The sequence below is a fragment of the Streptomyces sp. NPDC104307 genome, from assembly GCF_055584045.1.
The window spans coordinates 399799-457469 of record NZ_JBVJMU010000005.1; the positions used below are offsets into that span (position 1 = coordinate 399799).

Below are 57671 nucleotides of genomic sequence, written 5' to 3' on the forward strand. Positions count from 1 at the left end.
CCCGGGCGCCGCGTGGATGCTGGGAGGGTCAGCGTTCCATGAGGAGGACAGTCATGAGCATGCTCGACAAGATCAAGGACCTGATGAAGGGGCACCCGGACCAGGCCCGCCAGGGAGTCGAGAAGGGTGGCGACATCGCCGACAAGAAGACGGGTGGCAAGTACAGCGGCCAGGTCGACTCCGCCCAGCAGAAGCTCAATGACCAGCTCGGCGACAAGCGGCCGCCCGCCGACGACCGGTAGGGCGCCCCGGAGGTCCCGAGAACCCCCGCACGGTCGCGACGGAGCGGCGGTCGCCATCGAAGGCGACCGCCGCTCCGTTCGTTCGTGGGCGACTTCGTTGCGCGGTGGAGGTCAGTTGTGGCCGAACTTCCGCTCGCGCCTGTGTGAGACCTGCTCCGAGATCGCCTTCACCCCTTCGGGTGCGGGCGCGGTGCTCGTCTGTTCCTTGGGCTCCGCGGTCGCGGAGTGCTCATGGCCGCCGCTGCGGGCGCCACGGTTGTGCCGGCTCTGCTTCTTGCCCATGATCGTGCCTCCTGTGCGGATGTCGGACGATGGGCCGCCTTTCACACGCATACAAGTGTAAAGGGTGTATTTACGTGTATGGGGTCCTTCTCTGTCCTGCGGCGCCCTGTCTGACGCCCCTGTCCGACGCCTCCGTCCGACGTCTCCTTCTGAAGTGCGGAGCACGGCTGCCGGGGAGCATGCTGGGTGGGTGACCTGGTACGGCGCGGCCCGGGGTGCTCCGCTCAGCGAGGGCGCCGGTGTGCCCGGGAGACTGAGGGACGGCCGGGCGCCGGACGAACTGTCCCTGGCGCTCGCCCAGGCCGTCGTGAGCGGGGTCGAGGCCGCGGGCGGACAGGCGGGCGGTGCCTTTCTCCGCTCCCGCACACCGGGACTGCTGCGACTGGCGGTGCTGGCGGGAGCGCCCGGACCACTCTTCCGCCCCTGGTGGCGGATGCATGTGAACCGCCCGTTCCCGGTGGCCGACGCCTTCCGCAAGGGCCAGGCCGTGCACCTGGCCGACCCCGAGGAGGCCATGCGCCGATACCCGCAGCTGATGGCGGGCCTGCCGTTCCCGTTCGGCTCCCTGTACGTGCCGGTCAACTGCGGCGGCGAACCGGTCGGGGTCCTGACGATCCTGCGTCCGGCGACCCCCGGAAAGCCGGTGGGACCCGCGGAACGACGCAGGCTCGGCACGGTCGCCGAAGAGCTGGGCAGCGCACTGACGGAGCTGGCGTCCGCCGGTACGGAACCACGCTGGGACGGGGAACCGCTCCCCGTCCAGTTGCCCGCGGGCAGCTCGCCGCCCGTACGGATCGGCCGCTTCGACTGGGACCTGGCCAGCGGCGCCGTAGGAGCCGACGCCGAACTGTGCGCGATCCTCGGCACTGAGCCCGCCGAGTTCCCGGGCACCATCGACGCGCTGGCCGCGCGACTGGCTCCGGAGGACGTCTACGGACTGTGGACCCTGGCCCGCCAGGCGGCGGGGACGGGCGGCCCCGTCGTACGCAGGATGCGGCTGCGCGGCCCCGACGGCCGCTCCCATCTGCTGGAGGTCTCGGGCCGCCGGGAGGGCGGGGGCGGGGCCGGTGCGGCGAGCCATCTGACCGGATTCCTGGTGGACCTCGGCATCGGCCCGGTCGTCCCCGAGGCGGCCGACCGGCTGCCGAGGGGAATCTTCTCGCTGGACCGCTTCGGCCGGATCACCTACCTCAACGACCTGGCCGAGCAGATCCTCGGCCACGCCAGGTCCGAGCTGGTCGGGCGGGTGCTCTGGGAAGTCCTTCCGTGGTTCGGCAACCCCGCGTACGAGGACCACTACCGGTCCGCCATGATCTCCGACGACCCGGTCCACTTCCTCGCCCGGCGCAACCCGCCCCCCTGGCTCGCGATCTCCCTGTACCCCGGCCACGAAGGGCTGACGGCCGTACTCACCCCCACGGAGGAACCCTCCTACGCGCCGGGCTCCGTGTCCTCGCCGGGGCTGGGCCTCGGCTCCCCGGCCGACCGCTCCGCCGCGCTCTACCGGCCGGTCGCGCTGGCCATCGCGCTGACCGAGGCCGTCACCGCCCGGCAGGTGTCCGCCGTGGTGACCGAGGAACTGCTGCCCGCGTTCGGCGGCAGGCAGCTCGCGATCTACCTGCTCAAGGAGGGCCGCCTCTACCTGGAGTGGGAGACCGGATTCCCCCAGGGCTTCCTCGACGGATTCGACGGCGTCGGCCTGGACGCCCGCATCCCCGGGGTGGAAACGCTGACCTCCGGCCGCCCGATCTTCTTCGAGTCCATGCAGCACCTGGGTGCCGCCTACCCCGGCATCCCGATGGACGCGGATGTCGGCGCCCGCGCGTTCCTGCCGCTGATCGCCTCCGGACAGCACGTCGGCTCCTGCATCCTCGGCTTCGACCAGCCGCGCGGCTTCAGCCCGGAGGAGCGCACGATCCTGACCGCGCTGGCCGGTCTCATCGCCCAGGCACTGCAACGGGCCCAGCGGTACGACACCGAGGCCGCCCTCGCCCGCGGACTGCAGGACGTGCTGCTGCCGCACCGGCTGCCCGTCGTCGACCACGTCGCCACCGCCGGCCGCTACCTCGCGGGCACCCAGGGCATGGAGGTCGGTGGCGACTGGTACGACGTCATCGAGACGGGCGAGCGGGTGGCCCTGGTCATCGGGGACGTCCAGGGCCACGGCGTCTCCGCCGCCGCCACCATGGGACAACTGCGCAGCGCCGTACGGGCCTTCGCGCTCAGCGGACACGACCCGCAGGAGGTGATGAGCGGCACCAACCGGCTCCTCATCGACCTCGACCCCGGCCAGTTCGCCAGCTGCTGCTACATCGTCCTGGACCCGGCCACCGGGATCGCGCAGGCCGTGCGTGCCGGGCATCCGCAGCCCGTGCTGCGCCACCCGGACGGCACGGCCGAGGTGCTGGACCTGTCGGGCGGAATCGTGCTCGGAGTCGCGCCCGACGCCTCCTACCCCGTCAGCGAACTGCACCTGGCCACAGGCGCGATGCTCGCCCTGTACACCGACGGGATGGTCGAGCAGTCCGGAACGGACATCGACGTCGGCATCGAACGGCTGCGCCGCACCATCGCCGATTTCGGCCCGGCCCCGCTGACCGACACGGCGGACCATGTGATCGCACGGGCCAGACAGGCCCCGGACCGGCCTGATGACATCGCCCTGCTGCTCGCCGGCCGCTGGGAGGAGGCGGACGACGCGAACGGCACGGACGACGACGCGGACAGGACGGCCCGGACCCCGTGAGCGCGGCTCAGGCGCGGTCGGTGACCGGCCGCGTGTCCGGCATGCAGGCCCCGCCGCCGGACGTGGCGTCGCCCCCCCGTCACCTGCGCTTTCGTCCGTGGCCCCGGCGGCTTCGGGCGTGTCCGCTCCGGGCCGGGGCCGGCCCGGCAGAGCGCTCAGCGCCGGCGGGTCTTCGGGGCGGGGACGAGACGTACCGCGGTGTTGAGGACATGGTCGATCACATCGCGCGAGGGGTTGTCCGTCAGATTGCTGAGCAGCCTGGCCAGCGTGTTGAGCAGGAACGGCGAGCCCATCACGTACCGGTTCAGGACGGGCTGGAACCCAGACCGGCTGAAGACGAGATCGGCGGCCGTGTTGCCCAGCCGGTAGTAGCGCCCCCAGCGCCGGTTCATCTCCGCCGGATAGTGGTGGAGCGCCCGCTCTCGCCGGGGGCCCGCGGGCATCGCCAGGGCCAGTGCGGCGCTCTCGGCGGCAACCTCCCCGGCCTCCAGGGCCTGGCCGATGCCCTCGCCGTTCCACGGGCTGATCATGCCCCCGGAGTCACCGACCAGGAGGAGGCCCCGGGTGTAGAGGGGATGACGGTTGAGGCCCAGCGGCAGCGCCGCGCTACGCACGGGCCCCTCGGCGTTCTCCTCGCGGAGCCCCCACTCGGGCGGTGTACGGGCCAGCCACTGGTCCATGGTCGCCCGCAGATCGGGCTTGCCGTGGCGGCGGTGCGGGATCGCGCCGAGTCCCACGTTGACGCGCCCGTCGCCCATCGGGAAGATCCAGCCGTACCCCGGCAGGAAGCGGTCGCTCCTGGGGAAGCGGAGGTCGGCCCAGAGCTCCAGGTACTCCTCCCGGGAGCGCTCGGGACTGCGGTAGTAGCGGCGGGCCGCCGTGGCGATCTGGCGCCTGGTGTCCCGTTGCAGGCCCATCGCGAGAGCCAGCCGGGCGGAGGCGCCGTCGGCGGCGATGACGACCGGCGCCCGGTGCACCACCGGGTCCGCCTTCCCGGAGACCGCGCTCACGCCGGTGATCCGTCCGGCCCGGTCGGTCACCGGCTCCGTCACCTTCACGCCGGTACGCAGCCGCGCCCCGGCGGCGACGGCGTGGCGGGCCAGGATGTCGTCGAAGTCGTGGCGGCTGCGGGTGAGGCCGAAATCCGGGTAGCCGCCCAGCGCGGGCCAGTCGATCCGCACCTGCCGGTCCCCGGTCACCCAGCGCATCCCGCGCGACCGCGTCCAGCCCGGTGCGCCGATGTCGACGCCCATCCGGATGAGCTGGTGCACCGCGCGCGGCGTGAGGCCGTCCCCGCACACCTTCTCCCGCGGGAAGCCGGACTTCTCCAGGAGCAGCACGTCCACGCCCGCGCGGGCGAGGTGGAAGGCGGTGGAAGACCCGGCCGGACCCGCCCCCACCACGATCACCTGCGCCTCCTCCGGCCCGCCGGGGGGCTGTTCGTCGGGCGGGGACTGGTCTGCACGCGCTTCCCGCATGGGGAACCCTTTCCTGGGGCGGCCGGAGCCGCCCGGCAAGGCGGCCCTGTACACCGACATCCTGCCGGTTCGCACCGCTCGGCGGCAGGGTGATCACGCGTGCGAGGTGTGCGGGCTTTCGGTGCGGCCGCCGCGACGCGCCCCGGGGCCGCACGGTGTGCGGCCCCGGGGCGGACAGACGGACGATCAAGTGGTGAGAAGGGGACGAGAGGTGGACGCTGACGGGTCAGTACGGCAGCGGACGCCCGGACGGCGTGCGCAGATCGAGCGGCGGCGGCCGCGACGGAAGCTGGGGACGTCTGACAACCCTGATGCGGCCCACTGCCACCACCTCCTACCGGTCCCCGACCTATGCCCTGCGGTGCGCCGTTCACACCCCGCGGGGCCGGTGATCGCTTTCTGTGACCGGCCCGCCTACTCCTGCGGACCGTGGCCCGCGTCGGCGAGCAGCCGCTCGATCCGGTCGAAGCGCTCGTGCAGCAGCTGGGCGGTCTCCTCCCGGACGTGCCGCGCGCTCTGCTCCGCCGCAGCCGTGAGCCGGTGGCGACGTCTCTGTTCGTGCCCCACGAACCAGGTGGCGAGGGCCGCCGTGACCATCCCGTAGGTGGTGATGCCCACGCCCATCACCACGACAGCGACGATCCGGCCCCACAGGGTCACCGGGTAGAAGTCGCCGTACCCCACGGTCGTCGCGGTCTCCGCCGACCACCACAGCGCCCGGGGGTAGCTGGTGATGGTGGCGGCGTGCCCGGCGTGCTGTTCCGCCGCGAGCACCGCCCAGGAGCCGGCGAGCAGGGTCAGCGCGAGGAGCACCGTCGCCCAGCCCACCGCCTTCAGATGGAGCGAACGGCCTTCCCGGCCGAGCAGCAGCTCGACCGCCTTGGTCAGGAACACAGGCACCATTTCGGGATCATGCCCGGCCGCCGCCGGAGCCGGCCGACGGGCGCGCACCGACGGGAGTCCGCATCACCCGTTCGGAACGCCCTGCCGGGTCCGGGCCGCGGACGCCGGGCCCCCGGGGTGGCCCCGCTCCGCATTCCGGACCTGGCAAATCGTGTTAAACCTGAATATGTGGGTGGTACAGGTCGGTTCCGGGCGTGGTTTCACCACCCCGCCCGGCGGCCGCATCGGCACGGTGACGGGCGCGCGGGCGGTGAACGGCGTGCGCCCCGCGACCCGGACGTGAAAGGGCTCTCGGCCGGACGCAGGGTGCGCGCCCTGTTCAGCACCCGCCCCGTTGCCGGGCAGGTCTTCTTCATGACGCTGGGGATCGTGCTGCTGCTCGTGGCGGCCGCGGTCTTCGCGCTGGTGCTCCAGGGCAGACGCGACAGTACGCACGAGGCCGAGGCCCGTTCGATGAGCGTGGCGCAGTCCTTCGCCAACGCCCCCGGAACCGCCGCGGCGCTGGACAGCAAGGACCCCACCGCCGTACTGCAACCGCAAGCGGAGAGAGTCCGGGAGCGGACCGACGTGGAGTCCATCGTGGTGGCCGGGACCAATGGCATCCGCTACACCCACCCCGACCGCGAACGGATCGGCAAGCACATCATCGGCCCGTACAAGGAAGCCCTGGACGGTCGCGCCTTCACCCGGACCTTCACCACGAGCCGCGGCCCCGCCGTCGTCTCACTGGCCCCCGTCCTGCGGCAGGACGGCACGGTCGCCGGGCTGGTGTCCGTGGGCATCACGGTCAAGACCGTGAACGCCGTGGCCCAGCCGAGCATCCCGTTCGCCATCGGTACCGCGCTGGGCGCACTGGTGCTCACGACGGGTGCCGCCGCCCTGGTGAGCCGCCGACTGCGCCGCCAGACACACGGCCTCGGCCCGACCGAGATGACCCGGATGTACGAGCACCACGACGCGGTGTTGCACTCGGTCCGCGAGGGCGTCCTCATCGTCGGCGCCGAACACCGGCTGCTGCTCGCCAACGACGAGGCCAGAAGACTCCTCGGACTGCCCGCCGACGCCGAGGGACGCGCCGTGACCGAGCTGGGTCTGGAACCACGCACCGCCGAACTGCTGGCCTCCGGCGAGGTCGCCACGGACGAGGTGCGGCCGGCCGGGAACCGGCTGCTCGCCATCAACCTCCGTCCCACGGCCGAACGCGGCGGGCCCCCGGGCGTCGTGGCGACCCTGCGGGACACCACCGAGCTGCGGGCCGTCACCGGCAGGGCCGAGACCGTGCGGGAGCGACTGACGCTGCTGTACCGCGCGGGCGCCCGGATCGGCACCACCCTCGACGTCACCACGACCGCACGGGAACTCGCCGAGGTCTCCGCCCCCGGATTCGCCGACTGCGCGACGGTCGACCTCGCGGACGCGGTGCTGCGCGGAGAGGAACCGGAGCCACCCTCCGGCGAGGCGATCAACGTACGGCGCACCGCTGTCTCCGGCGCCGTGAGCGGCCACCCCCTCTACCCGCTCGGCCGCGTCATCGGCTTCGTACCCACCGGCCCCGAAGGCATCGGCAGCAGCAGCGGCCACACCTGGATGGTGCCCGACCTGACCGCGTCCGAGCAGTGGCGGCAGGCCGACCCGGAACAGTCCGCGAGAATCCTGGAGTACGGATTCCACTCGCTGCTCTCCGTGCCGCTGCACGCGCGCGGTGTCATCCTCGGCATGGCCAACTTCTGGCGCGCGGAGAACGAGGAGCCCTTCGACTCGGAGGACCTGTCCTTCGCGGAGGAACTGGTGGCCCGCGCGGCCGTCAGCGTCGACAACGCCCGGCGCTACACCCGCGAGCACGAGATGGCCGTGACCCTGCAGCGCAGCCTGCTCCCGCGCGGGGTGCCCGAGCAGAACGCCCTGGACGTCGCCTTCCGCTACCTTCCGGCGCAGGCCGGGGTGGGCGGGGACTGGTTTGACGTGATCCCGCTGTCCGGCGCACGGGTCGCCCTCGTCGTGGGCGACGTCGTCGGGCACGGTCTGCACGCCGCGGCCACCATGGGACGGCTGCGCACCACAGTGCACAACTTCTCCACGCTGGACCTGCCGCCCGACGAACTCCTCGGCCACCTCGACGAACTCGTCGTCCGGATCGACCAGGACGAGCAGACCGATGACGGCGTCGCCGTCACCGGGGCCACCTGCCTCTACGCGATCTACGACGCGGTGACCGGGCGCTGCTCGGTGGCCCGGGCCGGCCATCCGGGACCCGCTCTCGTGCTGCCCGACGGCACCGTCGAGTTCCCCGAGATCCCGGCGGGGCTGCCCCTCGGGATCGGCGGGATGCCCTTCGAGACGGTCGAACTGGAGGTGCCGGAGGGAAGCCGGCTGGTCATGTACACGGACGGCCTGATCGAGCGCCGGGACCGGGACATCGACGACGGCCTGGAGGAGTTGCGCCGGGCCCTGGCCGACCGTGACCGGACCCCGGAGGAGACCTGCGACGACGTGCTGGCGGCCCTGCTGCCCAGCCGGCCCGGCGACGACGTCGCCCTGCTGGTGGCCCGCACCCGCACCCTGGACCCGGCCCGGCGCGTGCAGTGGGAAGTGGCCCCGGACGCCTCGGCCGTCTCGGGCGTCCGCAAGGAGGCCACCCGGTGGCTCAGCGACCAGGGGCTCGACGAGGAGGGGTTCGTCACCGAGCTGATCCTCAGCGAGCTGGTGACCAACGCCATCCGCTACGGCTCCGAGCCCATCACCGTACGGCTGCTGTACGACCGGGCGCTGATCTGCGAGGTGGCGGACTGCAGCAGCACCTCGCCGCATCTGCGCTACGCCGCCACCACCGACGAGGGCGGGCGGGGCCTCTTCCTTGTCGCCCAGTTCGCGGAGCGCTGGGGGACCAGGTACACCGCGCGCGGCAAGGTGATCTGGTCCGAGCAGGCGCTCGGTGAGCCGGAGCCGCCCCCCGGATAGGGGCCCGAGCCGACGGCGGTGCGGGGCGCGGCAGCAGCTGCCGGGCCCCGCACCCCTCGTTCACCTCATGAGCGGTGTCACGGGAAGGACACCACGTTGGACGGGACGGTCGACGTCCCGGAGGTGGGCGCTCCGGTGTTGTTGATGACATGTTCGTACTGGCCCTGGCCGCCGAGCGAGACGACGAGCAGGTCGTGGAACTTGACTCCGGGCTTCACCGGGGCCTCGAAGCCGTGGCCCTGGATGATCGTCGGGTCCACGTTGTAGTAGCAGTAACTGCCCAGCCCCCAGCCCTCGTGGGTGTTGACCGAGTCGTCGACCTTGTAGGCCGCGTACCCCTTGGTGTTGCCGTTCTGCACGGCCGCCTGGTTGGGGGCGTCGTACGACTTCTCGTTCTGGAAGAAGATCGTCTTGCCGTTCTCGCCGGACCAGCGCACGTCGTACTTGTTGAAGTGTTCGACGAACAGTCCGGTGGCCAGGACGTTGTCACCGTTGACCTGGAGGCCGTAGTCGGACCGGTTGGTCTCCCAGCCGACTCCGTCTCCGTGGTCGGCGCGCCACAGCCAGGTGTGGTCGACGATGGTGTCGTCGTTGTTGATCACCATGGCGGTGGTGGCCTTGCCGGCCCCCGCGCCGCCGATCCGGACGAACACGTCCTGGACGGTGGTCGGGTTCGCCGAGTGGTCGGCGGAGGCGCCGTCGGGGCCGACCTGGACCAGGACCTGGGAGTTCTGCGGACCGGCGTCGACGAGCAGACCGGCGAGCTTCACGCCGTCCACGTCACCGACCTTGATCGCGGTGACCCCGTTGTCCGGGATGATCGTGGCGAGACCGAGGCCCAGGACGACCGTGTTGGCGCGGTCGATGTTGATGGTCTGGTTCACGTGGTAGACGCCGGGCGTGAACAGCAGGTGCAGGCCCTGCTGCACGGCCGCGTTGATGGTGGCGGCGGAGGCCCCGGGCTTGACCACGTAGAACTGGCTCAGCGGGATGGAGCTGCCCTGCGGCGTGCCGTTCCACGAGACGCCGCGTGCGTTGGTGCGCTTGGCGGGGACGAAGACCTTGTAGTCGTTGCCGTCCAGGTAGAGGAACGGCTTCTCACGCGAGACGGTGGTGGTGTCGAGCGTGGTGTACGGGGGGTTGGGGAAGCTCTGGGCGGGGGCGCCCTCTACGCCGGAGAACGTCATGTTCCAGACGCCGTTGCCCCAGCTGCCGATCGAGCTGTCGCGGGTGTACCACTGCTGCTGCGAGTACGGGCCGACCTGGCCGTCGATCTTGCTGTCGGCGATGTACCCGCCGCTCGCCCAGCCGTAGCCGTTCGGCGCGAGGTTGAGTCCGCCCTTGACGTGCATCCGGCGGAACGGGGCGGCCTGCGAGACGGCCCAGCGGTCGGTGCCGCTGACCGGGTTGAGCGCCAGGTTCTCCGCAGAGCGCCAGAAGTTCTGGGTGGCGTTGCCGTTGAACCAGCCCGCGTCCACGGTCACATCACCGTTGAAGGTGGTGTCGTCCGGCTTGAGGCCGAGACCGGCGATCGAGGTGTAGAACCCGATCTGCGCGTTGAGGTTGTTGTACGTGCCCGGTTTGAACATCAGCGCGTAGCGGCCGTCACCGAACTGCGCCGACTCCTGCTTCTTGAAGATCTCGTCGACCTTGGCCTGGATGTTGGGCGTCGAGGGGTCGAAGACCAGCACGTTGGGGCCGAGGTCGCCGCCGCCGGGAATCTGCGGGCCGCCTCCGCCGCCGGTGGTGCCGAAGACCTGGAACTCCCAGAGCGAGTAGCCGTACTGGGTGGCTCGCGTGGTGCCCGTCAGCCTGACGTAGCGCGCGGTGCCGGAGACGTTCAGCGTCTCGTTCCCGCCGGGGCCGGTGGTGGTCGAGTAGGCGGTGCTCCAGGAGTTGTTGTCCGTGGAGAACTCGATCCTGTAGCTCTTGGCGTAGGCGGTTTCCCACTTCAGCGCGATCTGGCTGACCGAGGCGGAGGAGCCCAGGTCGACCTTGATCCACTGGGGGTCGGAGGCGGCGCTCGACCAGCGGGTGCCATTGTCGCCGTCCACCGCGGAGGCGGCGGGCGTGCCGTAGTTCTCCTGGCTGGAGGCGGTCACCGTCTTGCCCTGCGAGAGCAGCGAGGGTGCCGCGCTGGCCGGGGCGGAGGGGACGAAGGCCAGGAGCGAGACGACGAGACCGGCGACGGCGGTCAGTACGCCGGTACGTCTTCTTCTGGTCGAGGCCACCGGTCTGTGGAACACGGGGGGTGCGTACATGGGTTAAGTCTCCTGAGTCGCGGTACGGGTGCACGACACGAAGCCGGAGAGCGCTCTCTCCGACCGATGGGGATACTTCTCCCTCCGTTCCCTACGCGTCAATAGGTGTGCAACACCCGCTTGTTCAGCGGTCGTTGAGAACAAGAGTTGACGACTGATATCTCACGGTTGACCTGGTTCCATACGCCTTCGTAGACACCTGGCCATGGAACTGACCCGGCGTCGATTCAGGGGATGATGGTGTGTACGCATGGAGTGACGGAGGCGATGCGCGCCGTTGCCACCGCAACGGACACTGCCCCGAGGCACCCGCCGAGGGCCGGAGGATCTGCGCACCGGAGGCCACCGCGCCTGTTACCGGACATCTTGCCGACGCCCCGGGGACAGCGGCCGCGGGTGCTCGCTATCCTCCGGGACATGAGCCGTGAGCATGACACGCGCGGCGCCCTTGACCAGGCGCGATGGTGATTCCGGTGACCGGTGACATGGGCCCCGTGCCGTCGGGGCCCGGTGGCGCGCAGGCGTGGAGATCCTTCGGGGTCCGGCTGCGCCAGTGGCGCCGGCGGGCCGGACTGACCCAGGTTCAGGTGGGCGCCCGGGTCGGCTACGACCACACCGCCATCAGCAAACTCGAACACGGCAGCCGCCGGACGCCGCCGCCGCTGGCCCGCAGGCTGGACGACCTGCTGAGGGCGGGCGGTGACCTGCTGGCCGCCTGCGAGGCGGCCGAGGCGCTCGAAGCCGGGCGGCCCTCGGGCGAATCGGCCGGCGGACCGCCCACCGCCCCGGCGCGCCGGGGTCCGCTTCCCGGCGAACCCGCGGGCGGGGCGCTCCTGGCGATGCTGCCGCCGGGCGCCGCGCTGCCCGCCCGCCTTCCGGCGTACGGACTCGCCTGCCCGGTGCACGGCCGGGACGGCTGTGCCGTGCCCGCGCTGGCCGATGTCGTCGCACTGCACGCCGTCTTCTGCGCGCTGGGCCCGGAATCCTCGCCCCACCCCGCGCTGGACGACGAGACCATGCACGCGCTGACCGCCCTGCTGGCCGTCTGTCTGCGCGCGGAGGAGGAACGCGGCTGGCCGGGAGCGACCGCGGTCGTCGAGCGCACCCTGCACGCGATGCTCCGGTGGATGGCGCTGCCCGCCGCCCCCTACCAGCACCAACTCGCCCCGCTGGCGGCCGAGTACGCGCAGTCGGCCGGTTGCCTGCGGCTGCTGTGGGGCCGCAACGGCACCGCGATGGCCTGGCTGGACCGCTCGTTGCTCTGGTCGGCGATGGCCGGTCATGTGGGGACCGAGGTCGCCGCCCTGAGCGATATGAGCACCCTGGCCCGGCTGGAGGGTGACGGCCCGTCTGCGCTGGCGTACGGCGGGGCCATCCGGCAGGCCGCGGCGGGCCGGGCCTGGGCGGGGGCGATGAGCGATCTGTACCAGGCGCGCGGCCACGCGGTCCGGGGGGACGCCGCGCAGACCCTGGGGCACATCGACCGGGCCTGGTCCCAGCTGGACCGGGTCGGGGAGCGGGACGAGACGGAGGCGCCCTGGCTCTCCGTGGCCTCGGTGCGGTTGCGGGTGGAGTCGGGCGCCGCCGGAGCGCTGCGCGACCTCGCGGCGGCCACCGGGGACCGCCGGTTCGCGCTGCGCGCGGTCGGGGCGGCCGGCACCGCGCTCGGACTGCTGCCGGCCGGGATGCTCTCGGCCCGGATGCTGTTCCTGGCCCGGCTGGCGGACGCCCATGCCTGCGCGGGCGACCTGTCGGCGGCGCAGGCCGTGGCCGGTCCGGTGCTCGACACGACGGAGGTGACCCCGTCGACCCTCCTCGGCCAGGAACTGCGCGGGCTGCACGGCAGACTGGCGGCCCGAGGCGCCGGCCGGCCCGAGACCGAGGACTTCGTCCGCAGACTGGCCGCGGTGATCCGCTGAGCCCCGCACCGGGGTGGTCCGCGGCAACGCCGGGGGCGGGGCGCGTCGTACCCGCCCCGCCCCCGCCCCCGTCACTCTGATCCCGGATCAGCTCACGTCGAGCGCCACATCGTCCACGACGAAGCTGGTCTGGAGGTAGGCGTCCTCCTTACTGGTGAACCCCAGCGTGAGGGTCTGCCCCGCGGCGGAGCCGACGTCGAAGCTCTGCTGGACGTACCCGCCGCCCGCGTCGAGATTCGAGTACGTGGCCAGCGTCCGGGTTCCCAGCTTGACGGTGAACGTGTCGTAGGCCGTCGCGTCGCCCGCCGACTCGGCGGTGTCGGTGCGCACGAAGAACGACAGCCGGTACGTCGAGCAGCCCGCCGGAACGGTCAGCGACTGCGAGGCGCTGTCGGTGTGGGCGCTGCCCCAGCCGCCGAACCAGGCCTGGTAGGAACCGGTGTGCGCCGGCTTCTCCGACGTCCGGTTGTTGATGACCCCGTCCGTCTGGGTCCACGGCGCCGTGCCGTTCTCGAAGCCGCCGTTGGCGACGACCTGCCGGGCCTGGCAGTTGCCGCCGCCACCGACGACCAGCGAGTAGGTGGTGGTGTGGGTGGCGGTGCCGGTCGCGGTCACCGTGAGCGTGTAGGTGCCGGCCGCGGCCTGGGCCCCCGCGGAGACGGTCATCGTCGAGGACGATCCCGACTGCACGGTCGCCGGGGCGAAGGAGACGGTGACCCCGCTCGGTGCGCCGGAGGCCGTCAGGCGGACGCTCTGTCCGGAGCCGCTGGTGGTGGCCGTGGACACGGTCGCGGTCGCCGAGGCGCCCGGCTGGACGTTGCCGGACACCGGGTTCACCGAGACGGAGAAGTCGTCGGCCGGTGCGGTGCTGCCGACCGCCGTCTTCCACACCGTGTAGGCGACACCGTCGGCGCTGCGGTCGAGCGCGGTCGCGTTGATGTTGCTGGTCGTGTCGCACGACTGGTGGTAGCAGGGATCGTACGAACGCCCGGCCGTGCCGCCCCACTTGGCGGCCTGGGCCGAGGTCTTGGTGTCACTCGCGCCGGTCGCGTACCCCGAGGTGGCGATGCCGGCCTGCTGGAAGGAGTAGTCGTCGGAGCGTCCCTGGCCCTCGATGTTCTCCTCCGGAGCGAGGCCGAGCGAGGTCCAGTACTCCTTCATCGGGGCCGAGGCCGCCGAGTTGAGGTTGTTGATGAAGTAGCCGCCGTTGGTGGAGGCGATCATGTCGAAGTTGTAGTACGCGCTGATGGCGGCGCGCTGGGCGGAGGTCAGCTGCCCGACGTAGTACTGGGAGCCCTGCAGGCCCTGCTCCTCGCCGTTCCACCAGGCGAAGCGGACGTGCTTGGTCATCGTCGGGTTCTGCTGGGCCAGCGCGAGGGCGTTCTCCAGCAGGGTGGCCGAGCCGGATCCGTTGTCATTGATGCCGGGACCGGCGCTGACGCTGTCCAGGTGGGCGCCGAACATCACGGTCCGGTCCGCCGGTCCGCCCGGCCAGTCCGCGATGAGGTTCTTGCCCGCGTAGGTGCAGCTGCCGCAGGTCTGCTCGCTGACGGTGTAGCCGGCCGCCTGGAGCTTGCCCTTCACATAGGCGAGCGAGGCGGTGTAACCGGCACTGCCGGCCCGGCGGTTGCCGCCGTTCTGCGAGGCGACGGTGCTGAGCTGCGACAGGTGCGACTGCACATTGGCGACGCTGATGTCGGGAGGCGTGCCGCCCGGCGTGCCACCGCCGTCATTGACGGTCAGTGTGTACTGCGCGGTGTGGCTCTGGGTGCCGGCGCCCTTCACGGTGAGCGTGTAGGTCCCGGGGGCCGCGGCCGACGCCGTCGAGACGGTCATGGCCGAGGTCGCGCCCGACTGCACGGCGGACGGACTGAAGGAGACGGAGACTCCGCTCGGCTGACCGGTCGCGGACAGGTTCACCGTCTGCGCGCTGCCGGAGCTGACGGTCGTCCTGACCGTGGCCGTCACGGAGTTGCCGGGCTTCACCGAGCCGGTGGCGGGGTCCAGCGACATCGAGAAGTCGTTGTTGCCGCTCGGGGTGCAGGCCGGGTCACCGCTCTGGGCGGGCACGCTGACGGCGTCCCAGGCGGCCTTCGTCCGGTTGAACAGCACGCAGGTGGCGTCGAGGGTCTTGGCCGAGGTGAGGGTGGCCGTGCGGTAGCGCTTGTACGTCATGCCGCTGGTCTTGAGCAGCATGCCGCCGTAGAAGACCTTGCCGGCGCTCTGGATGCCCACGCCGGTGACCGAGGAGCTGTTGCACGTCGGGCTGGACGGCTTGCCGCCACCGGGGCTGGAACCCTCGGCCAGCAGGTAGAACCAGTGGTTGAGCGGACCGGCCGCCGCGTGCTCCTCGGTGCTGGGTATGGAGGAGCTGTAGCAGTTCGGGTCACCGATCTGCCCCGGGTTGTACATGATCCGGATCGGCCCGTTGCCCACCAGGTTGATCTTCTCGCCGACTGTGTAGTCCGGGTCGTCGTACGGGGCCGGCTCGTTGGTGTACGCCTCGGTGAGCGCCCCCATGATGTCGCCGGTCGCCTCGCCGAGACCGGACTCGTTGTTGGCGCCGCCGGGCGTGTACTGGTCGATGCCGTGGCCGAACTCGTGGCCCACGACGTCCATCGCGCCGATCCACTGGTTGGCGTTGTTGTGGCCGATGGAGACGGTGGAGCCGTCCCAGTAGGCGTTCACGTCGTTCAGCCCGACCTTGACCGGCCAGCTGCGGCCGTTGCCGTCGTGACCGTTGCGCCCCAGCCAGTCGCGCAGCATGTCCCACTCGTGCTGGGCCGCCCACATGACGTCGACGCAGCCGGTCTCCTTGGCTGAGGCGTTGCCGGTGCCCCAGGAGTCGGAGGACTTGGTGAAGACGCCGCCCGTGCTGTAGTCGGCGCAGCTGAGTCCCGGCCTGCCGGGGTCTCTGAGCGAGTAACTGCCGCCCGAGGAGGTGGTGTTGATCGACAGTGGGGAGGGCCCGTTCCACTGGCTGTTGCCGGTGCCGGCCTTGACGTCGTCGTAGCTGTCGAGCACCGCGCCGGTGCCCGCGTCGACGAAGACGTGCAGATGGCTGGGCGCCTTCGCGGTCCGGCCGGTCAGCACCGTCTCCCAGGCCAGCCGGGACTTCCCGCCGGTGGCCCGTACGACCAGCCGGTGGCTGTCCACCCGCTCCACGGACTTCAGCTTCTTGCGCGCGGCGGCCTCTGCCCTCGCGGCGGAGACGGTCGCGGTGGTCGGTACGTTGATCCGCCGGGAGACCGCCGACTGCGCGCCGCGGACCCGCCCCTTGGAGTCGGCCACCACGACGGCGTCCCCGCCCACCACCGGGAGTCCGCGGTAGGTGCGCTGGTAGGCGATCGAGTAGAGCCCGTTGACCCAGGGGGTCACGTTCTGCCGCTCGTAGCGTTCCTCCGGCCCCTTCGCCAGGGCGTCGAGGCCACTGGCGGCCGCCCGGTCGGCGGCCGAGACCGCGGCCGCGAGAGGGGTGGGGGCGGGCGGGCTCGGTTCCGCGGAAGCTGACTGGCCATTCGTGGCGACCAGCATCGCGGCGAGGACGGCCAGGGTTGTCCCGGCCGTCATCGGTCTGCGTTTCATCGAGGCTCCTCGGTTTGTGGGGACCTCGGTCACGGGCGGCGGCGTGGACAGACGCCCCTCCCGTGCGGCTGCCGTCGGCCGTCCGCCCAGGTGGTGTCCGTGATCGAGCGACCGAACACTCACACGTGACCCTCGGCGGGTCAACGAACCAGGGGCGCTGTGAAGGGAGTTGGCAAGTCTGGTCAAGTCGGCCCGGTGGGATCGCACAGCGTTCGCACAGGGCGGTGGTGAGTCGGCGTGTTCGCCAGGTGGCTCGCGAGAGATCGACGGCGTGGCGGAATCCGGGCGCCGGAGGAACGCGAGGGGAGTGGACAGTTCGGCGGTGAGGGGCCTACTATGCACCCGCACTCAATGATCTTGCCGCAAAAACATCCAACGTGAGCATATCACCTCTCGATCAATTACGCAAGCTCTCCTGACGTACCGTCACGTGGCCGGCTCCGGCCCGCCGCCAACGAGGAAGACGACAGACATGACTTCGGGAACCATCACCGCAGCGGACGCCGGCACCTGGCAGCTGGGCGACCTGACCGTCAACCGGATGGGTTTCGGTGCGATGCGCCTGACCCAGAACGGCGCCGCGCTCAGCACCGCCCGCACCCCGCACGACCGGGACCGGGCCATCGCCGTGCTCCGCAGCGCCGTTGACCTCGGTGTGAACCACATCGACACGGCGGCCTTCTACTTCTCACCGATGAGCTCGGCCAACGAGCTGATCAACCGGGCGCTCGGGCCCTACCCGGAAGAGCTGGTCATCACCACCAAGGTCGGCCCCGGCCGGGGTCCGTCCGGCGACTGGCTGGACTGGGCCCGGCCGCAGGACCTGCGCGGCCAGGTCGAGGAGAACCTGCGCCAGCTCGGCCGCGACCACCTCGACGTGGTGAACCTCCGGATGAACGGGCCCACCTCCATCGCGGACAGGTTCGGCGCGCTGGCCGAACTGCGGGAGGAGGGGCTGATCCGTCACCTGGGACTCTCCAACGTCGGGGCGGACCAGATCGCGGAGGCCCTGCCCATCGCACCGGTCGTCTGCGTGCAGAACCGCTACGGCATAGCCACGCGCCGGGCGGACTCCGACGACGTGCTGCGGATCTGCGGCGAGCGGGGCATCGCGTTCGTGCCGTTCTACGCCATCGCGGGCGAGGGCCGGGAATCCGGTGCGGCCGCCGCCGCGGAGAGCGAGGCGGTGTCGGCGGTCGCCAGGGCCCACGACGCCTCGCCCGCCCAGGTCCGGCTGGCCTGGACCCTCCAGCGCGGCCCCCACGTACTGGCCATCCCGGGCACCGGCAACCCGGACCACCTCACCGAGAACGTCGCGGCGGCCGCCCTGCGGCTCACCGGGGACGAACTGCGCCTCCTCACCGAACTCGGCCGGCACACCGGCTGAACCGCACCGTCGGCCGGCCCGGGGTGACCCGGGCCGGCCGGAGACCCGGGAGCGGCCCCGTAGCGACGTAGCATGATCCTCATGGAGCAGCGCGAACTGGGCAGGACCGGACGGGACGTATCGGTCGTCGGACAGGGCACCTGGCAACTCGGCGGGGACTGGGGCGAGGTGCGGGAGGAGGATGCCTTCGGTGTGCTCGACGCGGCCGTCGAGTCGGGAGTCACCTTCTTCGACACCGCGGATGTGTACGGGGACGGCCGCAGCGAACAGCTCATCGGCCGCTATCTGAAGGAGCGTCCGGACGCGCGGGTCTTCGTCGCGACGAAGATGGGCCGGCGCGTCGAGCAGCTGCCGGAGAACTACGTTCTGGACAACTTCCTCGTCTGGAACGACCGTTCGCGGTCCAACCTGGGCGTCGACACCCTGGACCTGGTGCAGCTGCACTGCCCGCCGACCGCCGTCTACTCCTCCGACGCGGTCTACGACGCCCTCGACACACTGGTCGAACGGCAGCGGATCGCCGCCTACGGGGTGAGTGTCGAGACCTGCGCCGAGGCGCTGACGGCCATCGCCCGCCCCGGCGTCGCCAGCGTCCAGATCATCCTCAACCCCTTCCGCCTCAAGCCGCTGGACGAGGTGCTGCCGGCCGCGCGCGCCGCCGGTGTCGGCATCGTGGCGCGCGTGCCGCTCGCCTCGGGGCTGCTCTCGGGCAAGTACACCAAGGACACCGTCTTCGGTCCCGACGACCACCGCACGTACAACCGGCACGGGGAGGCGTTCGACCAGGGCGAGACCTTCTCCGGGGTCGACTACGCGACCGGGATCGCCGCCGCGGCCGAATTCGCCGGGCTCGCTCCCCAGGGGGCGACGCCGGCCCGGACCGCACTGCGCTGGATCATCCAGCAGCCGGGCGTCACCAGCGTGATCCCCGGCGCGCGTTCGGTGGAACAGGCCCGCGCCAACGCCTCTGCGGCCGCGCTGGAGCCGCTGGCGGACACGACACTCGACGCGGTACGTGACCTCTACGACCGCAGGATCCGCGCGGCGGTGCACAGCCGCTGGTGAAGGGCGGGGCTACCGGCCTTCGTCATCGGGGGCCGGTGACTGCGCACCGCTCGTCGAGGTGACCTCGTCCGGGGTGGTGGCCGAACTGGAGTCGGGGGAGAAGAGACTCATCCCCAGATACACGGCGGCGAGGAAGGCGACGGTGCCCGCGATGGCACTGGCCACCCTCGGGCGGCGTCTTATCGCCTCACGGGTGCTGCGCCGGGGGGCGTTCCTCGACCGGCCTGCCGCGCGCCGCCCGTGGCCGCCGGCCGCCTGCGGCAGCCGGTAGGTGGTCGGAGCGCCGGAGTCCTCACCGGACGCGGCGCCGGGCCCGGCCTTGGCGGGGGACCGGTGCGGCGCGGGGGAGATCGGTGCGGGCGACGGCGGGTAGGGCGCGGCCGGTGCCTGCGGTGGAGCGGGCCGGTACATCGGCAGCGGCTCCGCCTGGCCCCGCCAGGCCTCGCCGCTGAACCAGTCGGCGACCTGCTGGGCCGTCGGCCGGTCCTCCGGCTGCTTCGCGAGGAGCCCCAGCAGGTACGAGTCGAAGGCGGCGGACATCTCGACCCCGCGCTGCCGCAGCGGCACGGGAGGCGTGTCCACGTGCTGGTAGAGGGTGGCGGTCGGGGTGTCGGAACGGAACGGCGGCTGACCGAGCAGCAGCTGGTAGACCACACAGCCGAGGGAGTACATGTCCGAGGCGGCGTCGGCCGTGCGGCCCAGTGCCCGCTCCGGCGCGAGGTAGAGGCTCGTGCCGACGATATGGCCGGTGGTGGTGAGCGCGGCGGACGGATCGTCGACGAACTGGGCGATGCCGAAGTCACCGATCTTGACGGAGCCCTCCACGTCCAGCATCAGGTTTCCGGGCTTGATGTCCCGGTGGACTATGCCCTGCCGGTGGGCCGCGGCCAGTCCGGCGGCGGCCTGGCCGGCGATGCGGGCGACCTGTTCCGGGTCCAGCCGTTCCTGGGACAGCAGCAGATCGGCGAGGCTCCGGCCCTCGACCAGCTCCATGACGAGGAAGAGCCGGTCCTCCCAGGACCCGAAGTCGAACACCGCCACCAGGTGGGGATGGCTCAGCCGGGCAGCGGTCTGGGCCTCCAGCCGGAAACGCGCGGTGGCCGACTCGTCGGCATGCTCTCCCAGCAGCAGCTTCACCGCGACGGACCGGCCGAGGACCTCGTCCGTGGCCCGCCAGACCTCACCCATCCCGCCACGACCGATGGCGGATATCAATCGGTACCGACCAGCAACCAGCACCTGCGCACACCTATCCAGAGTTTGGGCCGAGGACCGCTTCGACTGCCGCGGCTGCGACCTCATCTGTATCCGACGGGGTGGGGGGTACGCAGCATGATCAGGATATCCGGCGGACGGCCGCCGGACGACCGCCGGGCGGCATCGGCAGGGATCGGGCGGACAACCAGGCACAGGCGGCCTGCGCGCCGAACTCGCCCTGGCCGCTGGGACATCCTCCGTCACCGCGCGGGGCGCAGGCCCTCCGAGTCCGTGGCGGCCGTGCTCTCAGCCGCTGATCATCCCGGGTCCCCCGCGGCCGCCCGGCCCACCGATTCCACCAGGGGCAGCAGCCGGTGCGGCACCCGCTCCCGCAGGGCCACCTCGGTGCGGGTCCTGACCACGCCCGGCAGCTGGATCAGCTGCTGGATCACGTCCTCCAGATGTCCGTTGTCCCGGGCCACCACCCGGGTCAGCAGGTCGCCGCCGCCCGTGGTGGAGAAGGCCTCGACGATCTCCGGTACGGCGGCGAGCGCTTCGCCCACATCGTCGAGGTGCCCCTGCGTCACCTCCAGGTGGACGAAGGCGAGTACCGGGTGGCCGAGCGCGGCGGGAGAGAGGACCGGTCCGCTGCCGGTGATCACCCCCTCGCGTTCCAGCCGGTCGATGCGGGCCTGGAGGGTGCCCCGGGCGATGGAGAGGATCCGGGCGTACTCCCGCACGCTGGTGTGCGGCTGCTCGATGAGGAGCCGCAGGATGCGGGTGTCGAGCGCGTCCACCGCCATGGTCCGCCGGCCTCTCGCTGGTACGTCTGCTGGGGCGGCGACTGTACCAATGGCACACCGGCCGCCGCCCCGGATCGGTCGGCGGCCGGGACGGCGGGTGGACGTCAGAACTGCACGTCGGAGCAGGCGTAGAAGGCGTTCCCGGTGTCGGAGATCGTCCAGACGCCGAGGATCAGGTGCTTGCCGGACTTCTGCGGCAGTACGCCGGAGTGGGTCACGGTCGAGCCGGGCAGCTTGCCGCCGAAGGGGACGGTGAGGAACGGCTGCGGTTCCAGGTCGGCCCGGGTGAGCGGCTGGGACGGGTCGTAGCCGTCCTTGGTGATGTAGTACCGGAAGTCGGTCGTGGCGTGCCGGGCCTCGATCCGCCAGTTGAACGTGTAGTTCTGCCCCGCGGTGACCTTGGTGGCGGGCCAGGCGCCGCCGCGCGGGTCGTCGAGCTCGGAGAACCGGCCGATGCCGCCCGAGCAGATGTGGCCGTCGGCTGGTCCGCGGGTGGGGAAGCCCTTGGGGCCCTCGACGCTCGGGGGCTCCCACTGGATCTGCCCGCAGTGCTTGACGGTGCCGATGCCGCAGAGCTGCTGACGGCTGATGGGGGAGTCGGTGTAGCCGTGGCTCTGGGCGCTGCCGGAGGTGGCGAAGAGTGCCGCACCGGCCAGGCCGAGCCCGGCCAGTAAGGAAGTGATCCTTCTGCGCATACGTAGCTCCTGGAGATGTGGGGTGATGTCCGGAGAGTTCTGCGGTCTAGACCAAGGGTGAGCGTAGTCATGTCAACTCACCGTGTCCATAGCGTCCTGGGACTCGCCGCCGGGCGGGCCCGATGTCCCGGTCCGCGACCGCCCGGCAGCAGGCGTCAGGGGCGGAACGACACCATCTGGGCCGGATCCGCGTGCTGCGGTGCGGTCGAGACCGAGCCGTGGCCGTCGATGCTCAGGGCCAGCCCGCTGTGGCGGTTGACCAGGCGGTACTCGCCCGTGGCCTGTGAAGCGCCACCCGCGGCGGGGGACTTCATGGCCTTCTGGAGGTACCACTGGGAGGTGGCCGACACCTTCGCGCCTTTCGCGCCGAGCGAGACCCGTGCGCCCCAGGCCCGCCCGTTCGCACCGTCCGCCACGCGCAGCGGTCGACCGTCAGGTCCGGTGACGGTGTAGAAGCCGTCGCCGGTGCTCGTGACCTTCCACTTCTGGGTCTGGCCGCCGGACAGCGCGAGCGAACCGCCGTTCGCGGCCCTGATCTCCCGGGCCCTGCCGCCGGCCGGGGAGACGGGCAGCGCGGCCTTCGAGGTGGGCTCGATGGTGATGTCGGCGTACTCACCCGTGTACGTGTCGCAGTAGAAGGAGCAGTACGAGCGGAACGTCCTGCCCACCACGCTGGACGTGGTCCTGCTCCCCGAGTCGAGGAACCACCGGTACCACGAGGCGTTCTGGTTCTCCGCGACGCCGCCGATGTCCTCCCACTTCTGGGTGGCCAGGTCGTCCGTCGCGTAGAAGTGCAGCGGGGAGTCGGTCTCGGTCGCCTGGGCGATGTTGTTCTGCGGGGTGCCGATGTACTTGCCCAGGTAGGCGCTCCACGTGATGTTCATGACGGTCAGCTGGGAGTTGTCCGGCATGGTGCCCCGCGCGACCTGGTCCGCCGCCTTGCCGGCGGTGGACGGTTTGTACTCGTCGGCGGGCGCGGTGTAGCCGGTGCCGTTGCCGTCCGCCGGGATGATGTTGGATTCCTCGCCACCGGTGCCCGGCGACTGCCAGGCCCCGTCATGCCACTTCTTCCACGAGGAGGGCGCCATCTTCTGGGCGATGGGAGCGCGGGCCACGTGCTGGTGCCAGACGCTGCCGCCGCCGGACTTGTTCAGCACCCGGTCGGCGTAGAAGACGTAGAAGTAGCCCGAGGCGTTGTCCACGAACAGGCGCGGGTCACCGTCGCCGTAGTCGTACGTGTCCTTCGGGAACTGGCCGGTGTCGTCGCGCTTCGTGCTGTACGGCGAGGTGATGACGTGATCCTCGATCGACCAGGTCCTGCCCTGGTCGCGGGAGACGGCGTAGTCGATCCCGTCGTAGTGCATGCCGTCGCCGAAGGGCTGCGGCGTGAACTCGTTGTGCACCAGTCCGTACCAGTCGCCACTGTCCGGGTCGACCCAGACGCCGGCCAGATCACAGTAGTTGGGGTGGGCGTAGCCCGACGTGTCCGGGGCCGGCGTGGCTTCCTTGCCGGTGGGGCTGTTGTCGCAGCGCCACGTGGTGTCGTCGTTGCGGTCCTGCTCGTTGGCGGGGTTCACCGCACCGGATATCGGGTCGAGCCGCGCGGAGTCGAAGTCGTCGCCGCTGAAGAAGTTCCACTCGCGCGGGTCGTCCGCGCCGTACAGCGCGTGTGCCTGCTGGTAGTAGAACCGGCCGTCCTTCGCCGTGAACACTCCGGCCGGGGTGTCATCGGGGTTGGCGTACTCGACGGGGGCACCGGCCGAGAGGCTGTACTCCGGGCCAGGCGCAGAGGCGGCGGTCCAGTTCTGCGACGTCTGCTTCGGGTCGCACGGAGCCAGGCCGGTCCGCGCGTTGTTCGCGACCCCTCCCAGTACGGCCACGCACTTGCCGGACTTGGCGCTGTAGATCGTGGCGTCGGGCAGGTACTTGAACTTCTGCTGGTTCACCCGTGCACAGTCGTAGAGTTGGACGCGCGCGCCGTTGGCATCCGAACCGCCGGTCACGTCAAGGCATTTGCCGAGCACCTTCACCGAACCGTCGTCCGCCCAGCTGAACCGCTGGGCGGCGGAGCCGTTGCAGTCGAACAGCTGGATGGCGGCGCCGTTGGCCGAGCTGCCGTCGGTGACGTCCAGACACTTGCCGCCGATGGTCACCGTCCCGGATGCCGCGGCGGCGTTCGCGGCGGGCAGAGCCACCACTCCCGTCGCCACCGCCATGGTGAGCGCGGACGCGGCCGCGAGGCCGGCCCTTCGTCCTGTTCTCTGCTTCACTGTTTCTCCTTCGGAGATATGCGGAATCGGAGACATACAGACATGCGGACATCCGGACATGCGGAGTCGCAGGTCGTGCGAGGGGCTGTCCGGAGCGATGGGGCGAGCGGGCTCAGGTCCTGATGGGGGCCACGAGTCCGTCGATGAACTCGGCCCAGTCGGCGCGTGTCGCCGGTTTGCCCGGGACTCCGGGCCGGCTCTGCCACGGCAGCGGCCCGTCCTCCCGGCGGTACTCGACACCGAGTGCGTCGAGCCGGACCAGATGGGCGCGCAGCCGTACGAGGAAGTCGTCGAAATCGCGCTCGCCGTCGCTCCAGAGAGCCTCGGCGATGGCGCACAGACGCGGGAAGACGTAGTAGTCGACCGTCCGGGGCGAATCCATGTGCTCGGTCCAGATGTTGGCCTGCCCGCCGAGGATCCGGGCCGTCTCCCGTTCGGTGAGCCCCTCGGGCACCGGGTCGAAGCCGTACGCGTCCGCAAGCGTCAGCGGCACCGCGAACGGGATCGGTTCGCTCTCCAGCTCCGACTGCCGGTAGTCCAGGTACGCCAGGTCGTCGGGGCAGGAGATCACGTCGTACCCCCGGCGCGCCGCGGTACGGGCGCCGGTCATGCCGCGCCACGAGGCGACCGCGACGCCTTCCGGGACAGCGCCCTCCAGGATCTCGTCCCACCCGAACACCCGGCGGCCGCGCGCCGCGATGTGCGCGCCGATGCGGCCGAGGAACCACGCCTGGAGCTCCTTCGAGCCGGCGAGCCCCCGCTCCGCCATCAGTTCCCGGCTGCGCGGATCGGCGTCCCACTGGTCCTTGGGGCACTCGTCGCCGCCGATGCCGATGAAGGGCCCGGGGAAGAGTTCCATCACCTCGTCGAACACGCCGAGGAAGAAGTCGAGCGTCGACTCCTCGGCGTTGAGGATGTTCTTGTTGATGCCCCACCGGGGGCTGGTCTCCAACCGCTCGCCGCGTACACCGAGTTCGGGGTAGGCGGCGATGGCGGCCTGCGAGTGGCCCGGTACGTCGATCTCCGGCATGACCGTGATGTGCCGCTGGGCGGCGTACGCGACGATCTCGCGCAGGTCGTCCTGGGTGTAGTAACCACCGTGCGGACGGCCGTCGTTGGGGGCGTCCTCGGTGGCGCCGAGCTGGGACTCGCGACGCCAGGAGCCGACCTCGGTCAGCCGTGGGTGCCGCAGGATCTCCACCCGCCAGCCCTGGTCGTCGGTCAGGTGCAGATGGAGCGTGTTGATGCGGTGCGTCGCCAGCAGGTCGAGGAAGCGGAGCACGTCGTGCTTGGGCATGAAGTGCCGGGCCACGTCCAGCATCGTGCCGCGCCAGCGGAAACGTGGCGAGTCCTCGACGGTGCCGCAGGGCACCGCCCAGCTCACCCCGGCCACCTCGGCGGCACGGTAGATCTGCGGCGGCAGGAGCTGGCGCAGGGTCTGGCAGCCGTAGAAGACACCGGCGGTGTCGCCGCCCGTGATGGTGACGCCGCCCGGACCGCAGACCAGGCGGTAGCCCTCGGCGGGGAGGCGCGGATCCAGGGTCAGCGCCAGCGCGGAGCCGGCCGGGGCGGGTTCTGAGCCTGCGGTCACCGGCAGTGCCAGTCCGGTCGCCGGACGCAGTACCGACTGCAACCAGCGGGCGGTCGGCTCCAGTTCAGCGGGCGCGCTGATCCAGGTGGACGTGTCCAGCGAGAACGCGCCGTCGCCGGACGCGACCGAGCGGGGGCGGGGGAGAAGGAGCATGGTGGGGGTCATCCCTTCACGGCTCCGGCGGACATGCCGGACACCAGCTTGCGTTGGATGATCAGGAAGAAGACGACCACCGGCAGCGAGAAGAGCACCGAGCCGGCCATCTGGCCGCCGAAGTCGGTACCGGTGGCAGGAGTGGAGAACGACGCCAGCCAGACGGGCAGCGTGTAGTGGTCCTGGTCCTTCATGAAGGTGTAGGCGACCAGATAGTCGTTCCACGCCGTGATGAACGCGAAGACGCTGGACGCGATCAGGCCCGGCGCCACCAGGGGGAAGAGGATCCGGGTCAGGGTCTGCCAGGTGGTCGCGCCGTCGAGCCGTGCGGCCTCCTCGATCTCCGCCGGGATCGTGATGAAGAACCCGCGCATCACCCAGATCGAGAAGGGCAGCACGGTGGCCACGTAAGCGAGGACCAGCCCGATGTACGTACCGAGCAGCCCGATCTCGTTGAAGATCAGGAAGGTCGGGATGAGCAGCGCCGTGATCGGCAGCATCTGCACGATCAGGATCGACACCATGATGGTGCGCCGGCCCCGGAAGCGGAACCGGGACAGTGCGGCCGCGGCGAACGCCCCCAGGACCACGGCGAGCAGCACGGCGCCGCCCACCACGATCAGACTGTTGCGCAGGTCGGTCAGGAAGCCGGTCTGGTTGATCGCCGCGTTGAAGTTGCGCAGCGTGGGGGAGGACGGCCAGAAGTGCGGCGTCGGCGTCATCGCCTCGGAGCGTGCCTTGAAGGCGGTGTTGACCATCCAGTAGACAGGGAAGATCCACACGAGGCAGAAGACGATGGCGAGCGTGTTGTTCAGCCATCCGCCCCGTGGGCTCCCCGCCCGGAACGGACGGCTCTTCACCCGGTGTCCCGTACGGCTTCTCACAGGTCCTCCCCCGAGCGAAGCAGATTGCGGATGTACACGGCGGTGATCCCCAGCAGGATCGCGGTGGTGATGACCGACAGGGCCGCGCCCTGGCCGATCCGGAAGGACACGAACGCCGTCTTGTAGGCGAAGATCCCGAGCGTGCTCGTCGCGTTGTCGGGGCCGCCCGCCGAGACCAGCCAGATCTGGTTGAAGACGTTGAAGTCCCAGATCACCGACATGATCGTGACGAGGAGCAGGGTCGGCCGCAGGAAGGGCAGTGTGACCGACCACCACACCCGCCACTCGCCCGCCCCGTCCAGCCGCGCGGCCTCCGGCAGCTCCAGGGGCAGCTGCGTGAGCGCCGCGTACAGGGTCAGCGCGATGAACGGCACCGCCTGCCAGACCACCAGCGACCAGATCGAGAGATACGCGAGAGAGGCGTTCTGGCCCCAGTCGGTATTGGTCATGTCGCCGAACACGTGGACCTGGGTCAGCAGCCAGTTGACGACCCCGTAGCCCGGCTGGAACAGCCACTTCCACACCAGGGAGGAAGCGACGTTCGGCATGGCCCAGGCGAAGATCAGCACGACCGTCACCGTCATGCGCATCGCGGTGCGCAGCCGGGTGAGCAGCTGGGCCACGCCCACGCCCGTCACGATGCTGCCCGCGACCATCGCCACGGTGAACAGCACGCTGCGCACCAGCGACTTCCAGAACTCCGGGTCGTGGAACATGTCGGCGTAGTTCCGAGTGCCGACCATGCTGAACTCGCCTGTGAAGAGCGTGCGTTGGCTGTAGTCCGTGAACGAGGTGAAGACCAGGAACAGGACCGGCGCCACGCTGAAGACGGCCATCACCAGCCCGGCCGGTGAGAGCAGCCACACCACCGCCCACTGCCGTCGGTGCCTCGGCCGCTTCCCCGGCTCCGCCGGACGAACCGCGTCGAGCGGACTGCCGGCGGGCGGCGTTGTCGCGGGTCCCGGATCCTCGGTGAGCAGGTCGTGGGCGCCGGACGTGCGGGGGCGGCCCGCTCCGTCAGCCGGCCGCATTGAGTGCCTTGTCCACCGCGGCGTCGAAGTTCCGGGCCGCGTCGGCCGGGGACTTCTTGCCGGAGGCGACTCCGGAGAACAGCTGGTTGACGGACTTGTCGGCCTCCAGCGAGGCCCACTTCGGGCTTGCCGGAGTGGCCCGCGAATTCAGCGCGGCTTCGAAGAAGCCCTTCTTGAGCGGGGCGGCTTTGGCCAAGGCCTTCTCGTTCGCTTCGGCGCTGTTCGGATTCCAGCCGTCGTGCCCGCCGATCCACGTGTCCTGGATGCCGGGGCTCGCGGCGGTCTTCATCCACTGGAGCGCCAGGTCCTGCTGCCTGCTCTTGGCCGCCACGCCCCATACGGCGCCGCCCAGCATCACCGGCTGGGCCTTGCCCGAGGTGCCGGGCAGCGGGAAGGAGCCGAGATCGGCGTCGGTGAGCTCGGGGTTGGCCTTCTCGATCTGGGCGATCTGCCCGCTGGTCGCGGTGATGGCGCCTGCCTTGCCGTCGGCGAACACCTGGAGCTGGTCCGGGTTCTGCGGATCGGCGGTACGGGAGGCGGGCGCGGAGTACAGGTTCTGGAACTTCTTGAACTCGGCGAGACCGGCCTGAGCCTTGGCGGAACCGACGCCGGCCGACCACGTGGCGCCTTGCTCGGTGGCTATCTCGCCACCCGCGTCCCAGATGAACTGCAGCCCGGTGGCCCAGTGCTGGCCGGGCAGGTAGAACGGGGAGAAGTCGGACGCCTTGTTGGCCGCCCCGACCTTCCCGAGCGCCGCGGTGAGCTCGGCGTAGGTCTTCGGTGCCTTCTTGACGCCGGCCTTCGCCCACATCGTCTTGTTGTAGATCACCGCGCGGGCGGCGGCGAAGCCCGGCACGGCGTACAGCCTGCCGTCGACCGTCGAGGGCTCCTCCAGGCCGGGAAGCCATTTCTGGCCCTGCCTGAGGTCCTTGGCGTACGGGGTCAGATCCAACAGGCCGCCGCTGGAGGCGTAGCTCGCGACCTGGGTGTTACCGAGATCGAGGACGTCCGGCGGGCTGTCGGTGGCCAGCGCCGTCGTGAGCTTGGTGGCGATGCCGTCCCAGCTCTGGGTCTCGATCGTGACCCCGGCACCGGTCTTCGCGGAGAACTCCTGCTTCATCGCCTTGAGCGACTCGGGGGAGTAGTCGTCCTGCATGATCCACACGGTGAGGGTCTTGCCTTCCCCCTTCGCGTCGGAGACCTTCTGCTCACCGCCGCCCGCGCCGCCCGTCCCGGAGCCGTTGCAGGCCGTCAGGGTGAGAGCGGAAGCCAGGCCGAGGGCGCCGGCCACGGCGAACCTTGAGTGTTTCATCGCAACTCCTGTGATTATGAGGCGGTTTCAAGCAAGGAGAAGGGTGCGGACAGGGGGGTGAGTCCGGGTCAGAGCACCCCGAGCTCACCGGCGAGTACCAGGCACGCGCCGCCGAGCAGGATCAGATCGTTGTCCCCGGCGAGGGAACGGATGTCGAGAGCGGCGTTGACCGGGCCGAGCGTGCGGGCCCGTACGACCTCCAGCGCGGCGTCGAGGAACTCCCCGTCGACCAGCTCGGGGGGGCCGGTCAGCACGATCTCGTTCAGGTTCAGGACGCTGATGATCGGGGCGAGTACGGTGCCCAGCGCCCGGCCCGCCGCTGCCCGCAGGGCCGGCCACCGCTCCTCGGGCGCCAGATCGAGACGCCGCCTCAGGTGCCCGGCGTCGATGGACAGATCGAGGCAGCCGCGCCGCCCGCACATGCACAGCTCACCGCGCTCGTCCACGGTGACGTGACCGATCTCGCCCGCCGCGAACTGCTCCCCCTCGACCCGCTCGCCGCCGACGATCAGTCCCGCGCCGACGCCGTGCTCGATCGAGATCACCATGAGGTTCTGGGTCCGCGCGTCCCGGAAGTGCAGTACCCCGAGCGCCGCCAGGTTCACGTCGTTGCCGACGTACGCCGGGATGCCGAAGCGTTCGGTCAGCTCGGCCGCCAACGGGAGGCCCGTCCAGCCGAGATGGGCGGCGAGACGGATGACCCCGGTGTCGTCGATGATGCCCGGCGAGCCGACGCCGATCCCCAGCACCCGCCGGGGCGCCGCCTCGATCAGCTCCTCGGTGAGCCGGAGCACCAGTTCGTGGGCGGCCGTGCCCAGGGCATCGCCGAGCGGCACGTCCCGGCGCTCGACGGCCTCGCCCCGCAGATTGAGCACCGCGCCGCTGAACCGGTTGCTGTGCGACAGGTCCAGGACCACGAGGTTCACCGCGTCGTCCTCGATGCGCACGAGACTCGCGGGCTTGCCGAGCCGTGCGCCGCCCTGCCGGGGGCCGATGTCGGCGACGAGCCCGTCCTCCTCAAGATCCGCGACGAGCGCGGAGATCGTCGGCGCGGTCAGCCCGGACGCCCGCGCGATCTCCGAACGGCTCTTGGGTCCTTCGTGGTACAGCGTCGCCAGCACCAGCGACCGGTTGTGCACCCGGCTGTCCAGCGTGCTCGCCTTCTGCCGCTCCGGAGGCCGGCGCGGCAGCGCCGGTACCTGGAGCAGGCTGCGCTGCGGACGGAGGGGTCCGGCAGGGGGAACGGCGGATTCGCCCATGGAGTGCGACTGCTTCCTAAAGTGGCTTTACTTAAGATGCTTTAGATAGTCAGTCGCATGTCTGCCACCGTCAAGGGGGTGGACGGGTGTTTTTCGGCCACGGCCGTGGCCGTCGTCGTGCTGGAGCGGACCGTCAGGCGGCCTTGGCCACACGGGCGACGGGATGCAGCGCGGCGTACTCCAGGGGTGCGGACGGGTCGATGGAGACGTCCAGGGGTGCGGGTTCGGCTCCCGCCCGGACCAGGAGGTCTCCGACCGAGGCGATCATCGCCCCGTTGTCGGTGCACAGCTTCGGCGGCGGGACCCGCAGCGTGATGCCGGCGGCGAGGCAGCGTTCCTCCGCGAGAGCCCGGACACGGGAGTTGGCGGCCACTCCGCCCACCACGACCAGGGTGTCCACGCCGTGCTCACGGCAGGCGGCGACCGCCTTGCGCGTCAGCACGTCGGCCACGGCCTCCTGGAGTGAGGCGGCCCCGTCCGCCAGCGGCAGTTCCTCGCCGCGCAGCCGGTACCGCTCGGCCCAGCGGGCGGCGGAGGTCTTCAGCCCGGAGAACGAGAAGTCATGACGTGAGTCCCTCGGGCCGGACAGCGGGCGCGGGAACGCCACGGCACGCGGATCGCCGTCCCGGGCGGCCCGGTCGATGGCCGGCCCGCCCGGGTAGGGCAGCCCGAACACCCGGGCCACCTTGTCGAAGCACTCGCCGGCCGCGTCGTCGATGGTGTCGCCCAGGTGTGTGATCGGGTCACGGGCCAGATCCCGGACGAGCAGCAGGGAGGTGTGGCCACCGGAGACGATCAGCACCATGCAGGGGTCGGGCAGCGGCCCGTGCTCCAGGGTGTCGGCAGCCACGTGCCCGGCCAGGTGATGCACCCCGTACAGCGGCACCCCGAGCGAGAACGCCAGGGTCTTCGCCCCGGCGAGCCCCACCTGGAGCGCCCCCGACAGCCCGGGGCCGGTGGTGACCGTGACGGCACCGATGTCCGCCATCCGCAGCCCCGCCCGGTCCAGGGCCTCCCGCACGACAGGTGTGAACGCGTGCAGGTGCGCCCGCGCCGCGATCTCCGGCACCACTCCGCCGAACCGGGCGTGCTCGTCCATGCTCGACGCCACCGAGTGCCCGAGCAGGCGCCCGTTCCGCACGAGGCCTGCGCCGGTCTCGTCGCACGAGGACTCGATGCCGAGCACCACCCGGGACTCCATGGCGTACCTTTCTGCACGAACTGGCTAATTGCAAGCTATGTGCAATAAGGATACGTCGAAGCTCACCCGGGTCGGTCAGGCACCCGGGCCGGTCAGGCACCCGGGCCGGTCAGGCACCAGGGTCGGTCAGGCGCCCCTGCGCAGGGCGATCGTGTCACCGGCGTTGACCACCTTCGCGCGGGTCGCTCCGGCGAACGCCGAGCCGTCGCTGCTGACCTTCCACGTGTTCGTCCCGCTGTTCGCCTTGCCGTTGAGTGCCGTGATCGCGCCCGTTCCCGAGGAGGGAGTCACGCCGCTCACGCAGCCGGACGGGGTCGCCCCGGCCGTCGCCGCGTCCAGGACGGCGCCGAGCGTCGTTGTGGTCCCCGTGGGGGTGAAGGCGACGGAGCACACCTTCAGGCCGCCCGCGCCGTCGTCCACGGTCAGGGCCAGTTTCGTTGCGGTGCCCGGGGTGAAGGCGGACTGCGCCACCCACTGGGGCGCGCCGCTCGTGACCGGGGCCGGGGGAGCGGCGGTGAAGCCTCCGCCGGCGACGGCGCGCAGTCCGTCGATGGAGGCGTATGCGGAGGGCGCGGTGTCGCCGGGCAGGTACTTGAAGCCGCCGCCGGGGCTGAACTGCTGGCTGATCAGGAAGTCGACCGGGGTCTTGCCGGCGGAGGTGAGGAAGTCACCGGTCTGCGGGTTGATGCCGCAGGCGTTCAGGCCGGAGACCGCCCAGCCGTTGGAGTCGGTGTTGACGCCGAACATCGCGTTGAAGGCGCCGCTCGTGGGCACCAGTTTGCTCTTGAGGAACGCCTTGGCCTGCGTGATGTCCGTGTCGGTGCCCGGGACACCGGAGACGCAGAGCGCGGCCATCGCGGCGCCGGTCATGTCGATGTCACTGGTGGCGGCGAGCGCCGCCGGATCGCCTTCGGCCTTGCTGAAGTTCCAGCCGCCGTCGTTGTGCTGGTTGGCGCGGATGCGGGTGACGAGCGAGTCGCGCAGGGCCTGGGGTATCCGCTGGGCACCGGCCTGGGTCCTGGCACCGCCGAGGGCCAGGGCCGCGAAGACGGTGCCGTTGAAGTTGGCGGACGGGCCGAAGTAGCCGGGCTCGGCGTTCTGCCAATAGCCGTAGATGTCACCGATCAGGTTGCGGGAGGCGGAGACCCTGGCCGGGTCGATACCGGCCGCGTAGGCGTTGAGCGTGGCGCGTTCGTAGTCGGTGACCACAGGCGCCGCCGACGGCCAGCTCGCCGTGGCGAGCAGGGCGCGGTAGACCGATCTCGCGTTCTTCGAGGCGTCGCCGCCGGGTGTGACGTCCACCGCCGCGGTTCCGGCGGAGGCCAGGGCGCTGAACGCCCACTCGTTGGACAGTCCGCCCGAGGCGTACGAACCGTCGGCTGCCTGCAGGGACTTGAGATACGCGACACCGTTCGTCTTCGAGGTGGCGATCTGGGCCGGTGTGGCGGTGGCCGCCGCCGGCAGGACACTCAGACACAGAGCCCCGAGGGAGACGGCTGCTGTGAACACAAGACGGGGTGAGACCGAAGGACGGGACATGGCCTGCTCCTGGGATGAGGGGCGCGCCGACCGGGCCCGCGTCCGGCCCGAAGAAGGGCGGCAGGGGGCAGGGCCGCCGCCCGAACGCGTGGACCGGCTTCCTGTGATGCACCGCCGCCATGGGCATTCGGGCTCGGAACGGCCCCCAGCCGTCCCACACCGCTGCGCGTCAGCCCCGGGCTCTCACCGGGTTCCCCCATGTGGCAGCCCAGGACGCTACCCCAGGCGAAGCCGTCCTGTCAGCAGCCCCCCATCCCACTCCGAACGGAGCGCGGCCCCTTCTTGACGTTGTGTGCGCAAGCGTGCTCCAATCCGCCTGATAAGCACTGAGTCCCAGGGGAAGCCGGTCGAAACCCGGCGCTGACCCGCAACCGTAGGCCCGGCATTGCCGGGCGAGCCGGATTACCTGGGGCCTGATCTGCAGCGAGAAGCGCCGTCGCGGACTACGGCGTGGTCGACCAGCCCCGCCATGCGGTGAACCACGCGTGGTCGCGGTGGGCTCAGCCACGTTCGTGTCCCCACGGAGACAGAACGAGGGGGCCGCGGTGGGGACCGCACAGCGAACAGACCGGAAGCCGGGAACCAGAATCTTCCTGTCCCTGGTATCAGTGGCATTCCTCCTGCTTGCCATGTGCTTGACGCTCGGCACGGGCACCCCGGCCTCGGCCGACCCCCTCGGGGACTGCACGGCCACCAAGGGCGCGATCGTCGCGGTCGACTTCGGCCCCTTCGGCGGCAAGGTCGAGCGCGGCTGCGACACGACGCCGACGACCGGCTACGAACTGCTCCACGAGGCGGGGTTCACCACAGAGGGCACCCAGCACGACGGCCCCGCCTTCATCTGCCGCATAGGTCTCGGCGCCGGAACGCAGTACCCGACCAAGGCGAAGGAGTCCTGCGTCCTCACCCCGCCGGCCACCGCCTACTGGTCCTACTGGCTCGCCTCGCCGGGCCAGAACAAGTGGACCTACAGCCAGTACGGCGCCATGGACCGCAAGCCCAAGGACGGTGACGTCGACGCCTGGGTGTTCGGCGGCACCGACATCGGGGGCACGACCGGCAAGCCGACCTTCACCCCGGACCAGGTACGCGCCCAGGGCGGCGCCGAGACCCCCGATCCCGGCGGCACACCCACCGTCGCGCCCGGTGAGATCGACATCAAGGGCGCGGCCGGCTGGGTCGACGGCGCGCTCAAGGACGGCGAACGCGTCGTCGACGACGGAGCCGACACCCCGAACTATCTGTTGACCACAGAGGCGGCCTACGCCCTCGCGGCGGCGGGCGGCGACAGCGCGAACCTCGACAGGATCACCGCCTTCCTCGGTACGCACGCCGACGACTACGCCTACGCCGCAGGCAAGGACCAGGCCCCGGACGCCACCGCGGCAGCCCGGCTCGCGCTCGTAGCGGAGATCACAGAAGGCGACCCGCACCACTTCGGCGGCCACGACCTGATCGCCGACCTGCTGGCCAACATCTGCGTCACCGGCCCCGAATCGGGCACCTACACCCCCGGTTGCTCCGCCAAGGGCGACTTCCGCAACGCCTCGTACGGCGACGGCCAGGCACTCGCGCTCCTCGCCGTACTGCGCTCCGGTGCGACGCCTCCGGTGGCGGCCGTCGAGCGGCTGACCCAGCTCCAGTGCGACGACGGCGGCGTCACCAGCATCCTGATTCGCCCCGGCGAGTACTGCGACGGCGATCCCGCCGTCACCGGCCTGGTGGTTCTGGCCCTGCGCGAGGCCGCAGGACAGGACGCCGTCGTGGCGAAGGCGCGTACGTATCTGGAGAAGACCCAGCGCGAGGACGGGGCGTTCCCCGGCTACACGGGTTCCACGACCGGCAGTGTCCACGCCACCGCGTACGCGGCGCAGGCGCTGCGCGCGCTGGGCGACACCACTAGGGCCGACGCGGCCGTCTCCTGGCTCTCGCGTGAGCAACTGGACGGCGGCGGCTTCGGGTTCGAGGAGGCCGCCACGGATCCGGCGCTCTACGCGACCGGCCCAGCGGTCCTGGCCGGCGCGGACACCGACCTCACCCGCCTGACGACGAAGAAGCCGGACCCGACGGACCCGCCGACCACGGACCCGCCGGCCACAGAGCCGCCGGTGACTGAACCGCCCACCACGGACCCGGCCCTTCCGGCCGGTAAGGGCCCGGACCTGAAGAAGGGCGTCGCCTACCTCACCCGTGCGGCCAACCTCAAGCAGGGCCAGTACTACGGAGACGGCACGGGCCGCGCGGACTTCGGGCTCACCATCGACGGCGCCTACGCCCTCGTGGCGACCGGCATGAACAACGACAAGCTCCGCGGCATCGTCGACTTCCTCGACAAGGGCGGGAAGGACGGGGCCGGCCGGACCCTCCAGGACTGGACCGGTACGGGAACGAAGTACGCGCTCGGCGGTTCCATCGGCAAGGCCGCCCTGCTCGCCGAAGCGGTGGGCCGAGATCCTCGCTCCTTCGGCGGCAAGGACCTCATCGCCGCGCTCGGCAAGGCGGTGTGCGCCGGGCCGAGCAAGGCTCCGGACCGCAGCTGCGCGGCCAAGGGCGCCTACACCTACGCCCCTTCGGTCTTCTCCCAGTCCCTGGCCGTCATGGCCCAGGTGCGCGCCGACGAGAAGCAGGCAGCCCAGGCGCCGGTCGCCTACCTGCGGAGCCTCCAGCACGGCAGCGGTGCCTGGCCCAGCCTGATCCCCGCCACGGGCGACTCCGACGTCGACTCCACCGCCATCGCCGCCATGGCCCTGGACCTGGCCGGTGGTGAGAAGGCGGACAAGGCCGTGGACAAGGCGCTCGGCTGGATCGCGGGCGAGCAGCTTCCCGACGGCGGCTTCCCCGGCGCGGCCGGAAACTCCGTCAACTCGGCCGCCCTCGCGGTCCAGGGGCTCTCGCTGGACGCGGAGCGGTACGCCTCCGAGATCGCCAAGGCGCGGAAGTTCCTCGCGGGCCAGCAGAACACGGACGGCGGCTTCAACGTCGCCAAGGAAGGGCAGCGCGGATCGGATCTGCGCGCCTCCACCCAGGCGGTCGGCGGTGCCACCGGGGTCTCGTTCGGCATGCTCGGACGGAGCCTGGCCGGTACCTCGCCCCAGCCGACACCCAGCCCCGGCGCGTCCACCCCGTCGATCGTCACCCCCGATGACCCGGCAGGCGGCGCGGGCGGCATCGTCGACACCGGCACCGGCACCGACACCGACACCGACGGCGGTGGCTCCGGCGGGGGAGCGCTGGCCTCGACCGGTGTGCAGGCCGGAGTGCTCGTCGGGTTCGCGGCGTTGCTGGTGGGCGCCGGATGGCGGGTGGTCGTCGTGGCCCGCCGCCGGGCGTCGGAGGCGGGACGGATATGAGCACCCCCGTACGGCGCGGAGCCGCTCGGACGGTCGCGGCCCTCCTTCTGCCGGCCGCGACGCTCATGGCGAACGCGTCCCCGGCGGCGGCGGACCCGCAGCCCATGGGCCGCTGCACCACCACCTCCGGAGCGGTCCTGGCGGTCGACTTCAGCCACTGGGGCGGCCCCGTCTACCGCTCCTGCGGCACCACGCCCACGACCGGGTACGAGCTGCTCAACCAGGGCGGCTGGCGTACCACCGGCACCGGGCACGACGGTCCCGCGTTCATCTGCCGGATCGGCTACAGCGGGCAGCAGGGCGGCAGGCAGTATCCGACGCCCCGGCAGGACGACTGCGTGCTGACGCCACCGGCCTCCGCCTACTGGTCCTACTGGCACGCCGATCCGGGCGCGAACTCCTGGGAGTACAGCCAGCTCGGGGCCATGCTCTACAAGCCGAAGCCCGGCAGCGTCGACCTGTGGATCTTCGGCGGTACGAACATCGAGGGCACCGAGGGACGGCCCACGCTCACCCCCGACCAACTCCGCGCCCACAACACGAAGGCGCGGGGCAACGTTGGCGAGCCCGCCTCGACCGAACGCGCCCCCGCGCTCCCCCCGGGCACCGACACCGGCCCGAAAGCGCCCGAGCCGAAGAAGCCGACTCCTGCGAAGCGGGCCCCCTCGAAGCCGGCCTCCGCCAAGGCGAAGCCGTCGAGGAGCCCGTCGCCCAGCGCGTCGAAGTCCGCGTCACCGAAGAGCCCTTCGCCGACCGTTTCGCCCAGTCCTGCCGGGAGCGCGCCGGGGGCCGGGACCAGGGTGGTCGACGCCGCCCCGGCCGCCGACGCGAAGGTCGACGCCGGTTCCCGGGTGCCGTTGCTCGTGGGCGGCTCCCTGGTCGTACTCATAGGCGGGGCGGCCGTGTTCGCGGCCAGGCGCCGCCGGCGTACGGAGTAGTCGAGTGGCGGGTACCGTCCCCGCGGTGACCTCGCCCGTGTCCGGCAGGACGCCGGACACGGGCGGCCGTCGGCTGCCCAGAACGCTCCATCCGGTCGCCTGGTGGATCTGGGCACTCGCGCTGGCCACTGCCGTCAGCCGCACCAACAACCCGCTGCTGCTGTTCCTCGTGCTCGCCGTCCTCGGATACGTCGTCACCACGCGCCGGACCGAGGCGCCCTGGGCCCGCGGATTCAAGTACTACCTGTACCTCGCCCTCACCGTCGTCGCGATCCGCGTCCTGTTCCGGGCGGTCTTCGCGACCGGCATCACCCCGCACGACCACTTCCTCTTCTCCCTCCCGCACATCCCCACCCCCGACTGGTACGCGGGCATCCAGCTCGGCGGCCCCGTCTCCCTCGAAGCGCTCCTGTCCGCCGCCACCGACGGACTGCGCCTCGCCTGCATGCTCTGCTGCATCGGCGCCGCCAACACCCTCGCCAACCCCAAACGCGCCCTGCGGATCCTGCCCGGCGCCCTGCACGAACTCGGCGTCGCCGTCACCGTCGCCATCAGCGTCGCGCCCCAACTCGTGCAGAGCGTGCAACGAGTGGCCCGCGCCCGGCGGCTGCGGGCCGGACGCGGCAAGGGGCTCAAGGCTCTGCGCGGCATCGTCGTCCCCGTCCTGGAGGACGCCCTCGAACGCTCGCTGCGCCTGGCCGCCGGAATGGACTCCCGGGGATACGGACGCGCCGGCACCGCCACCCGCCGCTCGCGGCGGACCACCGGGGCGCTGATGCTCCTCGGGATGTGCGGCCTGTGCGCGGGGGCGTACGGCCTTCTCGACGCGACCACCCCCGCCTTCCTCGGGTTCCCGGCGATGGCGGCGGGAGCCGTGCTCTGCGTGGCGGGCCTGCGGCTGGGCGGACGGAGGGTCTCGCGCACCACCTACCGGCCCGACCCGTGGCTGCTGCCCGAATGGGCCGTCGCCGGAGCCGGGGTGCTCTCCGCCGTCCTGCTCTTCAGCAACATGGGCTACGACGCGGCCGAGCTCAACCCCTCGATCTACCCGCTCAGCTGGCCGACGCTGCCGCTGGTGCCCACCTGCGCGATCCTGCTCGCCGGGTCCGCCGGGTTCCTCGCACCGCCGCCGGCCCCGCCCCACCCGGTCGTCCCCCGACAGCGCACCGAGAAAGCCGAAGCCACGTGATCACTTTCGACCAGGTCACCGTCAGGTACGACGGGGCGGCCCAACCCGCCCTCCGTGAGGTCGACCTCGTCATCGAGGAGGGTGAACTCTGCCTCGTCGTCGGTCATACGGGTGTCGGCAAGTCGACTCTCCTGGGCGCCGTCAACGGGCTCGTACCCCACTTCACCGGCGGCACCCTGTACGGCCGCGTCACGGTCGACGGCCGGGACACCGCGAGCCACCCGCCCCGGGAACTCGCGGACGTGGTCGGAGTCGTCGGGCAGGACCCGCTCGACGGATTCGTCACCGACACCGTCGAGGAGGAACTCGCCTACGCCATGGAACAGTTGGCGATCGCGCCGCCCGTCATGCGCAAACGGGTCGAGGAGACTCTCGACCTGCTGGGCCTGGCAGACCTCCGCCACCGCGCGCTCCACGAACTCTCCGGCGGGCAGCAGCAGCGGGTCGCCATCGGCTCCGTCCTCACCGCCCATCCCCGCGTCCTCGTCCTCGACGAACCCACCTCCGCCCTCGACCCGACCGCGGCGGAGGAGGTCCTCGCCGCCGTCACCCGGCTCGTCCACGACCTCGGGGTCACCGTCCTCATGGCCGAGCACCGCCTCGAACGCGTCGTGCAGTACGCCGACCGCATCGTGCACCTGCCCGGTGACGGGCGCGTCGTCCACGGCACCCCCGCCGACATCCTCCGTACCTCCTCCATCGCCCCGCCGATCGTGGAACTCGCCCGCACCGCCGGCTGGCACCCGCTGCCGCTGTCCGTCCGCGACGCGCGCCGGGCCGCCGCCCCGCTCAGGACCGAGCTGGCCGACGCCACGCCCGCCCCGGTGCGCCCGGCTCCCGCAGCCGACGCCCCGCGACTGCTGACCGCCCGCGGAGTCACCGTCAGCTATCACGGCGTCGCTGCCGTCCGCGAGGTCGGCCTCGAACTGCGGAGCGGCGAGATCACCGCACTGATGGGGCGCAACGGCTCCGGAAAGTCCTCCCTGCTCTGGGCGTTGCAGGGGTCCGGTCCGCGAAGGGCCGGCACGGTCCGCGTCACACAAGGCGGCTCGGCGCACGACCCGCACGCACTGCCCGCGGCCCACGCGCGCCGCCTGGTCGGCCTCGTCCCGCAGACACCCGCCGATCTGCTCTATCTGGAGAGCGTCAAGCAGGAACTCTCCCAGGCTGACAGCGAGTCGGCGGACGGAGGCACGAACCCGGGTGCGCGGGAGATCCTCGACCGGCTGGCGCCGGGCATCGACGACGCGACCCACCCCCGCGACCTGTCCGAGGGGCAGAAACTGGCTCTCGTCCTCGCGATCCAGCTCGCCGCGACACCTCAGGTGCTGCTCCTCGACGAACCGACGCGCGGCCTGGACTACCGGGCGAAGGCGGAACTGACCCGGATCGTCGCCGCACTCGCGGCGGAGGGCCGTGCGGTCGTCATCTCCACCCACGACGTGGAGTTCGTGGCCCGGACCGCCGACCGGGTCGTGGTGATGGCCGAGGGCGACATCGTCGCGGACGGCCCCACCCCCGAAGTCATCGTCGCCTCACCGGTGTTCGCACCGCAGACCGCGAAGATCCTGGCACCGCTGCCGTTCCTCACCGTCGACCAGGTGGCCTCGGCACTCGCGCCGGCCGGCCCCGCGCCCCGCGACGGCGAGGACCAGGCATGAGCACGACCGCCGCGACGGCCATCCGGCTCAACACCCGTGTCTCACTGGTCATCGCGCTGGCCGCGTTCCTCGGCGTGGTGGCCTTCTTCTGGCCCTTCGTCGTCGCACCCGGAAAGTTCGGCTCGAACTACGCCCCGCCCCTGATCTTCGGCGTCCTGCTCGTCCTCGTGCTCTGCGTGGTGCTCTCCGAGATCGCCGAGGGCGGCATCAGCTCCAAGGCCCTGGCCATGCTCGGCGTCCTCTCCGCCGTCAACGCGGCGCTGCGCCCGCTGGGCGCCGGAACCGCCGGCATCGAGACGGTCTTCTTCGTCCTGGTCCTGGCCGGACGCGTCTACGGGCCGGGCTTCGGCTTCACCCTCGGCTGCACCTCACTCTTCACCTCCGCCCTGATCACGGGCGGTGTCGGGCCGTGGATGCCGTACCAGATGTTCGGCTGCGCCTTCGTGGGCATGCTCGCCGGCTTTCTGCCCCGGGCCACCGGCCGCCGCGAGGTCCTGATGCTCGCCACCTACGGTTCGGTCTCCGGCTACCTCTTCGGCTTCCTGCTCAACCTGTCCTTCTGGCCCTTCTCCCTGGACCCGAACAGCTCCCTCGCCTACCTTCCCGGGCTGCCGTTCACCGAGCAGTGGCACCGCTACCTCGCCTTCGACCTCGCCACCTCCCTCGGCTGGGACACCGGCCGGGCCGTCACCAACTTCGTCTGCATCACGCTGGCCGGCCCGGCGGTACTCACCACGTTCCGCCGGGCCGCCCGACGCGCCCGCTTCCAGGCCCCGGTCCGCTTCACGCCCGCCGGACCGGACGACTCGGGGCGGCGCCCGTAACCTCCGGCCGCCGCCCCGAGTCCTTCGCGATCAGGAGGCGGGCAGCTCGCCGCGGACGGTGCGGGCCGCGGCGACCAGGTTCTCCAGGGACGCCCTGGTCTCGGGCCAGCCGCGGGTCTTCAGGCCGCAGTCCGGATTGACCCACAGGCGCTCGGCGGGGATGGCCTTCAGCCCCTTGCGGAGCAGGGCCGCGGCCTCGTCGGCGTCGGGTACGCGCGGTGAGTGGATGTCGTACACGCCGGGACCGGCCTCGCGCGGGTATCCGTGCGCGGCGAGTTCGCGGGCGACCTGCATGTGCGAGCGGGCGGCCTCCAGGCTGATGACGTCGGCGTCCAGGTCGTCGATGGCCTGGACGATGTCACCGAACTCCGCGTAGCACATGTGGGTGTGGATCTGGGTGTCCGGCCGTACCCCGCTGGTGGTCAGGCGGAACGACTCGGTGGCCCATTCCAGGTACCCGGCGTGGTCGGCGGCGCGCAGCGGGAGTGTCTCGCGCAGCGCGGGCTCGTCGACCTGGATGACCGAAGCACCCCCCGCCTCCAGGTCGTCGACCTCGTCGCGCAGGGCGAGGGCGACCTGGCGTGCGGTGTCGCCGAGCGGCTGGTCGTCACGGACGAAGGACCAGGCCAGCATGGTCACCGGCCCGGTGAGCATGCCCTTGACCGGACGCCCGGTGAGCGACTGGGCGTACGAGGTCCAGCGCACCGTCATCGGCTCCGGGCGGGAGATGTCGCCCGCGAGGACCGGCGGGCGGACGTAACGCGTGCCGTAGGACTGGACCCAGCCGTGCTGGGTGGCCAGGTAGCCGGTGAGCTGCTCGGCGAAGTACTGCACCATGTCGTTGCGTTCGGGCTCACCGTGCACCAGGACGTCGATGCCGGTCTTCTCCTGGAAGGCGATGACCTCACCGATCTCGGCCTTGATCCGTTCCTCGTAGCCGGCCGTGTCGATCCGTCCCGCGCGCAGGTCGGCGCGGGCCGTGCGCAGTTCGCTCGTCTGCGGGAACGAGCCGATGGTCGTCGTCGGCAGCAGCGGCAGCCCGAGGTGGGCCCGCTGGGCGGCGGCGCGCTCGGTGTACGGCTGGGAGCGGCGGCCGTCGGCGTCGGTGATGGCCGAGGTCCTGGCCCGGACGGCGGGGTCACGGGTGATCGGGGAGCCGGTGCGGGACGCGAGGTCGGCGCGGTTGGCGGCGATCTCGGCGGTGATCGCTCCGGTGCCCAGGGTCAGTCCCTTCGCGAGCGTGACGATCTCGGCGGTCTTCTGCTCGGCGAAGGCGAGCCAGCGCAGGATCTGCGGGTCGATGTCCCGCTCCGGCGCCGTGTCGAGCGGGACGTGCAGCAGGGAACAGGACGCGGCCACGTCGACCCGGTCCGCGAGGCCGAGGAGGGTGGCGAGGGTGGCGAGGGACTTCTCGTAGTCGTTGATCCAGATGTTACGGCCGTTCACGACACCCGCGACGAGGCGCTTGCCGGGAAGCCCGCCGGCGGCGGCGAGGTCTTCGAGGTTGGCGGCGGCGGCATCGGTGAAGTCCAGTGCCAGACCCTCGACCGGGGCCTTCGCCAGAACCGGGAGCGCCTCACCGAGCCGCCCGAAGTAGGAGGCGACGAGCAGCCTGGGCCGGTCGGTGAGGCCGCCGAGGTCGCGGTAGGCGCGGGCGGCGGCGTTCAGCTCGGCCGGGGTGCGGTCCTGGACCAGGGCGGGTTCGTCGATCTGTACCCACTCCGCGCCGGCGGCACGCAGATCCGCGAGCACCTCCGCGTACACCGGCAGCAGCCGGTCCAGCAGGGTGAGCGGCTCGAAGCCGGCCGCCACCCCCGGGGCGGGCTTGGCCAGCAGGAGGTAGCTGACAGGGCCGACGAGGACCGGCCGGGCGGTGTGCCCGAGTGCGACGGCTTCCCTGAGCTCGGTGACCTGCTTGGTGGAGTCGGCGGTGAAGACGGTGTCAGGACCGAGCTCGGGGACGAGGTAGTGGTAGTTCGTGTCGAACCACTTGGTCATCTCCAGCGGCGCCACGTCCTGGGTGCCGCGAGCCATCGCGAAGTACCCGTCGAGCGCGTCGGCGGCGACGGCCGCACGGTGCCGTTGCGGGACCGCGCCGACCATGACACTGGTGTCCAGGACGTGGTCGTAGTACGAGAAATCGCCGGTCGGGACCTCATGGACGCCGGCATCCGCCAGCCGCTTCCAGTTGGACCGGCGCAGTTCCGCCGCCGTCTCCCGGAGGGCTTCCGCGCTGACGCGGCCCTTCCAGTACCCCTCGACGGCCTTCTTCAGTTCCCGGTTCGGGCCCTGTCGGGGGTAGCCGTGGACGGTGGCTCGTGCTGCCGCGGCTGCGGGCTTGGGTGTCACGGAAATCTCCTTCGCGAGACGACTCCTGAACATCCCGGAGACGGGACACGGACGCGAAGGGATGACGGACCTGACGGATATCGCACACGCCTCGGCGCGGATTCTCCGTCTGGTATGCACGCCGACCCGCCCACGAGGTCACCGGGATAACCGCGTCCGAGGGTTCGGGTGCGGGCAACGGGCAGGTCTTCGGACTCGCGGGCACGTCTGCCGGGGGCAGACTCCTACTGGCCGTCGCTTCCCGGATCCGAACGGATCCAGTGCGTATGACGGCGGTCGTTCCCACTTACCGCTGCGGGGCAGTCCCGGATTCACACCGGGTTCCCTCTTGCGACGCGTCTGCCTGGCGGACAGGGCGAACCAGCTGCACCGGCCAGCCTAGGGGGTGGACCGTCGCAGCGGCGCCGCTGTTCACATTCCGGGATCCGGAAGGGGACGGAGACGTTGCCATGAGTGCCGCGTTCCTCCTCCTGTGCCGACTGTCCTCAGGCTGGTCCGTTGGCTCTGCCGTGGTCGGGCGAGGTGGGGCATGAGTGGGCCATTGGCTCATTGGAGTGGGTCTGAGTTGAACCATTAGCCCCCCAGGTGTTGAGATGGAGGCATCAATGGCGCTGCAGGTCCCTCAGGGATCTCTGTGGCGCCTTTCTCATGTCTGCGCTGGTGTCATGCGCGAAAGGGGCGAGGCGACTTGCTGAAGAGGGCGTTCGTCGCACACGACCCCGGGCGGATCCGGCTGCGGTTCGCGTCCCGGGCCGTGCTCGGCATCGGGCTCGCCGTCGCCCTGTGCGGGGCGGCGGGGCACTCGCTGGTGGCGGCCATCACGGGGGGCCTGGCCGCGCTGCTCGCCCTGTTCACAGTGACCGACCCGACGGTGCGCGGGCAGGCCACGACGACCGCGCTGCTCCCCGTCGTCGGCCTCCCGGTGCTCACGCTCGCCGCCGTGCTGCACGACGTACCCGTCGCCCGCGACCTGGCGTTCCTCGCCGTCGTGGGGGCCGGGGTGTACGCGCGGCGGTGGGGGCCGCGCGGGCACTCGCTGGGCGTGTTCGCCTTCATGGCCTACTTCTCCGCCCAGTTCCTGCACACCGTGCCCGGCCAGCTGCCCGAGCTGTACGCGGCGGTGCTGCTGTCGCTCCTCGCGTCGTCCCTGGTGCGGTTCGGGGCGTGGTGCTACGAGCGCCGGATCACGGCCCCGGCGACGGTCGGCCTTCCCGCGGGAGCGACGGGGCTGCGGCGCATCACGACGCGGCAGGCCGTACAGGCGACCCTGGGCGCGGGATTCGCGCTCGCGGTGGGCCAGCTGCTCTCCGACCAGCGCTGGTACTGGGCGGTCGGCGCCACCTGGTGGGTGTTCGTGGCCACGACCTCTCGCGGCGAGACCGTGGTGCGCGGGTTCAGGCGATTCCTGGGGACCGTGCTCGGCATCGGGCTGGGCTTCGCCGTGGCCGTGCCGCTGCACCACGAGCCGGTCGTGGCCGCCGTCGTCGTCGCGGTGGGCGTGTTCGGGATCTTCTACACCGCCGCCGTCTCCTACACCTGGATGATGCTGGCCGTCACCGTGATGGCCAGCATGCTGTACGGGCTGCTCGGCGTGCTCGACGCGGGACTTCTGGTGCTCCGGGTCACCGAGACGGGGGCCGGTGCGCTCGGCGCCGTACTCGCGGTGCTGTTCGTGCTGCCGGTGACCACGCACTCGGTGACCGAGGCCTGGGTGGAGCGGGCCCTGCGGTGCGTGCACACCTGCACGGCGGAGGCCGCTGCCCGGCTCGCAGGAAGCGAGGACGCCGACCCGCCCCGGCACGTTGCTGAGCTGGAGGCGATCCTCGGCCGGGTACGGCTGTCGCTGGCGCCGCTGGTGCACCCCCTCAACCCGGTGAGGGCCCGCAAGGCACGGGCGCGGCAGGTCCTCGCGCTGCTCGACGACTGCGCGCGCGAGGTGCGCGGACTGGCCTCCGTCGCCGCCGATCCGGAGGCCTCGCACGACGCCCGGCTCGCCGCCGCCTGCTGGCGCGTCGAGAGCGCGGTGGAGGCGCTGACCGCTCCCGGGCGGCCGGCCCGCACCCCGCTCGCCCCCGGACATCCGGCGCACGCCGGGGTGACGGAACCCGCCCTCGCCCACCTGCACGGCCTGGAGCGGGCGCTGGCCGAGCTGGCCGCGCCGCTGCACAGCCCGCCGAGGGCCCCGCTCGCCGCGGCCTGATAACGCACCCTTTGGTCCAGACCACTCGCCGCACTGCTACCGTCGCCGCGGAAGATCGCGACGGTCCCCACTGTCGCGGTCAGTCGGCGGAGAGAGGCAGTGCGGTGGACAGCAGCAACGGTGCCGGACGGGCATTCATCGGGTCCTTCACCTCGGCGGGCGGGCGGGGCATCACCGTCGCCGCCGTGGACCAGGAGACCGGGGCGCTCACCGTCCTCGGCGCGACGGATTCCGTGCCCGACCCCTCCTACCTGGTACTGGGCCGGGGCGGGGGCCCCGGCGGCGCGGTCCTGTACGCGGTCAGCGAGACCGAGCCGGGAGCGGCCGCGGCGCTCGACGTCACCCAGGACACGCCCCGGCCGATCGGCGCCCTCCAGCCGGTGGACGGGGACGGACCCACCCACCTCACCCTCGCGGGCGGCCGGCTGCTGACCGCCAACTACGGCTCCGGCAGCGTCACCGTGCTGCCCGTGCGCGCGGACGGTTCACTGGGTGCCGCCAGCAGCGTGCTCCAGCACGAGGGGAGCGGGCCGGACGCCACCCGCCAGGAGGGCCCGCACGCCCACCAGGTGCTCCCCGACCCCTCGGGGAACTGGGTGCTGAGCGTCGACCTCGGCACCGATTCGGTACGGATCTGCGCGCTCGACGCGGAGACCGGAGCGCCGCGCCCGCACGGGGAGACGGCGCTGCGGCCCGGTACCGGACCGCGCCATCTCGCCTTCCACCCCGACGGCGCCCACGCCTATGTGCTGAACGAGCTCGAACCCACGGTCACCGTGTGCCGGTGGGACGCCGCCGCCGGAGTCCTCGAAGCGGTCGGCGAGACTCCCGTGCTGCCCGCGGAGGCGACCGGGGACGGCGCCGCGGCGAGCTACCCGTCCGAGGTCGTCGTCTCGCACGACGGCAGGTTCCTCTGGGCGGCCACTCGCGGGCACGACAGCATCTCGGTGCTCGGTCTCGACGCCACCGGCGAGAAGGCGTCCCTGGTCACCACGGTGGGCTGCGGTGGCCACTGGCCGCGCGACCTCGCGCTCGACCCCACCGGGCGACGGCTGTACGCGGCCAATGAGCGGTCCGGGAACGTCGCCTGGTTCGCCGTGGACCCGGAGACCGGTATCCCGGTCCAGGAGGGCTCCCTGGAGGTTCCTGCGGCCTCCTGTGTGATCTTCGCCTGACAGGCGCGGGCGTGGGGGGGGGGGGGGGGGGGGGGGGCCCCCCCCCCCCCCCCCCCCCCACGCCCGTCAGGAAGCGGAACGCACCCCGGAACGGATCAGAGGGCCTGTGCCCCTTGCGCCACCGGGGCGGCGATGCCGAGTGCCGTGGTGTACATCGACATCACCAGCTTGCCGATCGCCGGGTAGGCGCCGAGCGGCTCGGCCGCCGCGCAGCCCGCGTCCTTGACTGCGGAGTCCAGCAGCCCTTCGGCCACCTCGGGGCCCACCAGGTACGGGGCGACCGCAAGCTGGAGCGAGCCGGAGTCCTTCAGCTGCGCGGCGACCGACGAGACGGAACCCTCGACGTCGAGCGCGGCGGCCATCACGGGAACCGCCAGTCGTGCGGCCAGCAGCATGCCGGTGATCCCGGCCGCCTGCACGGCCTCCTCGCCGCCCACCGTCGCCAGTACGATCCCGTCGGCGGCGGTGGCCACCGTGAACAGCCTCGCCCGGTCGGCGCGGGCGAGACCGGCCTCGGAGAGGCGTACGTGCAGCGCCTCGGCGAGCAGCGGGTGCGGGCCGAGCACATCGGTCAGCTCGGCCGGTGCCTGGCTGTCCGTGATCGCTTGGCCTATCCGCTGCACAAGGGCGCTGTCCGGTCCCGCGAGCAGCGGCACCACGACGGCGGCCGGCCCCTCGGGCGGAGCGACCTCGCGTCCGGCGGCCGTGGCCTGCTCGAAGCGTGCGGTGCGCTCTGCGGCGCAGTGGGCGAGGGCGGAGACAAGGGACGGGTACTCGGCATCGTCGCCGTCGAGGTAACCGATCACGGCGTTCAGACCGGGCAGCTCGGAGCGGGCAATGCTGATCACCTCCTCGGCCAGACTGCGGCTGGCCGAGGAGGGGGTACCGGGAACGGCGAGAACGAGCGCGGCAGCGCCCTCAGGTGCGACCACGGGCTCCGGGCGGCGGTGCCGTCCGGACTGGCGAGGTCGCGGCATTCGTACAGGCAGGCCGGAAGCGGGCCCAGTGGGGGTGCTCATGGCGCCGCATGCTACTGGTTTTGGGTACCCCACTGCGCGGGGAGGGTCCGGTCGAGCGTTGTCTGTCCGTATTTATCCGTTGAGCGGCTTACCGGTCAACTGCCCTGCTCTGTCACCTCTGCGGTGGACTGTTGGTCCAATCCGGACAACGGAATGCTGAGCAGCGTCGGATGATGCGGCAGGAGCAGACCGCCGGTGGCCAGGGCCCGCGCGATGCGCAGGGAGCCGATCAGGGGATCACCCGAACCGGGGACCGCCCGCGCGTGCGGCAGCAGCCGGTCCAGCTCCTCGCGCAGCGGTACGAGCAACGGCTCGCCCATCCGGAACAGGCCACCCGTCAGAGCCACTTCGCATCCCTCGTCCCCGGATCCCGCCGTCGGGCACACGGCGGCGGCGGCCTCCGCGATATGTCCGGCGGCCTCGCGGAGAATGCCCTCCGCCACCGGGTCGTGTGCGGCGCAGCCGGCCACCTCCGGAGCGAACGAGGCCAGCACCGCGGGCCGGTCGGTACGCGGATAGAGCAGGGCCGGAAGTCCGGGCGCCGGTCCGAACACCGCCTCCAGCCGGCCGAGCAGCGCCCGGGATCCGCCGCGCCGCCCGTCGTGGGCGCGCATCGCCGCGTCGAGACCGGCCCGGCCGATCCAGGCACCGCCGCCGCTGTCGCCCAGCAGATGACCCCAGCCGTCGGCCCGCCGCCACCGCGTCAGATCCGTGCCCAGGGCGATCAGACCGGTCCCGGCCGCGACCACGGCGCCGGGACGCTGTCCGACCGCGCCGGCGTACGCGGTCACGGCGTCGGCGGCGAGCGCCAGCCGGCGCACCCCGAGCGCGTCCGTCAGGGCTGCGGGCAGTTCGGCCCGCAGCCGGTCCCCGAGGGTGCCCATACCGGCCGCGCCGATCGCCGCGGCCGCGACGCGGCTGCCGCCGCCGTGCCGTGCGAGCAGCTTCCGGACGGCGGGCAGCAGTTGTTCCAGCAGGTGGGCGGCGTCGATGCCGGAGGTTCCGGTCCGCACCGGTTCGGCAGACGCCGACGTGCCCAGGGGGGTGTCCGAGCCCACGGTGCCCAGAGCCACCCGCAGCCCGGAGCCACCCGAGTCCACGCCGAGGACGTACTCCCCGGCGGGGTCCGGCCGTCCGGGGCCGCCGGGCGCGGTCGTCACGGCAGTCGCCAGTCCACCGGGGCGGCGCCCTGGCGCTCCAGCAGCTCGTTGGTCCGGCTGAACGGGCGCGAACCGAAGAACCCGCGGTCCGCCGACATGGGGGAGGGGTGCGAGGACTCGATCGCCGGGAAATCACCCAGCGAGGGGCGCAGATTGCGGGCGTCGCGCCCCCACAGGACCGACACCAGCGGGGTGCCGCGCGCGACCAGCGCCGAGATCGCCTGCTGGGTCACCTCCTCCCAGCCCTTGCCGCGATGCGCGGCGGGCCGGCGGGGCGCCGTGGTCAGCGCCCTGTTGAGCAGCAGGACGCCCTGCTCCGCCCAGGGCGTCAGATCACCGTTGGAGGGGCGCGGAAGCCCCAGGTCCGAGTGGAGCTCCCGGAAGATGTTCTCCAGGCTGCCGGGCACCGGTTGGACGTCGGGTGCGACGGAGAAGCTCAGCCCCACCGCGTGCCCCGGTGTCGGGTAGGGGTCCTGACCGACGATCAGGACCCGCACCTGGTCGAAGGGTTGCTGGAACGCCCGCAGGACGTTCGCGCCCGAGGGGAGATAGGTGCGCCCCGCGGCGATCTCGCCGCGCAGGAATTCGCCCATCGCCGCGACGCGTTCGGCCACGGGCTCAAGGGCCCGCGCCCAGCCGGGCTCGATGATTTCGTTCAGAGGTCGTGCTGCCACGGGCGGCACTCTACTGCTGATACGACGGTATGGATCAACCGCCGGTCGCCGCAGCCCGCACGCACAGGACATCGGGCAGGTGGGAGACGAGCTGCTGCCAGCTGTCGCCGTCGTCCGCGCTCGCGTACAGCTCGCCGTTGCGGTTGCCGAAGTAGACCCCCGCCGGATCGGCGTCGTCCGTGCAGAGCGCGTCCCGCAGCACCGTGCCGTAGTGGGCCCCCTCCGGGAGCCCCGCGGACAGCGGCTCCCAGCTGTCGCCTGCGTCGCGGGTCCGGAAGACCCGGCAGCGGTGCTCCGCCGGTACCCGGTCGGCATCGGCGTTGATCGGGAAGACGTACGCCGTGTCCGCCCGGTGCGGGTGCGCGGCCACGGCGAAGCCGAAGTCGGACGGCAGGCCCGCGCCGATGTCGGTCCAGTTGCTCCCGGCGTCGTCGCTGCGGAACACGCCCCAGTGGTTCTGGAGGTAGAGCCGGTCGGGATCGACCGCGTCCCGGCTGACCTTGTGGACGCACTGGCCGAACTCCGGGTGCGGGTCCGGCAGGAAGACGGCCGACACCCCCTTGTTGGCCGGGGCCCAGCTCTCGCCGCCGTCCGCGGTCCTGAACACCCCGGCGGTGGAGACCGCGACCGTCACCGACCGGGCGTCCCGCTCGTCGGTCAGGACCGTGTGCAGCCCCTCGCCGCCCCCGCCCGGCACCCATTTCGAACGCGTCGGATGCTCCCAGAGCGGGCGGACCAGCTCGAACGACTCGCCGCCGTCCCGCGACCGGAACAGCGCGGCCGGCTCGGTGCCCGCGTACACGACGTCGGGCGCCTCCGGGCCCGCCGGCTGCAGCTGCCAGACCCGCTCCAGCGACGTCCCGGTGAACTCGGGGAACTTCACGGCCGGGCGCCTGGGCTCCACCCAGCTGGCGCCCAGGTCGTCCGAGTGGAAGACGGACGGGCCCCAGTGCGCGCTGTCGCCGCCGACCAGCAGCCGGGGAGCTTTTCCACGGGTGTCGATGGCGACCGAGTAGATCGCCTGAGCGTTGAAGTGCGGACCGTCGAACCTCCACACACCGTCGTGCCGGCGGCCGATGAAGAGTCCTTTGCGGGTACCCACGGTGAGCAGAACATCGGTCATGACCCGAACCTCCCGAAACGCCGTTGTGCCGGATACCGGCCAGTCTGCACCCGGCCACTGACAGTGGCGCGCAGGACAGCCCGGGACACCGCCGCTTCCGCGGACGTGCCAGGTCCGGCGGGGTGCACGAGGCCCAGCGGGGGACTGGCCCGCGACGGCCGCCCGGGTCAGCGGCGGGGCGCCGCCGTGCTGCTGCGCACCACCAGACTGGTGGCCAGGTCGACCCGGGTGGTCGCGGGCTGCCGGCCCCGGCCCAGGTCGATGACCAGCCGGGCGGCGGTCTCGGCCATCTCTATGAGCGGCTGGCGCACCGTGGTCAGCGGCGGGCCGATCCACCGGGTGAGCGGCAGGTCGTCGAAGCCGATGACGCTGAGATCCTCGGGGATGCGCAGGCCCAGCTCCCGCGCCGCCTCGTACACGCCGAGCGCCTGGAGGTCGTTGCCGGCGAAGACCGCGGTCGGCCGGTCGGCCAGGCGCAGCAGATCGAGGCCCGCGGTGTAGCCCGCCTCGTGCTGGAACTCGCCCTCGCGGACCAGGGCGGGATCGATCGGCAGGCCCGCGGTCTCCAGGGCGGCGCGGTAGCCGTCCACCCGGGCCCGGCTGCACATCATCCGGGACGGGCCGCTGATGACCCCGATCCGCCGGTGCCCGAGTGCGGTGAGGTGACGGGTGGCGGCCAGGCCGCCCTGCCAGTTCGTCGTCCCGACCGAGGGGACGTCGTCGCCGGGATCGCCCGCCGGGTCGACCACCGCGTAGGGGATGCTGCGGCTGGTCAGCTGGGCGCGCTGGGCGGCGGTGAGGTCCGAGAGCACCAGGATCACCCCGACCGGTCGCCTGGCCAGCACCCCGTCCACCCAGGTCTGCCCCGGCGTGAGCCGGCCCGCGCTCTCCGAGAGGACCAGGCTCAGCCCCTCCTCCCTGGCGACGTTCTCCACCCCGCGCACGACCTCCATGGCCCAGGCGCTGTCCAGCTCGTGGAAGACCAGGTCGATCAGCTGGGACTGGGTGGTGGAGCCCCGTCTGCGGCGGTAGCCGTGCACCAGCAGCAGCTCCTCCACCTTGGTGCGGGTACCGGGAGCGACATCGGCGCGCCCGTTCAGCACCTTCGAAACTGTCGGAGCCGAGACTCCGGCCGCTCGGGCGATTTCCGCCAGCGTGGCGGTGCCTTCCGGCGGTTCGCCGGCCGGTGCGTTTCCCTGATGTGACTGGACGTTTGCGGGGCTCATAAGGGGATCGTAGCTTCCCGCCAGGTCCGGCGACGGCTGGGCCGGGCGCGAGCAACTCCCGCTTCCCGACCCCTTGACGCACCCGAAACCCGACCGTACGGTTCCGGAAACATTCGGAAGTCACACCGAAACATTCGACAGAGGTGCGGTCATGCGGTCGGGTATTTTCACTCAGGGCACACGTACGGCGAGATGGACCGCGGCCGGCGCCGCCATGGTCATGGCCGGCCTGCTGGCGGGATGCGGCTCGGACAGCGGCAGCGGGGGCGGGGGTGGAACCCTCACCGCCTACGTCTACGGGGACGACGCCGTGAAGATCCAGGAAGCGGCGGTCAAGGAGTTCAACAAGACCTCAGAGGTCAAGGTCAAGCTCGTCCCCGTACCCGGCACCGACTACGTCAACAAGCTCCGCAGCGCCATGGGCTCCCCGAGCGCCCCCGACATCTTCTACAACTGGGGCGGCGGCTCCATCAAGCCGTACGTGGACGCGGGGCAGGTCGTCGACCTCACCTCGACGATCGAGAGTGACCCCACCCTCAAGGACGGCTTCCTCCCGTCGATCGTCGAGGCGGGCAGCCTCGACGGGAAGATGTACGGCGTCCCGATGCGCGGCATGCAGCCCGTGATGCTCTTCTACAACAAGACCCTCTTCGCGCAGAACAAGCTCCAGCCCCCCAAGACCTGGGAGGACATGCAGAAGGCCATCACCGTCTTCAAGGGCAGGGGCATCACCCCGTTCGCCCTCGGCGGCTCCGACAAATGGCCCGAGCTGATGTGGATGGAGTACCTCCTCGACCGGATCGGCGGCCCCGAGGTCTTCCGGAAGATCCAGGGCGGCGACAGCTCCGGCTGGGGCGACCCCGCCGTCCTCAAGTCGGCACAGACCGTCAAGGAGCTCGTCGACGGCGGCGCGTTCGGCAAGAACTTCAACTCCGTCGACTACGGCAACGGAGGCGCCCCCACCCTGCTCAACAAGGGCAAGGCCGCCATGCACCTGATGGGCTCGTGGGAGTACTCGACACAGCTCGGCAAGGCGCCCGCGTTCGCCAAGAAGGACCTCGGCTGGACCGCATTCCCGACCGTGGCCGGCGGCGTCGGTGACCCGGCCGACGTGGTCGGCAACCCCACCAACTACTGGTCCGTCAACACCAGGACCAAGCACAAGGACGCGGCCATCGCGTTCCTGAAGACCATGGCCGCCAAGTCCTACAGCAAGGCCCTGGTCGACAACGGCGACATCCCGACCACGTCGGACGCCGCCTCGACACTGGATTCCTCGCCCAACCCGCGGTTCGCGCACGACCAGTACTCGATGGTCCAGAAGGCGCCGAGCTTCACGCTCTCCTGGGACCAGGCGCTGGAGTCGCAGATCGCCACCCCGCTGCTCACCGAGATCAGCAAGCTGTTCGCCGGCAAGTCCACGCCCGAGCAGTTCGTCGCCGCGATGAAGGCCGTCAAGTAACGATGTCCCAGCTCTCTCCGTACTCCAAGGTGCGTGGAGGAAGGAAGGCGGCCGTCGGCAACGTCGGCCGCCCCTCGGTCGCCTGGGCCCTTCCCGGGATCGTCTTCTTCGCCCTCTTCGCGATCGTCCCGCTGGCGATCGCCGTCTATCTCTCCTTCTGCCACTGGGACGGGCTGAACTCCCCGGCCCCGGTCGGCACGGACAACTGGACCCGGCTGTTCAAGGACCCCGAATTCCGCCAGGCCGCCTGGCTCAGCCTGCTGCTCACCACCGTCAGCTGGGCCTTCCAGACCCCGGTGGCGCTGCTGCTGGGCGTCTGGGCGGCGGGCAGACAGCGCAGCCGGACCTTCCTCTCCGCCGTCTTCTTCATCCCGCTGCTGCTCTCCACCACCGCCATCGCGATGCTCTTCCACGCGCTGCTCGACCCCAACTTCGGCGTCATCAAGCAGATCGGCCCCTGGCTCGGCATCGACCCCAACATCATGGGCTCGTCCACCGGCGCCCTGCTCACCGTGGCCTTCGTCGGCGGCTGGCAGTTCATGCCGTTCCACACCCTGATCTACCAGGGCGGCGCCCGGCAGATCCCCGAGGTCCTCTACCAGGCGGCCGCCATCGACGGCGCCGGAATGCTGCGGCAGTTCTTCCACATCACCCTGCCGCAGCTGCGCAACACCATCACGACCTCCTCGGTCCTGATGATCGTCGGCTCGCTGACGTACTTCGACACCGTGCTGATCATGACCAAGGGCGGTCCGGGCACGGACACCACGATCCTGCCCTACCTGATGTACCGCACCGGCTTCCAGACCTACGACCTCGGCTACGCCGCGGCCATCGCCACGGCCCTGGTGGTCGTCGCCACCGGTCTGTCACTGATCCTGGTGCGCTTCAGCGGATTCGGCTCCATGCGCTCGACGCGGGAAGGTATGTGACGTGATGTCGGTCGACACCCGTCGTGCGGCGCCGCCCACGACGCCCGCGGTCCGGGGCCGGAGCGCCACCGCCCGCCGCCGGAAGCGGGGAAACCCGCTGGCCGGACTCGGCTCGCTGGTCTGGCTCGTCATCGTCGTCGTACCCCTGTACACGCTGGTCTCCTCCTCGCTGATGCACCAGGACGAGGCGCTCAGCGGCGATCCGCTGGCGCTGCCGTCCCACCCCACGCTGGAGAACTACGACAGCGTGCTGCACAGCGGCTTCCTCACCCTGCTGGGCAACACCGCGATCGTGGCCGCCGCCACGGTGGCCATCGTGCTGGTCCTCTCGGTGCCCGTCGCCTATGTCGCGGTGCGCACCCGCAGCCGGCTCTCCTCGCTGGCCTTCCGGACGTTCCTGCTCGGCGTGGCCATCCCGGCGCAGGCCGTGATCGTGCCGCTGTACCTGCTAATCGGCAAGATGGGCCTGTACGACACGCTGCCCGCGATCATCCTGCCGACGGCGGCCTTCGCGATGCCGGTGGCCGTCCTCGTCCTGAGCGGCACCATGCGCGACGTCTCCGAGGAGATGTACGAGGCGATGGCGCTGGACGGCGCGACACCGCTGCGGATGCTGTGGCAGCTCGCCATCCCGATGTCCAAGGCCGGCATCAGCACCGTGGCGATCTTCTCGGCACTGCAGGCCTGGAACGGATTCCTCTTCCCGCTGATCCTCACCCAGTCGGAGGAGAAGCGCGTACTGACGCTCGGTCTCTTCAACTTCATGTCCCAGTTCGGAGTGAACATCCCCGCCGTACTCGCGGCGATCGTGCTCTCCGTGGTGCCGATCTTCGCCGTGTACCTCGTGGCGCGCAGGGCGCTGGTCAACGGACTGATGGGGGTGGGCGGCAAATAACGCACCCACGCCGCCCCGCACCACCGCACTCATGAGAGGAACCCCTGCCCCCATGGCAATCCCCGCTGTCCCGCACGCCCGCCGCACCGAGACGGCCCCCGAGACCGACGGCCCCTGGCGCGACCCCTCCCTCACCCCCCGGGAACGGGTGGCCGACCTGGTCCCCCGGATGACCCTGGAGGAGAAGGCCGCCCAGCTGTACGGAGTCTGGGTGGGCGCCGACGCCGACGGCGACGGGGTCGCCCCGCACCAGAACGACATGGTCGACCCGGTCGACTGGGACGAGCTCACCACCCGCGGCCTGGGCCAGCTCACCCGCCCCTTCGGCACCGCCCCCGTCGATCCCGGGCTCGGCGCGCTCGCCCTGGCCCGCGCCCAGCACCTGATCGCCGGGGCCGGACGGTTCTCCATCCCGGCCCTCGCCCACGAGGAGTGCCTGGCCGGCTTCACCGCCTGGGGCGCCACCGCCTACCCCGTACCGCTGTCCTGGGGCGCGGCCTGGAACCCGGAGCTGGTCACCGAGATGGCCCACCGGATCGGCCGGGACATGCGCTCCGTCGGCGTCCACCAGGGCCTGGCCCCCGTCCTGGACGTGGCACGCGACCTGCGCTGGGGCCGCGTCGAGGAGACCATCGGCGAGGACCCCTACCTCGTCGGGACCATCGGCACGGCGTACGTACGAGGCCTGGAGTCCGCCGGGATCGTCGCCACCCTCAAGCACTTCGCCGGGTACGCGGCATCGGCGGGCGCGCGCAACCTCGCGCCGGTCAGGGCCGGGGCCCGCGAGATGGCGGACGTGACCCTGCCGCCCTTCGAGATGGCGCTGCGCGAGGGCGGCGCCCGCTCGGTGATGTCCTCCTACTCCGAGATCGACGGAGTGCCCTCCGCGGCCGACCCTGCCCTGCTCACCGAACTGCTCCGGAACACCTGGGGGTTCACCGGGACCGTCGTGGCGGACTACTTCGGCATCGGCTTCCTGGAGACCCTGCACAAGGTCGCCGCCGACCGCGCGGACGCCGCCCGGCTCGCCCTGGGCGCCGGAGTGGACGTGGAACTGCCCACCGTCCGCAGCTACGGGGACGCCCTCGTCGCCGCCGTACGAGACGGCTCGGTGGCCGAGGAACTCGTCGACCGGGCCCTGTACCGAGTACTGCTGCAGAAGTGCGAACTCGGCCTGCTCGACCCCGGCTGGTCGCCGCTGCCCGCCGCCCTGCGGGACACGGAACCCGAGCGGGCCCGGGGCACCGTCGACCTCGACCCGCCGGAGAACCGGGCGCTGGCCCGCGAACTCGCCGAGCAGGCCTGTGTGCTGCTCGCCAACGACGGCGTGCTGCCGCTGCCCGGCACCGGCCGGATCGCGGTCGTCGGACCGCGCGCCGACGACCCGCTGGCGATGCTCGGCTGCTACTCGTTCCCCAGCCACGTCGGCGTCTCGCACCCCGGGACCGGGATGGGCATCGACGTGCCGACCGTGCTGGAGTCGCTGCGCGGCGAACTCCCGGGCGCGGACGTCGGATTCGCGGCCGGCTGCGAGGTGGACGGTACGGACACGTCCGCGATCACCGACGCCGTCCGGCTGGCCGGGGACGCCGATGTCTGTGTCGCGGTGCTCGGTGACCGGGCCGGTCTCTTCGGCCGGGGCACCTCCGGTGAGGGCTGCGACGCGGCGGACCTCGCGCTCCCCGGGGTGCAGGGCGAGCTGCTGGACGCCCTGCTGGCCACCGGTACCCCGGTGATCCTGGTGCTGCTGACCGGCCGCCCGTACGCGCTGGGGCGGTGGGCGGACCGGACGGCCGCCGTCGTGCAGTCCTTCTTCCCCGGCGAGGAGGGCGGTCCGGCGCTGGCCGGGGTGCTGTCCGGCCGGGTCAACCCCTCGGGCCGGCTCCCGGTGAGCGTACCGAGGGGGCCGGGCGGTCAGCCGTGGACGTATCTGCAGCCGCCGCTGGGGCTCGCGAGCGGGGTCAGCAATCTGGACCCGACGCCGCTCCACCCCTTCGGGCACGGCATGTCGTACACCTCCTTCGACTGGGAACAGGCCGGTCAGGTCCCGGCCGAGATCCCCACCGACGGCTCGGCCGACATCGAACTCACGGTCCGCAACACCGGTGACCGGGAGGGCGCCGAAGTGGTGCAGCTGTACGTCCACGACCCGGTCGCCCAGACGACCCGCCCCCAGGCGCGGCTGATCGGCTACGCGCGAGTGCCGCTCGCCGCCGGTGCGGCGGCCAGGGTCCGGTTCCGCTTCCACGCCGATCTGGTGTCCTTCACCGGCATCGCCGGCCGCCGGATCGTCGAACCCGGCGAGCTCGAACTGCGGCTCGCCGCCTCCAGCGCCGCCACCGCCGTCCGCCGGACGGTACGGCTGCGGCTGACCGGGCCCGAGCGGACCGTCGATCACCGGCGGCGGCTCGTCTGCGGGACCTCGGTCGAGCCCGTGACGGAGCCGGCCGCGCGCTGACCGGCCCGCCCGTGAACCTCCCCGCCGGACGTGCGGGGAGGTTCACGAAACTTTCGGCATGTCGCTACGGCCGGGCCCTGCGGGGCGGCGGCATCGGCCGGTGGCGCATCCCCGGCGTCGACGGCGGGTCGCGAGGACTGGGGTCATGCTTCGTCGCGATGGGTGAGGTTGCCGTGGGTGAGGCGCCAGAGGTGACGATGGGGAGCCGACTTCCAGGTCTCGTCGGCGGCGATCGCCTCTGTGATCCATTCGTGGAGTTGCGGGAGGGCGCGCGC

Annotated in this window: 40 protein-coding genes and 2 riboswitches (1 of these 42 running past the window's edge); of the genes, 17 read left to right on the forward strand and 23 right to left on the reverse strand. The window is 71.6% G+C overall.

The annotated features are described in order from the left end of the window. Window positions 1-53 precede the first annotated feature (53 nt). Window positions 54-242: an antitoxin gene (locus tag ACZ601_RS16895; protein WP_440576451.1), complete on the forward strand. Its 189-nt coding sequence runs from the start codon at window positions 54-56 to the stop codon at window positions 240-242. A 111-nt stretch (window positions 243-353) separates the two neighbouring features. Here the strand turns inward: ACZ601_RS16895 and ACZ601_RS16900 are convergent, their stop codons facing one another. Then, window positions 354-524, reverse strand: a complete 171-nt coding sequence (locus ACZ601_RS16900; RefSeq protein WP_199884421.1) for a hypothetical protein — start codon at window positions 522-524, stop codon at window positions 354-356. A gap of 190 nt (window positions 525-714) precedes the next feature. Between ACZ601_RS16900 and ACZ601_RS16905 the strand changes: the two genes are divergently transcribed. Beyond that, a complete protein-coding gene (locus tag ACZ601_RS16905) occupies window positions 715-3270 on the forward strand; it encodes a SpoIIE family protein phosphatase (protein WP_469538340.1) in 2556 nt (851 codons plus the stop codon). A 155-nt stretch (window positions 3271-3425) separates the two neighbouring features. Here ACZ601_RS16905 and ACZ601_RS16910 read toward each other — a convergent pair whose 3' ends face one another. Continuing rightward, on the reverse strand, window positions 3426-4748 hold the full coding sequence (locus tag ACZ601_RS16910; protein WP_469538343.1) for a geranylgeranyl reductase family protein: 1323 nt from the start codon (window positions 4746-4748) through the stop codon (window positions 3426-3428). A gap of 414 nt (window positions 4749-5162) precedes the next feature. Beyond that, the gene (locus ACZ601_RS16915) at window positions 5163-5651 is read right to left on the reverse strand and encodes a potassium channel family protein (RefSeq protein ID WP_440579121.1); all 489 of its coding nucleotides are present in this window, start codon (window positions 5649-5651) and stop codon (window positions 5163-5165) included. A 354-nt stretch (window positions 5652-6005) separates the two neighbouring features. Here ACZ601_RS16915 and ACZ601_RS16920 point away from each other — a divergent pair, with 354 nt between their 5' ends. Further along, window positions 6006-8609: a SpoIIE family protein phosphatase gene (locus tag ACZ601_RS16920; protein ID WP_469538347.1), complete on the forward strand. Its 2604-nt coding sequence runs from the start codon at window positions 6006-6008 to the stop codon at window positions 8607-8609. Between the two features lie 77 nt (window positions 8610-8686). Here ACZ601_RS16920 and ACZ601_RS16925 read toward each other — a convergent pair whose 3' ends face one another. Then, the gene (locus ACZ601_RS16925; protein WP_469538350.1) at window positions 8687-10870 is read right to left on the reverse strand and encodes a discoidin domain-containing protein; all 2184 of its coding nucleotides are present in this window, start codon (window positions 10868-10870) and stop codon (window positions 8687-8689) included. Window positions 10871-11343: 473 nt separating this feature from the next. Here ACZ601_RS16925 and ACZ601_RS16930 point away from each other — a divergent pair, with 473 nt between their 5' ends. Next, a complete protein-coding gene (locus tag ACZ601_RS16930; RefSeq protein ID WP_469538353.1) occupies window positions 11344-12789 on the forward strand; it encodes a helix-turn-helix domain-containing protein in 1446 nt (481 codons plus the stop codon). A gap of 87 nt (window positions 12790-12876) precedes the next feature. Here ACZ601_RS16930 and ACZ601_RS16935 read toward each other — a convergent pair whose 3' ends face one another. Beyond that, window positions 12877-16359, reverse strand: coding sequence for a M28 family peptidase (locus ACZ601_RS16935; RefSeq protein ID WP_469538525.1), 3483 nt, complete (start codon window positions 16357-16359; stop codon window positions 12877-12879). A gap of 487 nt (window positions 16360-16846) precedes the next feature. Between ACZ601_RS16935 and ACZ601_RS16940 the strand changes: the two genes are divergently transcribed. Next, on the forward strand, window positions 16847-17761 hold the full coding sequence (locus ACZ601_RS16940; protein ID WP_469538355.1) for an oxidoreductase: 915 nt from the start codon (window positions 16847-16849) through the stop codon (window positions 17759-17761). A 72-nt stretch (window positions 17762-17833) separates the two neighbouring features. Beyond that, window positions 17834-18826, forward strand: a complete 993-nt coding sequence (locus ACZ601_RS16945) for an aldo/keto reductase (RefSeq protein ID WP_469538358.1) — start codon at window positions 17834-17836, stop codon at window positions 18824-18826. Between the two features lie 9 nt (window positions 18827-18835). Here ACZ601_RS16945 and ACZ601_RS16950 read toward each other — a convergent pair whose 3' ends face one another. The 11 genes from ACZ601_RS16950 to ACZ601_RS17000 form a co-directional block, all read right to left on the reverse strand. Continuing rightward, a complete protein-coding gene (locus ACZ601_RS16950; protein WP_469538361.1) occupies window positions 18836-20065 on the reverse strand; it encodes a serine/threonine-protein kinase in 1230 nt (409 codons plus the stop codon). Between the two features lie 275 nt (window positions 20066-20340). Further along, window positions 20341-20826, reverse strand: coding sequence for an Lrp/AsnC family transcriptional regulator (locus ACZ601_RS16955; protein ID WP_469538364.1), 486 nt, complete (start codon window positions 20824-20826; stop codon window positions 20341-20343). A 104-nt stretch (window positions 20827-20930) separates the two neighbouring features. Then, the gene (locus tag ACZ601_RS16960) at window positions 20931-21521 is read right to left on the reverse strand and encodes a lytic polysaccharide monooxygenase auxiliary activity family 9 protein (RefSeq protein WP_440574569.1); all 591 of its coding nucleotides are present in this window, start codon (window positions 21519-21521) and stop codon (window positions 20931-20933) included. Between the two features lie 155 nt (window positions 21522-21676). After that, complete coding sequence (locus ACZ601_RS16965) at window positions 21677-23791, reverse strand: ricin-type beta-trefoil lectin domain protein (protein ID WP_469538367.1); 2115 nt, start codon at window positions 23789-23791, stop codon at window positions 21677-21679. Window positions 23792-23903: 112 nt separating this feature from the next. Continuing rightward, entirely contained in the window at window positions 23904-25535 is a 1632-nt protein-coding gene (locus tag ACZ601_RS16970; RefSeq protein ID WP_469538370.1) for a beta-N-acetylhexosaminidase, read from the reverse strand. Between the two features lie 8 nt (window positions 25536-25543). Next, entirely contained in the window at window positions 25544-26419 is an 876-nt protein-coding gene (locus ACZ601_RS16975; RefSeq protein ID WP_469538373.1) for a carbohydrate ABC transporter permease, read from the reverse strand. Beyond that, complete coding sequence (locus ACZ601_RS16980) at window positions 26416-27450, reverse strand: carbohydrate ABC transporter permease (RefSeq protein WP_469538376.1); 1035 nt, start codon at window positions 27448-27450, stop codon at window positions 26416-26418. The genes ACZ601_RS16975 and ACZ601_RS16980 overlap by 4 nt, the downstream gene beginning before the upstream one ends. Further along, window positions 27437-28762 (reverse strand): extracellular solute-binding protein, encoded by a 1326-nt coding sequence (locus ACZ601_RS16985; protein ID WP_469538379.1) that lies wholly within the window; start codon window positions 28760-28762, stop codon window positions 27437-27439. The genes ACZ601_RS16980 and ACZ601_RS16985 overlap by 14 nt, the downstream gene beginning before the upstream one ends. 68 nt (window positions 28763-28830) lie before the next feature. Then, window positions 28831-30021 carry an ROK family transcriptional regulator gene (locus ACZ601_RS16990; protein WP_469538381.1) on the reverse strand — a complete coding sequence of 397 codons (1191 nt, stop codon included), beginning with the start codon at window positions 30019-30021 and terminating at the stop codon, window positions 28831-28833. 133 nt (window positions 30022-30154) lie between these two features. Continuing rightward, the gene (gene tsaD / locus ACZ601_RS16995) at window positions 30155-31222 is read right to left on the reverse strand and encodes a tRNA (adenosine(37)-N6)-threonylcarbamoyltransferase complex transferase subunit TsaD (protein WP_469538384.1); all 1068 of its coding nucleotides are present in this window, start codon (window positions 31220-31222) and stop codon (window positions 30155-30157) included. A 126-nt stretch (window positions 31223-31348) separates the two neighbouring features. Then, entirely contained in the window at window positions 31349-32761 is a 1413-nt protein-coding gene (locus tag ACZ601_RS17000; protein WP_469538385.1) for a hypothetical protein, read from the reverse strand. A 102-nt stretch (window positions 32762-32863) separates the two neighbouring features. Continuing rightward, a riboswitch (cobalamin riboswitch) is annotated at window positions 32864-33003 on the reverse strand. A 387-nt stretch (window positions 33004-33390) separates the two neighbouring features. Here ACZ601_RS17000 and ACZ601_RS17005 point away from each other — a divergent pair. Genes ACZ601_RS17005 through ACZ601_RS17025 form a run of 5 tightly spaced genes read left to right on the forward strand, consistent with a single transcriptional unit; the run spans window position 33391 to window position 40723 of the window. After that, window positions 33391-36111, forward strand: coding sequence for a prenyltransferase/squalene oxidase repeat-containing protein (locus ACZ601_RS17005; RefSeq protein ID WP_469538388.1), 2721 nt, complete (start codon window positions 33391-33393; stop codon window positions 36109-36111). Further along, a complete protein-coding gene (locus ACZ601_RS17010) occupies window positions 36108-37049 on the forward strand; it encodes a hypothetical protein (protein WP_469538390.1) in 942 nt (313 codons plus the stop codon). The genes ACZ601_RS17005 and ACZ601_RS17010 overlap by 4 nt, the downstream gene beginning before the upstream one ends. A gap of 25 nt (window positions 37050-37074) precedes the next feature. After that, entirely contained in the window at window positions 37075-38238 is a 1164-nt protein-coding gene (locus ACZ601_RS17015; protein WP_469538393.1) for a CbiQ family ECF transporter T component, read from the forward strand. Next, on the forward strand, window positions 38235-39899 hold the full coding sequence (locus ACZ601_RS17020) for an ABC transporter ATP-binding protein (RefSeq protein ID WP_469538395.1): 1665 nt from the start codon (window positions 38235-38237) through the stop codon (window positions 39897-39899). The genes ACZ601_RS17015 and ACZ601_RS17020 overlap by 4 nt, the downstream gene beginning before the upstream one ends. Beyond that, window positions 39896-40723 (forward strand): ECF transporter S component family protein, encoded by an 828-nt coding sequence (locus ACZ601_RS17025; RefSeq protein WP_469538398.1) that lies wholly within the window; start codon window positions 39896-39898, stop codon window positions 40721-40723. Before ACZ601_RS17020 ends, ACZ601_RS17025 begins: the two co-directional genes overlap by 4 nt. Window positions 40724-40753: 30 nt before the next feature. On the opposite strand, the gene metE is transcribed toward ACZ601_RS17025, so the two are convergent. Next, window positions 40754-43072: a 5-methyltetrahydropteroyltriglutamate--homocysteine S-methyltransferase gene (gene metE, locus ACZ601_RS17030; protein ID WP_469538401.1), complete on the reverse strand. Its 2319-nt coding sequence runs from the start codon at window positions 43070-43072 to the stop codon at window positions 40754-40756. Between the two features lie 163 nt (window positions 43073-43235). After that, a riboswitch (cobalamin riboswitch) is annotated at window positions 43236-43452 on the reverse strand. A gap of 308 nt (window positions 43453-43760) precedes the next feature. On the opposite strand from metE, the gene ACZ601_RS17035 reads away from it, so the two are divergent. Together ACZ601_RS17035 and ACZ601_RS17040 are read left to right on the forward strand one after the other, a co-directional pair. Then, the gene (locus ACZ601_RS17035; protein WP_469538403.1) at window positions 43761-45272 is read left to right on the forward strand and encodes an FUSC family protein; all 1512 of its coding nucleotides are present in this window, start codon (window positions 43761-43763) and stop codon (window positions 45270-45272) included. A gap of 104 nt (window positions 45273-45376) precedes the next feature. After that, window positions 45377-46447 (forward strand): lactonase family protein, encoded by a 1071-nt coding sequence (locus tag ACZ601_RS17040; RefSeq protein ID WP_469538406.1) that lies wholly within the window; start codon window positions 45377-45379, stop codon window positions 46445-46447. Between the two features lie 95 nt (window positions 46448-46542). On the opposite strand, the gene ACZ601_RS17045 is transcribed toward ACZ601_RS17040, so the two are convergent. The 5 genes from ACZ601_RS17045 to ACZ601_RS17065 form a co-directional block, all read right to left on the reverse strand. Then, window positions 46543-47466: a sirohydrochlorin chelatase gene (locus ACZ601_RS17045; protein WP_440578180.1), complete on the reverse strand. Its 924-nt coding sequence runs from the start codon at window positions 47464-47466 to the stop codon at window positions 46543-46545. A gap of 95 nt (window positions 47467-47561) precedes the next feature. Beyond that, window positions 47562-48626 (reverse strand): N-acetylglucosamine kinase, encoded by a 1065-nt coding sequence (locus tag ACZ601_RS17050; protein ID WP_469538409.1) that lies wholly within the window; start codon window positions 48624-48626, stop codon window positions 47562-47564. Then, entirely contained in the window at window positions 48623-49300 is a 678-nt protein-coding gene (locus tag ACZ601_RS17055; protein ID WP_311307231.1) for a uracil-DNA glycosylase, read from the reverse strand. The genes ACZ601_RS17050 and ACZ601_RS17055 overlap by 4 nt, the downstream gene beginning before the upstream one ends. A 34-nt stretch (window positions 49301-49334) precedes the next feature. Further along, window positions 49335-50423, reverse strand: a complete 1089-nt coding sequence (locus ACZ601_RS17060; RefSeq protein ID WP_469538413.1) for a WD40/YVTN/BNR-like repeat-containing protein — start codon at window positions 50421-50423, stop codon at window positions 49335-49337. 167 nt (window positions 50424-50590) lie between these two features. After that, window positions 50591-51649 (reverse strand): LacI family DNA-binding transcriptional regulator, encoded by a 1059-nt coding sequence (locus ACZ601_RS17065; RefSeq protein WP_469538416.1) that lies wholly within the window; start codon window positions 51647-51649, stop codon window positions 50591-50593. Between the two features lie 214 nt (window positions 51650-51863). On the opposite strand from ACZ601_RS17065, the gene ACZ601_RS17070 reads away from it, so the two are divergent. The 4 genes from ACZ601_RS17070 to ACZ601_RS17085 are packed head-to-tail and all read left to right on the forward strand — an operon-like array spanning window position 51864 to window position 57396. After that, window positions 51864-53111, forward strand: a complete 1248-nt coding sequence (locus ACZ601_RS17070) for an extracellular solute-binding protein (RefSeq protein WP_469538528.1) — start codon at window positions 51864-51866, stop codon at window positions 53109-53111. A 2-nt stretch (window positions 53112-53113) separates the two neighbouring features. Next, a complete protein-coding gene (locus tag ACZ601_RS17075) occupies window positions 53114-54043 on the forward strand; it encodes a carbohydrate ABC transporter permease (protein WP_469538418.1) in 930 nt (309 codons plus the stop codon). Window positions 54044-54047: 4 nt separating this feature from the next. Further along, on the forward strand, window positions 54048-54938 hold the full coding sequence (locus ACZ601_RS17080) for a carbohydrate ABC transporter permease (protein ID WP_469538421.1): 891 nt from the start codon (window positions 54048-54050) through the stop codon (window positions 54936-54938). A gap of 52 nt (window positions 54939-54990) precedes the next feature. Then, window positions 54991-57396, forward strand: coding sequence for a beta-xylosidase/alpha-l-arabinosidase (locus ACZ601_RS17085; RefSeq protein ID WP_469538424.1), 2406 nt, complete (start codon window positions 54991-54993; stop codon window positions 57394-57396). 143 nt (window positions 57397-57539) lie between these two features. Here the strand turns inward: ACZ601_RS17085 and ACZ601_RS17090 are convergent, their stop codons facing one another. Next, a protein-coding gene (locus tag ACZ601_RS17090) for a hypothetical protein (protein ID WP_469538427.1) crosses the window boundary here: on the reverse strand, window positions 57540-57671 show its end. Its footprint extends 273 nt past the window's final position; 132 of the gene's 405 nt are visible here — the last part of the coding sequence; its start codon lies off the right edge, out of view; the stop codon is at window positions 57540-57542.

Coding starts and splice junctions, on each gene's coding strand:
- ACZ601_RS17080 (WP_469538421.1), top strand. CDS start 54,048: ATGTCGGTCGACACCCGTCGTGCGGCGCCGCCCACGACGCCCGCGGTC.
- ACZ601_RS16985 (WP_469538379.1), bottom strand. CDS start 28,762: ATGAAACACTCAAGGTTCGCCGTGGCCGGCGCCCTCGGCCTGGCTTCC.
- ACZ601_RS17085 (WP_469538424.1), top strand. CDS start 54,991: ATGGCAATCCCCGCTGTCCCGCACGCCCGCCGCACCGAGACGGCCCCC.
- ACZ601_RS16990 (WP_469538381.1), bottom strand. CDS start 30,021: ATGGGCGAATCCGCCGTTCCCCCTGCCGGACCCCTCCGTCCGCAGCGC.
- ACZ601_RS16955 (WP_469538364.1), bottom strand. CDS start 20,826: ATGGCGGTGGACGCGCTCGACACCCGCATCCTGCGGCTCCTCATCGAG.
- ACZ601_RS16970 (WP_469538370.1), bottom strand. CDS start 25,535: ATGCTCCTTCTCCCCCGCCCCCGCTCGGTCGCGTCCGGCGACGGCGCG.
- ACZ601_RS17045 (WP_440578180.1), bottom strand. CDS start 47,466: ATGAGCACCCCCACTGGGCCCGCTTCCGGCCTGCCTGTACGAATGCCG.
- ACZ601_RS16895 (WP_440576451.1), top strand. CDS start 54: ATGAGCATGCTCGACAAGATCAAGGACCTGATGAAGGGGCACCCGGAC.
- ACZ601_RS17060 (WP_469538413.1), bottom strand. CDS start 50,423: ATGACCGATGTTCTGCTCACCGTGGGTACCCGCAAAGGACTCTTCATC.
- ACZ601_RS16980 (WP_469538376.1), bottom strand. CDS start 27,450: ATGCGGCCGGCTGACGGAGCGGGCCGCCCCCGCACGTCCGGCGCCCAC.
- ACZ601_RS16925 (WP_469538350.1), bottom strand. CDS start 10,870: ATGTACGCACCCCCCGTGTTCCACAGACCGGTGGCCTCGACCAGAAGA.
- ACZ601_RS17065 (WP_469538416.1), bottom strand. CDS start 51,649: ATGAGCCCCGCAAACGTCCAGTCACATCAGGGAAACGCACCGGCCGGC.
- ACZ601_RS17075 (WP_469538418.1), top strand. CDS start 53,114: ATGTCCCAGCTCTCTCCGTACTCCAAGGTGCGTGGAGGAAGGAAGGCG.
- tsaD (WP_469538384.1), bottom strand. CDS start 31,222: ATGGAGTCCCGGGTGGTGCTCGGCATCGAGTCCTCGTGCGACGAGACC.
- ACZ601_RS17005 (WP_469538388.1), top strand. CDS start 33,391: ATGTGCTTGACGCTCGGCACGGGCACCCCGGCCTCGGCCGACCCCCTC.
- ACZ601_RS16945 (WP_469538358.1), top strand. CDS start 17,834: ATGATCCTCATGGAGCAGCGCGAACTGGGCAGGACCGGACGGGACGTA.
- ACZ601_RS16910 (WP_469538343.1), bottom strand. CDS start 4,748: ATGCGGGAAGCGCGTGCAGACCAGTCCCCGCCCGACGAACAGCCCCCC.
- ACZ601_RS16935 (WP_469538525.1), bottom strand. CDS start 16,359: ATGACGGCCGGGACAACCCTGGCCGTCCTCGCCGCGATGCTGGTCGCC.
- ACZ601_RS17070 (WP_469538528.1), top strand. CDS start 51,864: ATGGTCATGGCCGGCCTGCTGGCGGGATGCGGCTCGGACAGCGGCAGC.
- ACZ601_RS16915 (WP_440579121.1), bottom strand. CDS start 5,651: ATGGTGCCTGTGTTCCTGACCAAGGCGGTCGAGCTGCTGCTCGGCCGG.
- ACZ601_RS16900 (WP_199884421.1), bottom strand. CDS start 524: ATGGGCAAGAAGCAGAGCCGGCACAACCGTGGCGCCCGCAGCGGCGGC.
- ACZ601_RS17025 (WP_469538398.1), top strand. CDS start 39,896: ATGAGCACGACCGCCGCGACGGCCATCCGGCTCAACACCCGTGTCTCA.
- ACZ601_RS16960 (WP_440574569.1), bottom strand. CDS start 21,521: ATGCGCAGAAGGATCACTTCCTTACTGGCCGGGCTCGGCCTGGCCGGT.
- ACZ601_RS17000 (WP_469538385.1), bottom strand. CDS start 32,761: ATGTCCCGTCCTTCGGTCTCACCCCGTCTTGTGTTCACAGCAGCCGTC.
- ACZ601_RS16920 (WP_469538347.1), top strand. CDS start 6,006: ATGACGCTGGGGATCGTGCTGCTGCTCGTGGCGGCCGCGGTCTTCGCG.
- ACZ601_RS17010 (WP_469538390.1), top strand. CDS start 36,108: ATGAGCACCCCCGTACGGCGCGGAGCCGCTCGGACGGTCGCGGCCCTC.
- ACZ601_RS16940 (WP_469538355.1), top strand. CDS start 16,847: ATGACTTCGGGAACCATCACCGCAGCGGACGCCGGCACCTGGCAGCTG.